The organism is Kocuria sp. WN036 (assembly GCF_002287015.1).
Taxonomy (GTDB): Bacteria; Actinomycetota; Actinomycetes; order Actinomycetales; family Micrococcaceae; genus Kocuria; species Kocuria rosea.
The window spans coordinates 1-55,317 of the sequence record NZ_NSKF01000025.1; the positions used below are offsets into that span (position 1 = coordinate 1).

Genomic DNA, 55,317 nt, shown 5'->3' on the forward strand with positions numbered 1-55,317 from the left:
GGACGCCGGCGGCGGGCCCGGCCGAGCCGGTGCTCGAGCTGCCGCTCCGCGCGCGGGTCCGGGCCCAGGGCGCGGACCACGGCGGCCCCGGCCTCGGGCCAGGGACTGCGCAGCAGGGCGCGGGCGGCGGGTCGCGCCGCGGCGGCGGGGAGAAGCCGGGCCGCGGGCAGCCAGAAGGCCTCGGGCTCGTCGTCCGGACTGAAGGGGCGGGGAGTGTGCGGCATGGCCTTCTCGCGGGGGGTCAAGAGGGGCCGTCCCGGTCGATCACGGGGCGTGCTGCGGGCGGGGGAAGACGTTTCTCGCCGGGTCGGGGGGCCGGTGGGGAACTACTGATCGTCAGGGTTCAGCGTAGCAAGATATGGGCCCAGATCGTCCGCCGCGACGGCCGTGCCGATGCCCGCCATCGCCTCGAGGTCGGGCAGGACCACGGACTGCCCGTCCGGGGACACGCCGAGGCCCTGATCGGGGGCCGTGGTCATCCGCAGGTCCCCGGCGGAGAGACCGGCCAGGTCGGGGGCGAGCCCGGCGATCCACGCCGCGTCGAGCCCCTCGCTCACCGTCAGGTAGGGCGAGAAGTCGCTGACCACGGTGTGCAGCCGGACCGGGTTGAGCAGCGTCTGCGGGCCGAGCAGCCGCTCGAGAGCGGACTGGACGTAGTTGCGCTGGTTCTCCACCCGCTGGAAGTCCCCGTCCTCGAAGGCCTTGCGCTCCCGGACGAACTCGAGCGCCCGTTCCCCGTCCATGTGCTCGGGGCCCTGCTCGAAGGTCATGCCCTCGTTGGACACGAAGTCCTGGGGCACGTCGACGGTCACGCCGCCGAGGGCGTCGGTGAGGGCCTGGAAGCCGGCGAAGTCCACCTCGGCGACCTGGTCGATCCGGGTGCCGAAGAGGTCCTCGACCGTCCCGACCATCAGCGGGACGCCGCCGAGATCGAGGGCGGCGTTGATCTTCGCCTCCCCCACCCCGGGGATCGGAACCCACGTGTCCCGCAGCACGGAGATGACGTAGGCCTCGCCGCCGTCCTCGGGGAGGTGCACCAGCATGATGGTGTCCGCCCGCACCCCCTCGACGCCCACGTCCGCCCGCCCGCCGGGCTGGCTGTCGGCGCCGAGCAGCAGCACGGTGGTGCCCCGGTCCTGGGCGGAGCCCGCGGCGGGGCGCCCGCTCTCGGCGGGGAACGCGTCGTCCACGACCTGCTTGCGGGCGTCGAAGGTCCGTCCCAGGTTCCAGACGAACGCGGCGGCCACCAGGGCGAGGACCAGCACGAGACCCAGGAGCACCAGCAGCACGCGCCGGACCGGGCGGCGGCGCGGGGCGGCCGCCGCGCGCTCGGCACCACGGTCGGCGTCGCGGGCGGATTCGCGGTCGTGGACGGTCATCAGAGGCTCCCCGTTCGGTGGGTCGGGCGGACGCCGGTCGCGGCACCTGCCCCGGTCGGTGCGCCCATGCTAGGCCGCCGCTGCTCGGAGGTCGCCCGGAGGTCGCTGGGAGAGCAGGGGGCGGAGAAGGGCCACGGGCGGGTCAGGGCACCCGGGCGATCCACTCCGAGGTGGCGAACTTGGTGCGCACGAGCTCGCGGGCGGCGGCGATCTCGGCGTCCCGGACGGTGCCCTCCGCGGCGCCGTAGCGGCCCGCGAAGACCTCCACGAGCTTGCCCACGACGTCGGCGCGGGCCATGCCGGTCTGCCGGCGCAGCGGGTCCACGCGCTTCTTCGCCGAGCGGTGCCCCTTGTCGGAGAGCTTCTCCTTGCCGATCCGCAGGACCTCGGTCATCTTCTGCGCGTCGATGTCGTAGCTCATGGTCACGTGGTGGACCATCCCGCCGCCCGCGAAGCGCTTCTGCGCCGCTCCGCCGATCTTGCCGTGCTCGGTGGCGATGTCGTTGAGCGGGACGTAGAACGCCTCCAGGCCCATCTCCTGGAACGCCTGCATGACCCACTGGTCGAGGAACGGGTAGGACTCCGAGAAGCTGAGCCCGTCCACGAGCGTCTGCGGCAGGTACAGCGAGTAGGTGATGCAGTTGCCCGCCTCCATGAACATGGCCCCGCCCCCGGAGACGCGGCGCACCACGGAGACGCCGTGCCGCCGGGCGCCCTCGGCGTCCACCTCGTTACGCAGGGACTGGAAGGACCCGATCACCACGGACGGCTCCTCCCAGTCCCACAGGCGCAGGGCGGGCGGGCGCCGGCCCGCGCCCACCTCGCGGGCGAGGACCTCGTCGAGCGCGAGGTTCTCCAGGGTGGGGCGGACGGTGGGCGGGATGACCTCCCACGCGTGGTCGTCCCACGTCGTGGCGTGGGCCAGGGCCCGGCGGACCGCGGTGGCGATCGCCTGCGGGGAGAAGCCGAACAGCACGACGTCGGGCGCGAGGGCCGCCTCGACCGCCGCGACGATCTCCTGCGGGGAGGCCTGCTCGCTGAGCCCGGTGAGCGCCGCGTTGATGTCCTCGAGTGCCTCGTCGGGCTCGAGGAAGAAATCCCCGTTCACGGAGACGTCGGCCAGCCGCCCGTCGACCACGTCCAGGTCCGCGACCACGAGCTTGCCGCCCAGCACCTTGTACTCCCCGTGCCGCCGCTCCTGCGCCATCCGTGTCCTTCCCTCGTCCGTGCCGGTGGTCCCGGGTCAGCCTACGCCGGGGACCGCGGGCACGGCGCAGGCCCGGACCGGTGCGGTCCGGGCCTGCGGGCGATCGTGCGGGGCCCCGCGAGCGGGACGGAGATCAGCTGCTGGACTTGCCGAAGTTCTTGAAGCGGGCGTTGAAGCGCTCCACGCGGCCGGCGGAGTCCATGATGCGCTGCTTGCCGGTGTAGAACGGGTGGGACTCCGAGGAGATCTCGACCTCGATGATCGGGTACTCGTTGCCGTCCTCCCACGTCTCGGTCTTCTTCGAGGTGGCGGTGGAACGGGTCAGGATCGTCTTGCCGGAGGCCAGGTCGCGGAAGAGGACCGGGTGGTAGTCCGGGTGGATGTCAGTCTTCATGGGGTTCAAACCTTCGTCGTCGGTGCCTGGATTTTGCCAGCCACGGTTTCGCTCGGTGGGCGGTGCGCCGTCGTCGTCCGTCCGCGCGGTCCGGGAAGGGCGGGGGCATCGGGCACCAGCGGTCCAGCGTACCGGATCGCCGGTGGAAATTCACCCGCCGTCCCGCGGCGCGGGGGGCCCGGTGCGTGCCGTTCCCCCGCGCCGCCGCCCGGGGCCGCGGACGCCTCACCACCGGTGGGCGACGTCCACGACGAGCCGCGATCCCCGGCCCGGCCCGTCGAGGACGAACACCCGGAACGGCAGCCGGGCGCGCACGCCGAGGCCGACCGAGGTCCGGGCCTCGTAGCTGCCGCCCCACGCGACCTGGCGGAACGTGCGGTAGCCGGCGACGTCCACGAGCTCCCGCCGGTCGTCGAACTCGTAGGTGGGCCTGCCCCTGCCGTCGTAGGCGGGGGCGTTGGCCGTGATCACCAGGTCGGTCCCCCGCAGGGGGATGGGGTCGCCGGAGCCGATGCCCGTGAAGCGGGCGTAGCGCACGTCGTAGCCCCGCAGCCTGCCGTCGAGATCGATCACCATCCGGTCGAAGCAGCGGTGCTGCCCCGCACGGACGTCCGTGACGTGGGGGTAGCGGGGCGTGGTCGCCTCACCGCTGCGGGCCTTGGCCCCCGATCCCCACGTGATGCCGCAGTACGGGGCCGCGGCGTTCGCGCTGCCGGGGACGATGAGCCCCAGCCCCATGGCCAGCACCACTGCCGCCAGCCACGAGATGACTTTCTTCATGATGCACCTTCTCCAAGACCCCTCGGGCCCCGGTGGGCTCGAGCGGGTGCTCCCATGATCCGCCTTTCCGAATGCTAAGGCTCCAGGTGAGGGTGAACTGGGTCAGCAATCGTTATGGGGCGGGGCGTCAGCGGCCGGGCCGGGTCTCCCAGAAGGCCACGGCCGAGGCGGCGGCGACGTTGAGGGAGTCCACGCCGTGGGACATCGGGATCCGCACGGTGAGGTCCGCGTGGTGGACAGCGGCGGCGCTCAGCCCGTCCCCCTCGGTGCCGAGGACCAGGGCGAGCCGCTCGTCGCGGCGCGCCGACAGCTCCTGGAGGGTGATCGAGTCGTCGCTCAGGGCGAGCGCCGCCGTGGTGAAGCCCGCGTCCTTGATCCGCTGCAGGTCGGCCGTCCAGTGCTGCAGCCGGGTCCACGGGACCTGGAACACGGTGCCCATGGAGACCCGGATGGAGCGCCGGTACAGGGGATCGGCGCAGCGCGGGGTGACGAGCACGGCGTCGACGTCCAGCGCGGCGGCCGAGCGGAAGATCGCCCCCACGTTGGTGTGGTCGACGATGTCCTCGAGGACCGCCACCCGGTGCGACGACGCCAGGAGCCGCTCCAGCTCCACCGGCTCCGGGCGCTGCATGGCCGCGATCGCCCCGCGGTGCAGGTGGAAGCCGGTGATCTGCTCGAGCACCTCGTCCGGGCCGACGTACAGGGGCACGTCCGGGTGCTCGGCGAGGACGTCCGCGAGGTCCTCCAGCCACTTCTCCGCCATGAAGAAGGACCGGGGGGTGTGCCCGGCCGCGAGCGCCCGGCGGAGCACCTTGGAGGACTCGGCGATGTACATGCCGCGCTCGGGCTCGAGCTTGCGCCGCAGCCTGACGTCGGTCAGGCGGGCGTAGTCGGCCACCCGGGGGTCGTCGGCGCTGTCGAGGCGGATCATCTGAGGGAGGTCGGTCACGGGGGTCTCTTCGGGGTCGGGGTTCGTGGCGGGCGGGTCGGGGCCGCGGAGGGGGTCCGCCCCGAATGGTAGCCGGAGCCCGTCCGGGGCCCGGCCGGTCTCAGAGCAGCTGGGACACGAGGCTCACGAGCGCCACGACGCCGAGCACCACGATCACGGTGCGCAGCAGGACCGGGGAGAGCCGGCGGCCGATCTTGGCCCCCGCCCAGGCGCCCACCGTGGAGCTGAGGGCGATGAGCAGCACCACCCACCAGTTGATCCGGTCGAACGCGAAGAGGATGTAGGACACGGCGGCGACGATGTTCACCGCCGCCACCAGCACCACCTTGACGGCGTTGGCGGCCTGCAGCGAGGCGAGCAGGAAGACGCCCAGGATGCCGAGCAGCAGCACGCCCTGGGCGGCCACGAAGTACCCGCCGTAGATCCCGGCCAGGAACACCAGGACGTACAGGGACGCGGGCTGCGGGGCCCGGTCCGGGTCGAGGGTGCGGGGAGTCTCCCCCCGGGCCCGGGCCGCCGCGGCGGCGGCCTTGGCCTGCTCGTCCTTGCGCCGGCGCACCAGTGCCTGGAGCCGCGGCTGGAAGACCACGAACAGGAGGGCGACGACGATCAGCCCCGGCGCGGCGTAGCCGAAGACCTCCTCGGGCAGGTGCAGCAGCAGCCACGCGCCGATCACCCCGCCGAGCGCGGAGCAGGGGATGAGCTTGAGCAGGGTCCGTTCCACGCCCGCGAGCTCGTGGCGGTAGTTCCAGGCGCCGGTGAGGTTGCCGGCGATCAGGCCCATCGCGTTGGACATGGACGCGGTCACGGGCGGGACGCCCATGGTCACGAGCACGGGGAAGGTGACGAGGGTGCCCGAGCCGACGATGGTGTTGATCAGTCCGGCGGCGACGCCGGCGAGCAGGATGAGGGCGGCCTGCCACCACTCGAACGGGAAGTCCGCGGCGAGGGCTGCGAGCGTGTCGGGCACCACGTCGGGTCAGGACCGGCCGAACGCGGCGAAGCGGTTGCCGACCTTCACCAGCTTCAGCGGGAGGCCGAAGGTCTCGGAGAGGTTCTTCTGCGTCATGACGGTGCGGACGGGGCCCGCGGCCACCACCCGGCCCTCGCGCAGCAGCAGCGCGTGGGTGAAGGCGTCGGGCACCTCTTCGAGGTGGTGGGTGACCATGACGATCGCCGGGGACGCCCCGTCGCGAGCCAGCTCGTCCAGCCGGGCCACCAGGTCCTCCCGCCCGCCCACGTCCAGGCCGGCGGCGGGCTCGTCGAGCAGCAGCAGCTCGGGGTCGGTCATCAGGGCGCGGGCGATCAGGACGCGCTTTCGCTCCCCCTCCGAGAGCGAGCCGAAGCGGCGCTCCGCCAGGTGCTCGATCCCCCACGCGGCCATGAGCTCCTGCGCCTGGGCCTCGTCGGCGTCGTCGTAGCTCTCGATCCACCGCCCCGTCACCCCGTACGCGGCGGTGACCACGCAGTTGCGCACGGACTCGGCGTCGGGGATCTGGGTGGCGAGCACGGCGGAGGTCAGCCCGATGCGGGGGCGCAGCTCGAACACGTCCACCGCGCCGAGGATCTCGTCCAGGATGTCGACCATGCCCCGGGAGGGGTGCAGGCGGGCGGCCGCGATGGACAGCAGGGTGGTCTTGCCGGCGCCGTTGGGGCCGAGGATGACCCAGCGCTCGCCCTCGTTGACGACCCAGTCCACGGAATCCAGCAGGGTCTTCTGTCCGCGGACCACGCTGACGTCCACCATCTCCACCACAGCACTCATACCCGCCACTCTAGGACACGCGGAGCGCCGCACCGGCGTGCCGGTGCGGCACGCGCCCCGTCAGGGACGGGCGGAGCGGCGCGGCCACCGCCCACGGATGATCGACGCGCGGTGCTCCCTGCCCCTCCCGGCGGCGCCGGAGCGGGCGGCCCAGAAGTCCTCCCCGGCCCAGCGGAAGCGGGGCGTCTCCTTGGCCAGGAACGCGCGCTGCCCGATGCGGGCGTCGGGTCCGTCGAGGACTTCCCGGAACAGGGCCTCGGAGATCTCGTCGGCGCCGAGCCCGGCCGCCTCGCCCTCGTCCGGGGAGGCGAGCGCGATCAGGTGCTTGTGGGCCTGCACGGAGAGCTGGGACCGCCCCGCCAGGTCCGTGACCACCTGCTCCAGGGCCGTCTCGAAGCCGGCGTCCTCCACCACGCGGGTGAGCATGCCCCACCGCTCGGCGTCGGCGGCGGTGACGGTGTCGCCGGTGAGCAGCAGGTAGGAGGCCGTGCCGGGGCCCACCAGGCGGACCAGGCGCTGGATCCCGGAGGCCGGGAACACGATGCCGATGCGGGCCGGGGTCAGTCCGATGCGCAGGGAGGCCGTGGCGATGCGCAGGTCGCAGGCGCCGGCCAGCATCCAGGCCCCGCCCATGCAGTACCCCTCCAGGGCCGCCACGGTGGGCTTGTGCACCGCGGCCAGGGCCGCCTCGGCCTCGGTGAGCAGCCCGCCGCGGGGCAGCCCGGTGCCGGGCTCCCCCAGGCACTCGAACACCTCGGCGATGTCGGCCCCGGCGGAGAACACCCCGCCCGCCCCGCGCAGCCCGATCACCCGCACGCCGGGGTCGGCGTCGAGCTTCTCCAGCACGCCCGGCAGGGCCGCCCACATCGCCGGGGACAGCGCGTTGCGCCGGTCGGGGCGGTCGAGGACCACCCAGGCCACGGGGCCTTCCCGCCGGACCTCCAGGGCGCCGGTGGACATCTCGGGGAGGGGCTGAGCGGTCATCGGAGGGCCTCCGCCTTCGGGTCGGTGGTGTTCCCGGTGGGGCCGGCCCCGGTCGCGGTGCCCGCGAGCCAGTCGCGGACGGAGGCACCGTGCTGGTCGAGCACGGGCGGGGCGGCGTGGTCCCGCCGTGTCGTCTCGTCCGTGTCGCCGGGGGCGAAGAACCGCACCGCGGGTCCGGGCAGCTCGACGGGGCCGAGGACCTCGTGGTCGACGCCCACGATCAGCCCCTGCGAGCGCACCTGTTCCCAGGCGTAGACCTCGTCCAGGGTCCGGACCTTCCCGGCCGGGATGCCGATCCCGGCCAGCAGCTCCAGCAGCTCCTCGGGACCGTGCGCGGCGAAGGCCTCCTCGACGGCGGCGATCACGGCCGGGCGGTTGCGGACGCGGTCGGCGTTGGTCGCGAACTCCGGCCGGTCGGGGTCGATCCCGAAGGCCCCGGCGAAGGTGCGCCACAGCTTCTCGCTGCCCACGCTGATCTGCACCTTCCCGCCGCGGCAGGCGAACAGGCCGTAGGGCGCGATGGAGGGGTGGTGGTTGCCCTGGGCCCGCGGCACCTCGTGGGCCACGGTGGCGCGGGTGCCCTGGAAGGCGTGCACCCCGACCACCGAGGACAGCAGGGAGGTGCGCACGACCTTCCCGGCCCCGGTGCGCTCGCGCTCGTAGAGGGCGGCCAGCACGCCGTAGGCGCCGTTCATCCCGGCCAGCAGGTCGGCGATGGGCACGCCCACCCGCTGGGGGTCGTCCGGGCCGGAACCGGTGAGCGACATGAGCCCGGCCTCGCCCTGGACGATCTGGTCGTAGCCGGAGCGCCGGGACTCCGGTCCGTCGTGGCCGAAGCCGGTGATGGAGAGCACCACCAGGCGGGGGTTCAGGCGGTGCAGCTCCTCGACGGAGAAGCCGAGCCGGTCCAGCACCCCGGGCCGGAAGTTCTCCACCAGGACGTCGGCGCGCTCCACGAGCGCCCGGAGCACCTGCCCGCCGTCCTCGGACTTGAGGTCCAGGGCCACGGACTCCTTGTTGCGGTTGCAGGACAGGAAGTACGTGGCCTGCGGGTCGTCCTCGGGTCCCACGAAGGGCGGGCCCCACCCGCGGGTGTCGTCACCCGTGCCGGGGCTCTCGATCTTGACGACCCGCGCGCCCAGGTCGGCGAGCATCATGGCCGCGTGCGGGCCGGCGAGGGCACGGGACAGGTCCACGACGAGGGTGCCGGCCAGGGGGCCGCCGGACGGCGAGGGCTCCTGGGGGTCGGTGCGGGGCGGGGTGCCGGTGGCGGGCTGGATGTCGGTCATGGCGGGTTCCTCCGTGATCGGGTCGGTGGGCATCGGCGGGGCGGGGCTGCGGGCTACAGCCAGCCGGGGGCGACCATCACGGCCCAGACCAGCAGCGGGCCGATGACGACCACGCCGGTGGCGTAGACGAGGATCTTCTTGTAGAAGACGTCGCGGTCCACGTCGGCGGGGGCGTTGGCCAGCACGAGCGCCCCGTTGGTGGAGAACGGGGAGACGTCGACGATGGTCGAGGCCACGGCCAGGGCGCAGATCAGCCCGGTGGCCCCGACCTCGCCCGCGAGCAGGAAGGGCACGGCCAGGGGGATGAGCGCCGCGAGGATGGCGGTCGAAGAGGCGAAGGCGGAGACGACGGCGCCGATGTAGCAGATCAGCAGCGCCGCCAGCAGCGGCATCCCCAGCCCGGCCACGCCGTTGGAGACGTACTCGATGGTGCCCGCCTCCTGCAGCACGCCGACGAAGGTGAGCATGCCGCCGAGCAGGAGCACGGTGGACCAGTCGATCTTGTTGACCGCGCCCTTCTGCGCCGTCGGGGAGACCAGGGCCAGGACGACGGCGACGGTGATGGCCACGAAGCCCACGTCCACGCCGAAGCCCAGGGCGACGACGGCCAGCACGACCAGGCCCAGGATGGTGGCGGCCTGCGGGAGCAGTCCGCCCCTGCCCTCGCGCCGGACCGGGGGCTCGGAGGACCCGGCCGGGTCACGGGGACCGTACATGCCCGAGCCGAAGCCCTTGAAGTCCACGTCCCGGTCCCCGGCGTGCCCGGCGGCGACCCGGCTGCGGGACAGGCGGGCCTCGGAGGCCCGCTCCACGAAGTCCTCCGCGCGGGCCGAGACGAGGCCGCGCCCACCGAGGGTCACGAACAGGCCCACGGCGATCAGCAGGTTGAAGACCAGGCTGGAGAGGAACACCGCGGTGGGGCTGACGTCCAGGCCGGCCCCGGCGACGATGCCGTTGACGGTCACTCCGTAGACGGAGATCGGCGAGAAGCCGCCGCCCTGGGCGCCGTGGATGACCATCATGCCCATCATCAGGGGATTGATCTTGTACTTGGCGGCGAAGCTCAGCGCGATCGGGGCGATGATCGCCACGGCAGCCGGGGACAGGGCGCCCACGGCGGTGATCACGGCAGTGATGATGAACATGATCCACGGGATCAGCGCGACCCGGCTGCCCACCAGTTTCACCGCCGCCTGCACGAGCAGGTCCACGGTGCCGTTCTTCTGGGCGATGGCGAACAGATAGGTCACCCCCACGATGGTGAGGAACAGCCCGCCGGGGAACGCCTCGAGGATCTGGTCGGTGTCCATCCCGAGGACGAACACCCCCAGCACGAACGCGCCCACGAAGGCCAGCGCCCCCATGTTGACGGGCAGGACGGTGGCCACGACGAACATCGCGGCCAGGATGATGATGGAGAGCACTTCTGGGCCCATGGGTCTTCCTTCGGACGAGGACGGTCCCGCCGGTGAAAGTGGAGCTCCTGCGGGAACAGTGGTGTGGATCACACCGCCAGTTTTGGACTAGCCAATAGGACACTAGGGGTCCTTGTCAATCGTTGGGCTAGCATAGGGGCCGGACGCCACTGGGTGGTGCCGCGCCGCCGGGACGCTCCGGCGCCGTGCGACCGGGGAGGACGGACATGGCAGGGCCCAACAGGATCGACCGGGTGGAACGCCCTCGGCTCTACGAGCAGGTGGTGGAGCGGCTGCTGGACCACGTCATCCAGGACCGGCTCGAGACCGGCGACCGGCTCCCCCCGGAGCGGGACCTCGCCGACAGCCTGGGCGTCTCCCGGGCCACCGTCGCCCAGGCCCTGGTGGCCCTGGAGGTGCTCGGGGTGATCGACGTGCAGCACGGCAGCGGGGCGGTGCTGCGCTACCGGCCCTCCAGCGCCGTGGTGCTGCGGGGACTGCGCGAGCACGCCGATCGGCTGCCGGACATCGTCGACGCCCGCAGCGCCGTGGAGACCAAGATCGCCGCCCTGGCCGCGGCCCGGCGCACCCCCGAGGACCTGTCCGCCATCGAGCACGCCCTGGCGCTCATGGCGCAGGACATCGCCGGCGGCGGCCGGGGGCTGGAGGGCGACGAGCTGTTCCACGCCGCGGTCACCGCCGCCGCCCACTCCTCGGTCCTGGCGCGGATGATGACCGAGATCTCCGGACTCGTGCGGGAGACCCGCATCGAGTCCCTGAGCCAGCAGGGCCGCCCCGAACGGTCCCTGGAGTCCCACCGGACGATCGTGGACGCCATCCGCGACCGGGAGCCCGAGCGGGCGGCCCGCGCGATGGCCGAGCACATCGAGCTCGTCTCCGACGTCGCGGTGCTCCGCCCCGAGTGAGGGCCCCGGTCGGCCGTTGCCCGCGCCTGCCGATAAGCTGGCGCACATGACCACCGACCTCGCCGTCATCGCGTTTGCCCAGAATCCGGACCCTGAGGCCCGTGAGCGCATCCTCACCCTCGTGCAGGACGCCGGCGCCGAGGTCGAGCGCTTCTCCACGGTGCGGGTCACCGGCCCCGGTTCGGCCGGGCCGGACTCGGAGGTCCCCGGCTACAACGCCTTCACCGCGCTCGTGCACGGCTCCGACGCGACCGCCCTGCTCGCCGCCCTGCGCCCCGACCCGCTGACCCAGATGCTGCCGGGCGTGGACGTCAACGTGGTGCCGACCACCCTCTTCGACCCCGGGCGCAAGAAGCTGCTCATCATGGACGTCGACTCCACGCTCATCCAGCAGGAGGTGGTGGACATGCTCGCCGCCCACGCGGGGCGCGAGGCCGAGGTCGCCGCCGTGACCCGGGCGGCCATGCTCGGGGAGCTGGACTTCGCCGAGTCCCTGCTCGCGCGCGTCGAGACCCTCGCCGGGCTGCCCGCGTCCGTGCTCGACGAGGTCCTGGCCGCGGTCCGGCTCTCCCCCGGCGCGGACGTGCTCGTCAAGGCCTTCCTGCGGGAGGGGCACGCCGTGGCGGCGGTCTCCGGCGGCTTCCTGGGCGTCCTCACCCCGCTCGCCGAGCAGCTGCGGCTCACCCGGCACGCGGCCAACACCCTCGAGGTCGTCGACGGCACGCTCACCGGCAGGGTGCTCGGCGAGGTCGTGGACCGCACCGTCAAGGAGCGGTGCCTGCGGACCTGGGCCGAGGAGCTCGACGTCGCCCCCGAGGACGTCATCGCCGTGGGCGACGGCGCCAACGACCTCGACATGCTCACGGCCGCCGGGCTCGGCGTGGCCTACAACGCCAAGCCCGCCCTGCGCGCGGCCGCCGACGCCCAGGTCAACCTGCCGAACCTCGACGCGGTCCGGTTCTTCGCCGACCTCTGATCCCCCGCCCCCGCCGGGACCCCGCTCCCGGCGGCCGACCCGGGTCGTAGAGTGGGATGCAGCACGCGCGGCCCTCGAGCACGAGACCGCGCCCGGCCCCGAGGAGAGACAGTGACGGCACCCGGTGCGCCCCGGCAGCGCCCCGGCTTCCTGGCCCGGATGATGCTGCTGCACCTCGCCGTGGTGACCCTCGTCGTCGCCCTGTGCGGGGGCGTCTACGCCTGGCTGACCTACGAGCGGCTGGGCCGCGACGCCGAGGGCCAGGCGCTGTCCATCGCCCGGTCGGTCGCCGCCGACGACGACGTCCGCGCGGGCGTGGCGGACCTGCTCGACGCCGGTCCCGCGGACCTCGACCCGGAGGTGCTGTCCGGGGGCGCCCTGCAGACCGCCGCGGAGGAGGTCCGCGACCGCACGGACTCCCTCTTCGTGGTGATCACCGACGACACCGGGCTGCGGCTCTCCCACCCCAATCCCGAGCAGCTGGGCCGGCCCGTCAGCACGGACCCCACCGAGGCCCTGGCCGGGCGGGAGGTCACGAGCCAGGAGCGCGGCACCCTGGGGCGCTCCGCCCGGGCCAAGGTCCCGGTGTACGCCCCGGGAACGGACGACGCCGTAGTGGGTGCCGTGAGCGTGGGGATCTCCCGCACGGACATGCTCGCCACCCTGCGGGAGGACATCACCCCCGTGGCCGCCACCGCCGTGGGCGCCCTCGGCCTCGGCGCGGCCGCCTCCGCGGCGATCGCGCGCCGGCTCAAGCGCCTCACCCTCGGCCTGGAGCCCGAGGAGATCGCCACGCTCGCCCAGGACCAGGAGGCGGTGCTGCGCGGGGTCGACGAAGGCGTCATCGGCATCTCCCCCGAGCACCGCATCACCGTGGTCAACGCCGAGGCGGGACGGCTGCTGGGCGTGACGGAGCCCGCCCGGCTCGTGGGGACCCCGCTGGCCGAGGCGGGCCTGCCGACGTCCTTCGCGGCGCTGCTCGCCGCGGCGACCCCCGCGTCCCCGGCCGTGGAGCAGGTCGTCGGCCGGCACGTGCTGATCCTCTCCGCCCGCGCCGTCCGGCCCGACCGCCCGGGCCTGCCCCCGCTGGGCTGGGTGGTCCTGATCCGGGACCGCACCGAGCTGCAGTCCCTGACCCGCCAGCTCGACGCCGTCGGCGCCCTCAGCACCGCCCTGCGCGCCCAGCGCCACGAGTTCGCCAACCGCCTGCACACCATCGCCGGCCTCCTCGCGATCGGCGATCCCGAGGAGGCCCGCCGGTACGTGGCCGAGGTGACCGAGACCGGCCCCCTGAGCTACCCCGCCGAGGGCGCCCAGCTGCTGCGCGACCCCTACCTGCAGGCGTTCCTGGGGGCCAAGAGCGTCGAGGCCGCCGAGCGCGGCGTGAGCCTGCGCATCGGCGCCGACACCCTCGTCCGCGGCCGCATCACGGACCCGCAGGACGTCACCACCGTGATCGGCAGCCTCGTGGACAACGCCGTCCGCGCCGCCGTCCAGGGCACGGCGGGAGACCGCTGGGTCGAGGTCGAGCTGCTCGACGACTGGACCGGCGGGGAGGGCACCCTGCACCTCGTCGTGGCCGACTCCGGCGACGGGCTCCCCGTGGCGGACCCCGAGCCGATCTTCGCCCAGGGCTGGTCCACCGCCGTTCCCGCCGGCGGATCCGGGGACGAGGGCGCAGCGCCGTTCGCCGTGCTGCCCGACGTCCACGGCCAGGGCTTCGGCCTGTCCCTGAGCCGGGAGCTGGCCCGCCGGCGTGGCGGAGAGGTGTGGGTGGCCGATCCCGGACGCCCCGGCGGGCCGGGAGCCGTCTTCTGCGCCCGCCTGCCCGGTACCGTGGTCCGCGACCCCGGACCCGGGGCCGACGTCGGCGGCGAACGGTCCGCCGGCAGATCAGGAGGTGCAGGATGAGCGACGACCTGGTGGTCCTCGTGGTCGACGACGACTTCCACGTGGGACGGCTGCACGCCGGCTTCGTCAACGCCGTGCCGGGCTTCACGGCGCTGACCCCCGTGGGCACCGCCGAGCAGGCGATGCGCACCGTCCACGCCCACCAGCCCGACCTCGTGCTGCTGGACGTCTACCTGCCCGACGCGCTCGGCCTGGACCTGCTGCGGGCCCTCGACGTGGACGTCATCATGCTCACCGCGGCGGCCGACCCGGCCTCCGTGCGGACCGCCGTCCGCCGCGGCGCGCTCGCCTACCTCATCAAGCCGTTCCCGAACGAGCGGCTGGCGCGCACCCTGCGGGCCTACGCCCGGTACCGCCGGCTGCTCACCGACCGGGACGCGCTGACGCAGGAGACCGTGGACCGCGCCCTGCACGCCCTGCACCCGGGCGAGACCGCCTCCCCCGGCGAGCGCACCCGGTCCGCGACGGAGGGCTCGGTCCTGGCGGCCCTGGAGGCCGGGGTGCCCCTCTCGGCCGCGGAGATCGCCCGGAAGGTCGGCATCTCCCGGGCCACCGCCCAGCGCTACCTCTCCGCACTGGCCGAGGACGGGTCGGTCGAGATCCAGCTCCGCTACGGGAGCACGGGCCGCCCGGAGCACCGCTACGGGCCCGCGGCCTCCTGATCCCAGGTTCATGCTCAGGGCCGGTCCCTAGACTGCCCGCCATGGCGAGCAGGGTGCGACCGGAACCACAGGACCAGTGTCTCTCCTGGCCGGACGAGATCTGCGGCGACCCGGTGGCGGAGCGGGCGAGGCTGTTCGCGCTGAATTTACGGGCGGCCGCGGGGTCCCGGACGCTGCGGGAGCTCGGGGCGCTCACCGGTGTCGACCACACGGCGCTGTCCCGGATCCTGGACGGGCACGTCTGGCCGGACGGGTACACGATCGCCCGCCTCGAGGTGCGGCTGGGGGTCAGCCTGTGGCCCCCCTACGAGGAGTGATCCGCACCGCCCGGGCACGGTCGCCGCGCCCAGGCCGGGACGGTCCCGGGGCCGGTCAGGGCGCGGTCAGGTCCAGCCAGTAGGTGTCGCTCTGCTCGTCGTGGCGCAGCAGCCGCTCCAGCGGTCCGGCGTAGGCGTCCAGGGCGCGGCCCACGAGCTCGCGCACGTCCCGCGCGGCGACCGTGACGGTGCCGCCGAGCTCGTCGTCGGCCGTCTCGCGCACCACCACGACCCGGCCCGGGTCGCCCCAGACGTAGTCGCCCGCGGCGTCGCGCAGGGCGTCGACGAAGAACTCCTGGTCACCGTCGTGACCGAGCACGTCCAGGCGCACCGCGTCGGGGTGGCGGCGCGTCAGCTCGGCGGCCACCAGGCGCAGCAGCTTCCGGGCGTAGCTGCGCCGGGCCCGGTCGAGGGCCTCCTCGGCGGCCTGGAGCACGTGGTCGGGGGTCAGGACAGTGGTGGTCACAGGCATGCAGTGTATGTGTGCGGAAGCAACGAGGGTGGGCGCCACCCCGGTCGCGCCGCCGGACCGGCCCGCCCCCGCGCACCGCCCCACGGTCTCGGGCAGAATGACCGCATGATCGACGCCCACCTGCACGTGGTCGACCCGCGGTTCCCGCTGGTGCCCAATCAGGGGTACCTGCCGCCGACCTTCACGGTCGGGGACTACCGGCGCAGGGTCCGGGGGCTGGGCGTGGCGGGCGGGGCCGTGGTCAGCGGCTCCTTCCAGGGCCACGCCCAGGAGTGGCTGCGCTCGGCGCTGGCGGAGCTCGGCCCCGGATTCGTCGGTGTGACCCAGCTGCCGCCCACCGTCCCGGACGAGCAGGTGCGCGAGCTCCACGGGGCCGGGGTGCGGGCGGTGCGCTTCACCCTCCGCCGCGGCGCCGACGCGGACCCTGCCGGCATCGAGCGGCTCGCCCGGCGGGTGCACGACCTCGCCGGGTGGCACGCCGAGTTCTACGCTGACGCCGCCGCGCTGGAGCACCTCGCCCCTGTGCTGCGGCGCCTGCCGCGGGCCGGCGTCGACCACCTCGGCATGAGCGCGGCGGGGTTGCCGCGGCTGCTCGAGCTCGTCGAGCGGGGCGTGAAGGTCAAGGCCACGGGGTTCGGGCGCGTCGACCTCGACGTGCCGGACGCGCTGCGCCGGATCCACGCCGTGGACCCGACCGCCCTGCTCTTCGGCACCGATCTGCCGAGCACCCGGGCGGAGCGCCCGTTCCGGGACGCGGACGTCGCGCTGGTCGCCGAGACCCTGGGCGCCGGCGCCGCGGCGGCCGTGCTGCACGACAACGCCGCGGCCTGGTACGGGCTGCCGCGCGCGGCGGCGGAGAGCGGCTACTCCGGCCACACCTGCCGGTCCGGGCCCTCCAGGACGTAGCGCAGCTCCACGGCGCCGCCCTCGAAGTGGGTGGTGCGCTGGAGCCGCAGGTCGCGCGCCGCCGCGGTCGGGAGGACGGGATGTCCTCCGCCCAGCACGATCGGCATGTAGGTCAGCCACAGCTCGTCGAGCAGACCGGCGTCCGCGAACTGGGCCGCGAGCTTCCCGCCGCCCACCACCCACAGGTTCCGCTCGCCCGCGGCGGCGACCAGGGCCTCGGCGTGCATCGTGACCGGTCCGCTGACGAAGGTCGGCTCCGCCCCCGCCGGCCGCGGCAGCTCGCGGTGGGTGAAGACCCAGACCGGCAGGTCCCCGTAGGCCCAGTCCCCCTGGTCGAGGACGAACTCGTACGTGCTCGCGCCCATCGCGAGCGCGCCGACGTCGGCCAGGAACGCGTCGTAGTGCTCCTGGTAGGCCTCGAAGCCGTACTGCAGCAGCCAGTCGAGGTGGTTCTCCCGGTCGGCGATGTACCCGTCGGCGCTGGCCGCCACGTAGTACTGCGTTCTGCTCATGCGCACCAGGTTACGCACCCCTCCGGCGGCTTCCCAGGGTTGCTTCCCCCGCGCCGCGGACGGCGTCATGATGGGAGCATCGACCGATCGACGCGGAAGGCCCGGCCATGCCCATGCTGCTCAATCCCTACTTCTCGTTCCGGGACACGGCCGAGGAGGCGATGACCTTCTACCGCTCCGTGTTCGGCGGGGAGCTGTCGGTCAGCCGGTTCAGCGAGTACGGCGCCAGCGACGACCCGGCGGAGCAGGACAAGGTGATGCACTCGATGCTCACCACCGGGACCGGCATGGTCCTGATGGCCGCCGACACCCCGAACAGCATGGACCTGGCCGTCGGCGACAACGTATCGGTCTCCGTGAGCGGGGACGACGAGTCCGTGATGCGCGGCTGGTGGGAGGCACTGGGCGCGGGCGGGACCGTCACGATGCCGCTCGAGGAGGCCCCCTGGGGCGGTCTGTTCGGGATGTGCACCGACCGGTTCGGCATCCACTGGATGTTCAGCGTCGGCGACGCCGGCTCCTGACGCGCCCCGCGCCGCCCGACCCGAGAAGGAGCGTCCCATGCGCATCACCCACACCAGCGTCTTCGTCGACGACCAGCAGCAGGCGCTGCTGTTCTACACCGGCAAGCTCGGCTTCATGGTCAAGCACGACGTCCCCGCCGGCGGCGCCCGCTGGCTCACCGTGGTCTCGCCCCAGGCGCCCGAGGGCGTCGAGCTGGTGCTCGAGCCCTCCGAGCACCCCGCCGTGGGACCGTTCAAGGCCGCGCTCGTGGCCGACGGCATCCCGTTCACGAGCTTCGGGGTCAAGGACGTGCGGGCGGAGTACGAGCGGCTGCGCGAGCGCGGGGTGCACTTCGTCCAGGAGCCCACGGTCTCGGGCCCGTACACCACCGCGGTGCTCGACGACACCTGCGGCAACCTCATCCGGATCGCGAGCCCCCACCCCGGGTGAGGCCCGTCCGGCGGGGATCAGTCCCGGGCCCGGAGCTGCTCGGCGAGCGGCCGGTAGTGCCCGGACATCGCGGGGTGGTAGTCCCGGGCGAAGTCGACGGCGTCCGGGTCCCCGCCGGTCTCGGCGGCCACGAGCCGGTCCAGGTAGTACTCCCAGCCGGGCCCCACCGACTCCACCTCGTCGGGGTCCGGGTACCGGTGGGTGAGCCGCAGGACGGTGGTGCCGTCCTCGTCCTGGAGGTCGAGGTCCACGCGCCAGGCGTCGGCCGCCGTGCCCAGGGTGAGCGCCAGGTGCCGGGGCGGGTCGCAGCGGCGGATCAGCAGGGGCTCGGGCTCGTCCAGGTCCTCGACCGTCAGCAGCACCTCGACGCGCCCGGTGGCCGGGTCACCGCTCCACGTCCCGTACCACCGGGCCAGCCGGGCGGGGTCCGTCACCGCGGCCCAGACCTCCTCGGCCGGGGCGCGGAACGTGCGGGTGAGGACGAGGTGACCGCCGGGGTCGAGGCGTCCGGTGGGCTGTGGGGTCATGGTGGCTCCTCGCTCGGCTCCGCACCGCGCGGAGGTGCTCCTGGCCGAGGCGCGATCGGCCTCGTGCCGTGGAGTACATGATTAGCACCCCCGGAGGCCGGACGGCGTCACATTGCGGACGGTTTCGCGCCGCCGCGGGCTCCGGTGGCGGCGGGGACGGCGGCGGGGCGGTCACCCGGGAGGGCGCCCGCCCCGCCGTCGTCGGGGGCCGTGGGCCTAGCGGCGACCGGCCTTCGCCAGGAAGTCGTCGGCGCCGCCGACGAGCTCGACGTGCCCGGTGGGGACGTCCGCGGTGACCATGCGGGCGATCTCCTCGGCGAACTCCTGGACGGAGTAGAGCTTGCCGGCGGCCTCGCGGCGCTCCTCGAGGGCCCCCGGACGGGCCCGGTTGAGCAGGGTCGCGGTCACGGTGCCCTCGATCATGTCGCCGGAGACCACCACGAACGTGATGCCCTTCCCGGTCAGCTCCGGGATGCGGGCGGTGAGGGTGTCTTCACCGGCGCGCTTGGACCTGGCGACCTCCACGTACTCCGGCATGGTCTCGACGTCGTTGATGAAGTGCGCCTGGTGGCTGGTCACGAAGACCACGCGCCCGCCCTCGGGCAGGTGCTCCAGCGCGGCGCTGAGGGTGTCGTTCTGCGCGTCCCGGTTGAGCTTGAGCGCGTAGTCCTCACCGAGGTCCGTCTCCATGCCGCCGGAGGCGTTGAGCACGAGCACGTCCACCCCGCCGAAGGCCTCCACGGCGCGGGCGAACAGGTTGCGGACGTCCTCGGGCTCGGTCATGTCCGCCTGGACGGCGATGGCCTTCCCGCCGGCCGCCTCGATCTCCTTGACGACCTTGTTGGCGCGGGGCGCCTTCTGCCGGTAGTTGACGACCACGTTGGCGCCCTCCCCGGCCAGCAGCTTCGCGGTGTCGGCGCCGACGCCGCGCGAGGACCCGGTGACGACGGCGGTCTTGCCTGCAAGTGAACTCATGGTGCTCCTTCGGTGGAACGTGCGGGGATCAGGGGGCGGCGGGGCTCAGTGGCCCATGCCGAGGCCGCCGTCCACGGGGATGACGGCGCCGGAGATGTACTTCGCCTCGTCGGAGGCGATCCAGCGCACGACGGCGGCGACCTCCTCCGGCTCGGCGAACCGGCCGGCCGGGATCGAGGCGAGGTAGTTCTTCTGGGTGTCCTCCGGCAGCGCCGCGGTCATCTCCGTGTTGATGAACCCGGGGGCGACGACGTTGGCGGTCACGTTGCGCCCGCCCAGCTCCCGGGTGATCGACCGGGCGATGCCGACCAGGCCGGCCTTGGACGCGGCGTAGTTGACCTGCCCGGGCGAGCCGTAGAGCCCGACCACGGAGGAGATGAGGACCACGCGCCCGCGCTTGAGGCGCATGAATCCCTTGGCGGCGCGCTGCACCACGCGGAACGCGCCGGTGAGGTTGGTGTCCACGACGTCCTGGAAGTCCTGCTCCTTCATCCGCAGCAGCAGGGTGTCCCGGGTGATCCCGGCGTTGGCCACGACCACCTCGACCGGGCCGAACTCGGCCTCGACGGCCTTGTACGCGGCGTCGATCGACGCGGAGTCGGTGACGTCGGCCTGCACCGCGAAGAAGCCCTCGGGCGCCTCGCCGGAGCGGTAGGTGACGGCCACGTTGTCCCCGGCGTCCTGGAACGCCTGGGCGATGGCCCGTCCGATCCCGCGGTTGCCGCCGGTCACGAGGACGGTGCGGGGGGCCGGGCTGCGCTGCTCGTCTGCCATGGGGAGGGGGCCTTTCGGTCGTGGGTCGCGGGTGCGCGGCACGCCGGTCGGCGCCGGCCCGCGGGGAAATCCCCCCAATCGTACCGGTCGCCGCGGGCGACCGGACGGCAGCCCCGGAGGACCGCCTTCTCGATGTCGGACCCCGGTGAGATACTTGGTCGTCTGTTGGGAGGACCATGAGCAAGCGCTATCTCACGACCGGCGAGGCCGCCGGCCAGGACGACGTCCACTCCATCACCGCCACCGCGGAGCCGCACACCCAGGACATGGGCCACCGGATGAAGGTCTACAGCATCCAGATGGGCCTGCGCATCGTGTGCCTCATCGTGTTCGTCGCGGTCGACAACATCTGGGTGCGCGGCGTCGCGATCCTGGGCGTGGCCGTGCTGCCGTGGATGGCGGTGCTGCTGGCCAACAGCAACGACCGCTCCGCCCGGACGAGCCAGTACTACGAGCCGCCCGCCGCGCCGGCGCTGGCCGCCGCCCCCGAGCCGCGGCCGCCGGCCCCGCCCCTGGCGATCGACTTCGTGCTCGAGGGCGAGTTCGTCGCCGGGCACCGCGAGGACGACCCCGTCCCGGACGGCCGCGGGAGCACGACCGCTCCCAGCGGGGACCCGGCTTCCTCCGCTACTGTCGAGGACGACACCACCCGGCGCCGCGGAGCGGCCTGAGCCCGCCGCGGGCCGTACCGGGATCCGCCGAAGACCCTGAGGAGCACGACCGCCGTGGAGTTCGACCTGCTCGGATCGCTGTCCCCGCGAGGCGCCGACGCTCCCCCGGCCGGGCCCGACACCCCGCAGTGCTCCCGCAAGGGCTGCCGTGCGGACGCCGCGTGGCAGATCCGCTGGAACAACCCGCGCATCCACGCCCCGGAGCGCCGCAAGACGTGGCTGGCGTGCCCCGAGCACCGCGGCGACCTCGAGCAGTTCCTCGGCGCGCGCGGCTTCTGGAAGGACACCGTCCCCCTCGCCGACGCCGGCCCCGCGCAGGAGCGCCGGGGATGAACGACTACCGTTTCCTGCTCAGCGGCAAGTGGCTAGGCTTCTTCCTTCTCGCCTGCGCCGCCGCCGTGGTCTCGGTGTACCTGGGCGGCTGGCAGATGGACCGCAACGACCACCTGGTCGGCGAGAACGCCAAGATCACGCAGAACTACCGTGCCGAGCCCCTGACCGGTGCGGCCGCCGCCGAGCAGTTCGCCGTCCACGACGAGCGCCTCACCTGGCACCCCGTCGAGCTCACGGGCGAGTACCTGCCCGAGGACCAGGTGCTGGTCCGCAACAGGCCGCAGGACGGACGCGTCGGCTACGAGGTGCTCGTCCCGTTCCGCACGCAGGACGGGGACGTCGTGGTCCTCGACCGCGGCTGGATCCCCACGGGTGAGGCGGCCAACGGGATGCCGGACGAGGTGCCGGCCCCGCCCGCCGGCCGGGTGACGGTCACCGCCCGGCTCCAGCCCGGGGAGCCGTCCGTCAGCCGCGGCGCCCCCGCGGGCCAGATCGCCTCGATCGACCTCGAGGAGCTGCGCGAGCGCTGGGACCGGCCGATTGGGACGGCGGCCTACGGCGAGGTCTTCGCCGAGGACCCGGCCCCCGCGGCGGCCCCCGCGCCGGCTCCGGAGCCGGAGATCGACTCCGGGCCGCACCTGTCCTACTCGTTGCAGTGGTACGCGTTCGCGGCGCTGTTCTTCGTGGCCTGGGGCTACGCCGCCCGGCAGCAGGCCCGCAACGACGCCTGGGACCGCCAGTTCGCCCAGGAGATGGAGCGTCGGCTCGCACGGTTCTACGACGAGGACGGCAACTACATCGGCGAGGGCGACGAGGAGCTCGTCGTCCGCCAGCTCGAGATGGCCGACGACATGCCGGCCCACCTCAGGTCGCTCATGCGCCCCCGGCCGCAGCGCCGGCGCTCCGGCCCCACGTGGGAGGACGAGGAGGACGCGATGCTGGACGCCCTGGAGCGCGAGCACACCTCCGCCGCCCGCGACTGACGTCGCGAGGGGCGCCCGCCGTCAGGCGAGGGAGATGAGGTCCTGGTACTCCTGGCTCCACAGGTCCTCGGTGCCGTCGGGCAGGATCACCACGCGCTCGGGGTCCAGCGCCTCGACCGCGCCCTCGTCGTGGGAGACGAGCACGACCGCGCCCTCGTAGGTGCGCAGCGCGTTGAGGATCTCCCGGCGGGAGGCCGGGTCCAGGTTGTTGGTCGGCTCGTCGAGCAGCAGCACGTTGGCGGAGGAGGCCACGAGGGTCGCCAGCGCCAGGCGGGTCTTCTCGCCGCCGGAGAGCACCCCGGCCGGCTTGGACACGTCGTCGCCCTGGAACAGGAACGAGCCCAGGACGTTGCGGACTTCCGTGTCGGCGAGGTCCGGGGCGGCGGAGCGCATGTTCTCCAGCACCGTCCGGTCCGGGTCCAGGGTGTCGTGCTCCTGGGCGAAGTAGCCGAGCTTGAGGCCGTGCCCCGGGACCACCTCACCGGTGTCCGGCTGGGCCTCGCCCGCCAGCATCCGCAGCAGCGTGGTCTTGCCGGCGCCGTTGAACCCGAGGATGACCACCCGGGAGCCCCGGTCGATGGCCAGGTCCACGTCGTTGAAGATCTCGAGCGAGCCGTAGGACTTGGACAGGTCCCGGGCGGTCAGCGGGGTCTTGCCGCAGTCGGCGGGCTTCGGGAAGCGGATGTTCGCGACCTTGTCCGCCTGGCGCTCGCCCTCGAGGCCGTTCATGAGCCGCTCGGCGCGCTTGATCATCTGCTGGGCGGCCACGGCCTTGCTGGCTTTGGCGCGCATCTTGTTGGCCTGGTCCATCAGCGCGGTGGCCTTCTTCTCCGCGTTGGCGTACTCGCGCTTGCGGCGGTGGGCGTCCTGCTCGCGCTGCAGCAGGTAGTTCTTCCAGCCCATGTTGTACAGGTCGATGACGCAGCGGTTGGCGTCCAGGTACAGGACCTTGTTGACCACCATCTCCATCAGCTCCACGTCGTGGCTGATCACCAGCAGCCCGCCCTGGAAGTTCTTCAGGAAGTCCCGCAGCCACACCACGGAGTCGGCGTCCAGGTGGTTGGTGGGCTCGTCGAGGAGCATGATGTCGGCGTCCGAGAACAGGATGCGGGCCAGCTCCACGCGACGGCGCTGCCCGCCGGAGAGGGTGCGCAGCGGCTGGTCGAGGATCCGCTCGGGCAGGTCCAGGTTGGACGTGATCGTCGCGGCCTCGGACTCCGCGGCGTAGCCGCCGCCGGCGAGGAACTCCGACTCGAGCCGGTCGTAGCCGCGCATGGCCTTGCTGCGCACGGCGTCGTCCTCGGAGGCCATGTCCTGCTCGGCCTGGCGCAGGCGGGCGACGACGCCCGCGAGGTTGCGGGCGGAGAGGATGCGGTCCCGGGCCAGCTGCTCCATGTCCTCCACCTTGGGGTCCTGCGGGAGGTAGCCGATGGCCCCGGTGCGCGTGACCGTCCCGCCCGCGGGCAGGGTCTCCCCGGCGAGGACCTTGGTCATCGTGGTCTTGCCGGCGCCGTTGCGCCCGACCAGGCCGATCTTGTCCCCCTTGTCCACCCGGAAGTTGACCTCGTCCATGAGCAGCCGCGCACCGGCACGCAGTTCGAGGTTCTGGACAGTGATCACGGAGGAGACCTTTCGGGAGGCAGTGGTGAGGAGTGGGTGTCCTGACCGGGCAACCTGTCCATTCTACCGGTCCCCGTTCCGCGGCGGCACCCCGCCCAGCGGGCCGGGTCCGCGTTCTTGCTCACGTGCCGGACGGGCGCCTTCTCCGGGGCATCTTCTGCGCGGCCCGGGCCCGGAGGCTGACACATTCGCCCGACACAATCGCCCGACTCCGGGCGGACTCTTCTCGGCGGGGCCGTCGCTGGGTAGTGTCCGACGTCAACTGGTCAGTCTCCTTCCAGTATTTCTCATCGTCGGAAGCGGGCAGCATGCGACAGGACGTCCAGCAGTGGTTCACCACCCGCAGCTACCACGGCAGCCAGTGGTCCGCCGAGCAGCTCTGCCGCCGGAAGCGCGGCAGCACGGTCAGCGTGGTGCTCCCGGCCCGCAACGAGGCCGAGACCGTGGGCGCGATCGTCACCGCGCTGCGGCGCACGCTCATGGAGGACGTGGCGCTGATCGACGAGCTCGTCGTCATCGACTCCGACTCGACGGACGGCACGGGGGCGGTCGCCGCGGCGGCCGGGGCCCGAGTCCACCGGCAGGCCGACATCCTGCCCGCCCACGGCAACGTCCCCGGCAAGGGCGAGGCGCTGTGGAAGTCCCTGGCCGTGACCACCGGGGACGTGCTCGCGTTCGTGGACTCGGACCTGCGGGAGTTCGACCCGCAGTTCGCCGTGGGGCTGCTGGGGCCGCTGCTGACCGAGCCGGGGGTGCAGTTCGTCAAGAGCTGCTACGACCGCCCGCTGCACGACGGCGCCACGGTGATGCCGGCGGGCGGTGGGCGCGTCACCGAGCTCGTGGCCCGCCCGCTGCTGAACCTGTTCTGGCCGCAGCTGGCGGGGCTGGTCCAGCCGCTGGCCGGGGAGTACGCGGGACGCCGGAGCCTGCTCGAACGGGTGCCGTTCGTCTCCGGGTACGGGGTGGAGATCGCGATGCTCATCGACGTGCTGGAGGCCGTGGGCCTGGACGCGATGGCCCAGGTGGACCTGGGTGTCCGGTCCCACCGGAACTCCTCCGACGCCGCCCTGGCCCGCATGGCCGCCCAGATCCAGCTGACAGTCCAGGCGCGGCTGCGCTGCGACTCCCCCGTCGCCGACGAGAGCGGGCGCCTCACGCAGTTCCTGCGCCAGGGGGAGCGCTTCCTCGCCGAGGTCCACGACGTCAGCGTCCGCGAGCGCCCGCCCATGGTGCAGGTGCCCGAGTACCGGGCGCAGCCGGCCGGCCGCGTCGCATGAGCGCGCTGCGGGTGCTCGTCAACGCGGGCCCCTGGCTGCCTGTGCCCCCGTCCGGCTACGGCGGGATCGAGACGGTGGTCGCCACCCTGGTGCCGGAGCTCCGGCGCGCCGGCGTGCACGTCACGCTCGCCACGGTGGGCCCCAGCACGCTCGAGGCCGACGACCACCTGCGCCCCCTGCCCGAGCCCGCGTTCCGCTCCATCGCGATGCCCTACAACCGGGTCTCGGGCATCGCCCACGCGCACATGCAGGGCCTCGTGGACGCGCTGCGGGGACCGCGGCGGTGGGACCTCGTGCACGACCACCTGGAGGTCGTGGGACCGTCCGTGCTGGGCGCGATGGGCACGGCGGCCCCACCGGTGCTGCAGACCCTGCACTGGGACCTGCGCAAGCACCCCGAGTTCTACTCGGCGTTCGACGGACGGGGCCGGGTCCGGTTCGCGGCGGTCTCCGCGTCCCAGCTCGAGCGGGCGCCGGCCAACCTGCGGCGGCAGACGCTGGGGGTGGTGCCGCTGGCCGCGCCCCCGGGGCTGCCCGTGGACGCGCCCCGGGGCGAGCACGCGCTGGTGCTGGCCCGGATCACCGCCGACAAGGGCCAGGACACCGCAGCCCGCGTCTGCCGGCGGGCGGGGATCCCGCTGGTGCTGGCCGGGCCCGTGGCCGGCATCGACGACCCCGAGGAGCTGGAGCGGCGCCTCGCCGACGGCGACGAGGCGCTGCGCTCCCACCCCGACGTCCGGTACTGGCTCGAGGCGGTCCGGCCCCTGGTCGACGGGACGTCGGTGGCCTGGGTGGGCGGGGTGGCGGGCGAGCGCAAGGAGCGCCTGCTGCGCTCGGCCCGCGCCCTGCTGACGCCCAACCGCTGGGCCGAACCCGGGGCCACCGGTGTCGTCGAGGCGCTGTCCCGGGGGGTGCCCGTCGTGGGGACCCCCCTGGGGGTGCTGCCCTCCCTGGTGGAGCACGGCCGCACCGGGTTCCTGGCCGCGGCGGAGGACGACCTGGTCGAGCACCTGCGGGACCTGGACAGCATCGACCCGCAGACCTGCCGGGACGCCGCCGAGCAGTGGACGCCGGCGGGCATGGCCCGGCGCTACCTGGACCTGTACCACCGGCTCCTGGAGGAGAACCCGACATGACGCTGCGCATCACCCTGGTCGGGGCGGGATCCGTGGCCCGTCGCCACGTCGACGTGCTGCACGGGCTCGGCGGGGCGCGCGTGGTCGGGGTGACGGACGCGCACCTGCCCGCCGCCACCGCCCTGGCCGCTGAACTCGACGTCCCCGCGTTCACCGACCCCGCGCAGGCCCTCGACGCCGTGGCGGCCGACGCCGTCTACGTCTGCGTGCCGCCGTTCGCCCACGGGCCCGCCGAGCTCGCCGCGCTGGAGCGCGGCAAGGCGCTGTTCGTGGAGAAGCCCGTGGGACTGGGCCTGGACGTCGCCGAGCAGATCGGCGCCCGGGTCGAGGAGAGCGGGGTGGTCACGGGCACCGGCTACCACTGGCGCTGCCTCGACACCGCCGTGCTGGCCCGGGAGCTCCTCGCCGAGGCGCCCCCGCTGCTGGCCAACGGCTACTGGCTGGACAAGCGACCGCCCGTGCCGTGGTGGGGGCGGACGGACCGCTCGGGCGGCCAGGTCGTGGAGCAGCTCACCCACGTGCTGGACACCGCCCGCTTCCTGCTGGGCGAGGCCGTCGAGGTGTACGCCGCAGGGATCCGCAGGGCCCCGGACGGGGCCCCGCAGGACTACGGCGACGTCGACGACGCCACCGCCGCGACCGTGCGCTTCCGCTCCGGGGCCGTCGCCACGCTCGCCGCGACGTCGGCGCTCGCGGTCAAGCACCGCGCCGCCCTGCACACCGTGAGCCGCGGGCTCTACCTGGAGCTCTCGGAGCAGGGCCTCACCGCCTACGCCGCGCGGGACCGCTCCGAGCACACCCCCGCCGAGGACCCGAGGGTGACCGTCGACCGGGAGTTCCTCGAGGCGGTGCGCGGCGAGCGCGAGTCCACCCGCGCACCCTACGGCGAGGCGCTGCGCACCCACCGGCTCGCGTGCGCGATCGCCGACTCGGCGCGCACCGGGCGGCCCGTCGCCCTGGCGGACCCGGACCGCGTGGGACCGGACCGCGCAGGACCGGCGGGTGAGCCGTGAGAGCGCGCCGCAACCTCGTCGTCCCCGCCCGGCACCGGATCGAGATCGTGGAGGAGGAGCTGCCCGCGGTCCCGGACGGCGGCGTGCTGCTGGAGACCCTCGCCACAGGGCTGTCCGCGGGCACGGAGCTGGCCTTCGTCAAGGGAGACCACCCGGGGCTGCACTCCCGGCACGACACCGAGCTCGGGCTGTTCCGGCCCGGTGCCGCGGAGCAGGGCTACCCGGTGCGCCGCCTGGGCTACATGGAGGTCGCCCGGGTGGCGAGCTCCCGCACGCCGGCGTTCCGGGCCGGCGACGTGCTCGCCACGGCCTACGGCCACGCCACCGCCCACGTCGCCGACCCGCTCACCGAGCACCTGGTGCCGCTGCCGGAGACGCTGGACCCCCTGCTCGGCGTGTTCGTCGCCCACTTCGGCCCCATCTGCGCCAACGGGCTGCTGCACGCCGCGGCGGACGCGGGACCGGTCCGCGGGCTCGGCGACGGGGTCGCCGGGCGGCTCGTGCTGGTCACGGGCGCGGGCCCGGTGGGTCTCATGACGGCCCTGTTCGCCCGCGCCCTCGGCGCGCGCGAGGTCGCCGTCGCCGACGCCGACCCTCGACGGCGGGCGCTCGCCGAGCGGCTGGGCTTCTTCCCCCTGGACCTCGCCGACGACCCCGGCCGGGTGCTCAAGACCCGCTGGCGGCACGGGCCCGGCGACCACGGCGCGGACCTCGTGTTCCAGTGCCGCGGCAAGCCCGAGGCCCTGCACGCGGCGCTGCGCGCGGTCCGGCCGCAGGGCAGCGTCATCGACCTGGCGTTCTACACCGCAGGCGCGGACGCGGTACGGCTGGGCGAGGAGTTCCACCACAACGGGCTGAGCCTGCGCTGCGCACAGATCGGCCGGGTCCCCCGTGGTCTCGCCCACACCTGGGACCGGCAGCGGCTGTCCGCGGAGACCATCCGCCTGCTGGCCGCCCACGGCGGCGAGATCCGCGAGCACCTGATCAGCGACGTCGTGCCCTTCGACGAGGCTCCCGCGCTGATGCAGGACGTGGTCGTGCGGCGCCGGCACGTGCTCACCGCGGTCTTCGTCGTCGACGACCCCCGCTGAGCCCTCCGGCCCACGCGCGCGGGCACCGTTGGACAGCCCTCCACAGTCGCCTTAGTGTTGGCTCGATCGCCGTCGTCCCGTCCGCGGTGCCCGTCTTCCCTTCGCCACCCACGCCCCGAGGAGCGCCCGCATGGGAAATCCCCCACGCCCCGAGCAGCACAGCACGTCGTCCGGAGGCTCGAGTGCGGCGCCGCTGCACGCCGAGCGCGTCCTCGGCGGTCAGGCCGACCCCGGCACCAGCGCGGCCCCCGCCACGGGCCCCGGGGTCGAGCCCGCCGGCTTCGAGGAGGCCACCCAGGCCCTCGCCCCCGCCGTCAGCCCCTGGGCGGACTCCCTCGGCCGGGCCGGTTCCCGCGCCGCCCAGACCCTGCTCGTCGCCGCCGTGGTGGTCGGGCTGATCTGGATCCTGCTGCAGGTCAAGGTCGTGCTCATCGCCGTGCTCGTCGCGCTCATCCTGGCCTCCGCCGTGGGACCGGTCGTGAAGTGGCTCGAGCGCAAGGGCTGGTCCAACCTGCTGGCCACCCTCGCCGCCTTCCTCGGGATCCTGGCACTCGTCGGCGGGGTGCTCACCGGCATCGTGCTCGCCGTGCGCAGCGAGTGGGACACGCTCACCGCCTCGGCGGTGGAGGGCTGGGAGGAGCTGCAGCGCCTCGTGCAGTCCGGACCGATCCCCGTCGACACGGCCGCCATCGACTCCGCCGTCCAGCAGGCCGGGGACTTCGTCACCAGCGGCTCCTTCGCAGGCGGCGCCCTCAGCGGCCTGGGCGCCGCCACCGAGTTCGTGACCGGCCTGGTGCTGATGATCGTGGTGCTCTTCTTCTGCCTCAAGGACGGCGAGAAGATGTGGAACTTCACGCTGCGCTGGTTCCGCGGCGAGCGCCGGGCCAAACTCGCGGAGTCCGTGGACCGCAGCGCGCAGGTGCTCGGCGGCTACGTCCGCGGGACGGCGTTCGTGGCGGCGGTGGACGCCGTGCTCATCGGGGGCGCGCTGCTCGTCCTGGGCGTCCCCCTGGCGATCCCCCTCGCGGTCCTCGTGTTCGTCACCGCGTTCATCCCGGTGGTCGGCGCCACCATCGCGGGCATCATCGCCGCCCTGGTCGCCCTGGTCACCAACGGGCCGGTCATCGCCCTGTTCGTGGTCGTCGTGATCGTCGCGGTGAACCAGATCGAGGGCAACATCCTGCAGCCCATCATCATGGGCCGCACCCTCAGCCTGCACGCCCTCATGGTGCTGCTCGCCCTGACCGTCGGCACGCTGGTCGGCGGCATCTTCGGCGCCATCCTGGCCGTGCCGTACACCGCCGTGGCGTGGGCCGTCATCCAGGTCTGGTCCAACCGCTACCAGGTCGGCGACGACCCGGTGCTCGGCCCGGACCCGGTGAACCCGAAGGACCGCGTCGAGGCCAAGGCCACCATGGCCGAGCGCTGGAAGTACCAGCGGATGCGCTACCAGCAGGCCCTGGGCGGACGCTTCGGGGCCACGGAGCGCGACGCCGTCCGGCAGCGCGACGACGCCGACGGCGCGGGGCCCGCGCAGGACGAGGACACCGGTTCCGCCCCGGGGGCCCGCAAGCCCTAGTCTGGGTGCCATGACCAACGTCGAGCGCCGCCGCACCATCACCGCCGAGGACCTCGCGAACATCGCCGTGTTCGCCGCCCTCACGGCCGCCCTGTCCGTGCTCCCCGGGATCCCCCTGGGCGCGGCGGGGGTGCCGCTGACCCTGCAGACCCTCGCCGTGTTCCTGACCGGCCTGGTCCTGGGCGGCACCCGCGGGCTCCTGGCCGTGGCGCTGTACGTCCTGGTGGGCCTGATCGGCGTGCCGGTGTTCGCGGGCTTCCGCGGCGGCTTCGGCGTGCTCGCCGGGCCCTCGGCGGGCTACATCCTGGCCTTCCCGTTCGCCGCGGCCGCGGCCGGCTACGTGGCCCAGTGGCTGATCCCGGCCCGCCGGGCCAACGACGGCGGCGCCACCAACGCCCGCTACGAGCGCACCGGCACCTACACCCTGCGGCTGGTGGCCGCGGCCCTGGCCGGTTTCGTGGTGATCCGGATCGGCGGCATCCTCGGCCTGGTGGTCAACGCGCGCCTGCCCTTCCAGGACGCGTTCCTCGCCGACCTCGTGTTCTGGCCCGGCGACCTGCTCAAGGTGGTGCTCGCGGCGGTCATCGCCGTGGGCGTGCACAAGGCGTTCCCCCGGATCGCGGGCACGCGCTGAGCCGTGCCCGGATCCCCCGGGGCCGCGGCCCTCGTGTGCTCCCGCGTGACCGTCACGGTGCCCACCGCCTCGGGTGAGCTGACCCTGCTGCGCGACCTCGACGTGAGCCTGGGCGAGCGGCGGGTGGCCGTGCTCGGGCTCAACGGATCCGGGAAGTCCACGCTCCTGCGGCTGTTCAACGGCCTCGTCCGCCCGTCCTCGGGCTCGGTCACGGTGCACGGCACCGACGTGGCCCGGGACGTGCGCGCGGCCCGGCGTCGGGTGGGCTTCGTGTTCACCGACCCCCTCTCCCAGCTGGTGATGCCGACCCCGGTCGAGGACGTCGAGCTGTCCCTGCGCGGGGCCGGCGTGCCCCGGGCCCGACGACGGACCGCCGCCCTCGAGCTGCTCGAGCGCGCGGGCATCGGCCACCGGGCCGAGCACAGCATCTACGACCTCTCCGGCGGGGAGCGCCAGTTGGCGGCGTTCGCCGCGGTGCTCGCCGTGGAGCCCGAGGTGCTCGTCCTCGACGAGCCCACCACCCTCCTCGACCTGCGCAACCGGGGGCGGCTCATGGGGCTGCTCGACGGGCTCCCGCACCAGCTGCTGATCTCCACGCACGACCTCGGCCTGGCCGCGACCGCCCCGCGCGTCCTGGTCCTGCACGAGGGCGCCCTGGTCGCGGACGGTCCGCCCGAGGAGGTCGTCCCCGCCTACGAACGGTGGTGCGCGCACGGCTTCCCCGGGGAGGCGCGCCCGTGAGCCGGGGCCCGGACCTCTTCGGCAGCTACTCCCCCGGCACCGGCCCCCTGCACCGCGCCCCGCTCCGGGTCAAGGGGCTCGGCATCGTCGCCGTGACCCTGGCCGTGGTGCTCTCGCCCTCGTGGCCGGTCCCCGCCGCGCTCACTCTGCTCCTGCTCGTCGCGGGCTCCGCCGCGGGCATCGGCGCTTGCGAATGGTGGCGGGGACTCGCCCCCGCGCTGCCCGTGCTGGTCCTGCTGGCCGTCTACCACGTCCTGACCTCGGGACCGGCCATGGCCGCCGACGTGGTGCTGACGATCGTCGTCCTCCTCGTGCTCACCCGGGTCCTGATGCACACCACGCCCCTGCCGGAGCTCCTCGACGGCGTCGTGTGGCTGTGCTCGCCGGTGCGGCTGGTCGGGGCGGACCCCGAGCGCATCGGCCTGGCGATCTCCCTGATGCTGCGCTCGATCCCCTTCATCGTGGGCGCCGTGGGCGAGCTCCGGGACGCCGTGCGAGCCCGTGGGCTGCGCCCGAACCCCGTGCGACTGGTGACCCCGGCGGTGATCTCCGCCGTCGCCTACGCCCAGCGGACCGGTGAGGCCCTCGCCGCCCGCGGCTTCGACTGAGCGCCGGCACCCGCGCCACCATCAGACGGCTTACACTTCAGCCATGAGTTTCGACAACAGCTCCCAGCTGGACGCCTCCCGCGTCGGCAGCGGCGGCGGGCGAGGACGCGGGATCGCCGTGGGCGGTGGACTGGGCGGCGGACTGCTGCTGCTCGTCGTGGGGCTGCTCTTCGGCCAGGACGGCATCGACGCGATCACCGGCGGGGGCGGCCAGGACACCGGGTCGCAGACCTCCGTGGAGCAGGAGCGGGCGGAGCGGTGCCGGACCGGTGAGGACGCCAACCGGTACACCGACTGCCGGATGATCGCCACCGCGCAGAGCCTCGACCAGTTCTGGGAGGACTACCTGCCGCAGGCCACGGGCGAGCAGTACGTGATGCCCGGCGTGGAGCTGTTCGAGGGCCAGACCAACACCGGGTGCGGCGCGGCGTCCTCGGCCGTGGGCCCGTTCTACTGCCCCGCGGACGAGACCGCCTACCTCGACATCGCGTTCTTCGACGAGCTGCAGACCCAGTTCGGCGCCGAGGGCGGTCCGCTGGCCGAGGAGTACGTGCTCGCCCACGAGTTCGGCCACCACATCCAGAACCAGATCGGCACCCTCGGCTACGCCCAGCAGGACCCGCAGGGCCCCGAGTCCGGCGCCGTGCGCGTGGAGCTGCAGGCCGACTGCCTGGCCGGGCTGTGGGCCGGCGGCGCCGCCGGGGACACGTCCGGGGCCGTGGACCTGGGCGACATCTCCCAGGAGGAGCTCGACCAGGCCCTCGACGCCGCCTCCGCGATCGGCGACGACCGGATCCAGGAGACCACGCAGGGACGGGTCAGCCCCGAGAACTTCACCCACGGCGCCTCCGCCCAGCGGCAGCTGTGGTTCTACGCGGGCTACCGCACCGGCGACATCAACGCCTGCGACACCTTCAGCGCCCGCGACCTGAACGCCCCGCCGGCCCTCTGACCCCCTCCGAGCGCGCCCGGGTCAGCGGCGGCGGCTGTCCCGCACCTGGACGCCCGGGTTCTGCCGGCGGACGTCGAAGAGGCCGGTGGCCTCGATGAGGTCGCTGAGCTTGCGGTACCCGTAGTTGCGGGAGTCGAAGGACGCCTGGTTGCCGATCTGCTGGCCGACCGCGCCGAGGTGCGCCCAGCCGTCGTCGCCGCTGGCGGCGTCCACCGCGCTCCGCAGCATCCTGACCAGCCGGGCGTCCCCGCGCAGCGCCTGCTGCGGCGCGGCCGCCGGCGCCTCCCCGGGCTTCTCCTCGGCGGGCTCCCCCAGGCTCTCCACGTAGGTGAACTGCGAGCAGGCGTTGATGAACGGCTCCGGGGTCTGCCGCTGGCCGAATCCGTAGACCTTGTGCCCGTCGGTGAGGATCCGCATCACCAGCGGGGTGAAGTCGGCGTCGCTGGAGACGATCGCGAAGCCGTCGACCGATCCGGCGTAGAGGAGGTCCATGGCGTCGATCACCATGGCCATGTCCGAGGCGTTCTTGCCGGTGCTGTAGGCGAACTGCTGGATCGGCCGGATCGCGTACGCGTGCAGCACCGCCTCCCACTGCTGCAGGTGCGGGCTCTTCCAGTTGCCGTAGGCGCGCCGGACGTTCGCGGCGCCGTGGCGGGCCACCTCGGCGAGGACCACGTCGATCTTGGCCGCCGGTGCGTTGTCGGCGTCGATGAGCAGGGCGATGCGCTTTTCGTCGGTGTTCACGCGTCGACTCTGCCACGGACCGGGCCCGAGCGGAGCACGGGACGCGCGGCGTGACGCCCCCCGGGGAGCGCCGAGCGGTGCTCAGGCCAGGGACAGGGCGAAGGACAGGGCGAAGCCCGCCGCCGTGCTCAGGGCCACCGCCGGCCCGCCGTGCTCGTAGGCCTCCGGCATCAGGGTGTCGGCCAGGGACGCGATCACCGCGCCGGCGGCGAAGGCGAGCGGCAGGGAGATCGTCTCGGGGTCGCTGCCGGCCAGCGGACCGGCGCCGATCAGCACGGCCACCACCAGGAGCACGGCGCAGACCGTCCAGAGCAGGACGGCCTTGCCGCGGGGCATGCCCTGCTCGCGCATGGACGCCGCGCCGACCAGGGACTCGGGCAGGTTGGACACGAAGATCGCCGCGAGCAGGGCCAGGCCGCCCGTGCCCTCGGTGAGCGAGACGCCCAGCGCCACGTTCTCGGGCACGCCGTCCAGGGTGACGGCGGCCAGCAGCGCCAGCCCCGCGGCGCCGCCGGTGGAGGCGGCCGTCGGCGCCTTCTCGTCCGCGGCGGCGTCGGTGTCCAGCTTGGCGCTGCCCTGCTGCTGCTCCGCGTCCGCGGAGGCCGGTCCCGGCTGCGCCCAGCGGTCCAGGAGGGCGCTGAGCGCCGTGAAGACCACGGCGCCGGCGAAGAGACCGATGACGGCGAGCCAGATTCCGCCCCGCTCGTAGGCGTCCTCGAACAGCTCGAAGGCCAGCGCGGTGATGAGCGCGCCCGCGGCGAAGGACAGCAGGATGGCGAGCAGGCGCTTCGGGAGCTCGAAGCGCACGCCGACCAGCGCCCCGATGACGAGCGCGCTCGAGGCGACGATCCCGAAGAGCAAGGTCTGGCCCATGACGGCAGTGTAGGAGCGCGCGGCGTCGGCGCACCCACAATTCGCAAGGTTACTTATCGAACGGGGCGCGGCACGACGACGCCCCGCCCACCTCCTGCGAGGTGGGCGGGGCAGCGTCGGTGCGGAGGAGGACTCAGATGTTGAAGCCCAGGGCCCGCATCTGGTCGCGGCCGTCCTCGGTGATCCGGTCGGGACCCCACGGCGGCATCCAGACCCAGTTGACGCGCCACTCGTCCACCATGGGGTCGAGGTTCTGCGCGCACTGCTCCTCGATGACGTCCTGCAGCGGGCACGCGGCCGTGGTCAGGGTCATGTCGAGGACCAGGGCGCCGTCCTCGGCCCACTTGGAGCCGTAGAGCAGGCCCAGGTCCACGATGTTGACGCCGAGCTCGGGGTCGATGACGTTCTTGAGCGCCTCCTCGACCTCCTCGGCGGAGGGCCGGCCCGCGGTCGCGGGGTCGGCGGTGGTCTCAGCAGGGGTGTCGGCCATCGCTGGCCTCCTTTCGAAAGCTGGTGGGGTCGGAGCCGCTTACTTGGCGGGGGCCAGGTAGCGGTCGTAGCCCTCGTTCTCGAGCCGCTCGGCGAGCTCGGGACCGCCCTCGTCCACCACGCGGCCGTCGTGGAACACGTGCACGAACTGCGGCTTGATGTAGCGCAGGATGCGGGTGTAGTGGGTGATGAGCATGACGCCCATGTCGTTGGTCTCCAGGGCGCGGTTGACGCCCTCGGAGACGACCTTGAGCGCGTCCACGTCGAGCCCGGAGTCGGTCTCGTCCAGCAGGGCGATCTTCGGCTTGAGCAGCTCGAGCTGGAGAATCTCGTGGCGCTTCTTCTCGCCGCCGGAGAAGCCCTCGTTGACGTTGCGCTGGATCATGTCGGGGCTGATCTTCAGCTGCTCCATGGCGGCCTTGACGTCCTTGGTCCACGTGCGCAGCGAGGGGGCCTCGCCGTCGATCGCGGTCTTGGCCGTGCGCAGGAAGTTGGAGGTCGTCACGCCGGGGATCTCCACCGGGTACTGCATGGCCAGGAAGAGCCCGGCGCGGGCGCGCTCGTCCACGGACATCTCCAGGACGTTCTGGCCGTCGAGGAGGACCTCGCCGGAGTCGACGACGTACTTGGGGTGCCCGGCGATGGTGGAGGCCAGCGTGGACTTGCCGGAGCCGTTGGGGCCCATGATCGCGTGGACCTCACCGGAGGTGATGGTCAGGTTCACGCCCTTGAGGATCGGCTTGGTGGTCTCGTCGTCGAGCACGACGGACGCGTGCAGGTCCTTGATCTCGAGAGTTGCCATGGATGGTTCTCCTGTGGTCGAAAAAGTCTGGGGTCGGAAGGGTGCGTGCGGGCGCGGCGGATCAGTAGTTCGCGGAGGCGAGCTCGTCCTGGACGGACCCGCGCAGCCGCTCCTCGATGTCCGGGACACCGATCTGCTGGATGATCTCGAAGAGGAACCCGCGGACCACGAGCCGGCGCGCCTCGTCCTCGGGGATGCCCCGGGACATGAGGTAGTACAGGTGCTCGTCGTCCAGCTGGCCCGTGGTGGAGGCGTGGCCCGCACCGGTGATGAGGCCGGTCTCGATCTCCAGGTTCGGCACGGAGTCCATCCGCGGGCCGTCGTTGAGGATCAGGTTCCGGTTGAGCTCGTAGGTGTCGGTGGCCTCCGCGGTGGCGCGGATGAGGACGTCGCCGATCCACACGCCGTGCGCGTTCTCGCCCTGCAGCGCGGACTTGTAGGTCACCCGCGAGGTGCAGTGCGGCTGGGAGTGGTCCACGAACAGCCGGGACTCCAGGTGCTGGCCGGCGTCCACGAAGGTCAGCCCGTACATCTCCACGGAGCCGCCCGGGGCGTCGAAGCGGGTGGACGGGGTGACCCGCACGAGGTCGCCGCCGAGGCTGACGAGCACGTGCTTGAAGGTCGCGGACCGGCCGAGGCGCGCCTGCTGGGAGGAGGCGTGCACGGCGTCGTCGTCCCACTCCTGGAGGGTCACCACGGTGAGGTTCGCGGAGTCGGCGACCCGGAACTCGACGTTCTGCGAGAGCACGGCGCTGCCGTGGTGGCGCAGGACCACGAGGGCCTTGGAGAAGGGCTGGGCGTCGATCACGAGGTGCTGGGCAGCCGGGGTGGCGTCCGAGCCGTGGATGTCGACGAGCACGGGCGCGGCGACCTCGGTCTCCTGCGGCACGGTGAGCACCGTGGCCTCGGTGACGCTGCTCCACGCGTTGGCGGAGACGCGGTCCTCGGGGATCCCGGCGCTGCCGATGCGGGCGTCGTCCCGGCCCACGGTCTCGACGCGCACGGCGTCCGAGTCCACGGTCACCGCCGGCGCGGGGCCGGTCAGGGCGTCGGCGTGCAGCCCCTTGAGGCGCTTGAGCGGGGTGAACCGGAAGTCCTCCTCCCGGCCGGTCAGCTTCGGGAAGTCGGCGACGTCGTAGGACGTGCGCCGCCCGGCCCGCGAGGAGTCGGGCACGCCGGAGATGTCGCCGTGGGCGGTGTGCCGCACCAGGGTGTCGTTCTCGACCTTGTCGCGGGCCAGCCGCTCCCCCTCCAGGTCCATGCCCGGGATGGCGACGCGCCCCTCCCCGGTGCGGACCCCGTCGACCTTCTCGCCCAGGTTGCCGTAGGCGTCCTTGGCCGCGCCGACGGCCTTGTCGGCCACCGCGGTGGCCGCGGAGGCGGCGGCCTCCGTGGCGTTGCGAATCGTTTCGTTCAGCTTGGACATGTCAGCCAACGGATCCTTCCATCTGCAGTTCGATGAGGCGGTTGAGTTCGAGCGCGTACTCCATGGGCAGCTCGCGGGCGATCGGCTCCACGAACCCGCGCACGATCATCGCCATGGCCTCGTCCTCGGCCATCCCGCGCTGCATGAGGTAGAACAGCTGCTCCTCGGAGACGCGCGAGACGGTCGCCTCGTGGCCCATGGTGACGTCGTCCTCGCGGATGTCGACGTACGGGTACGTGTCGGAGCGGGAGATCGTGTCCACCAGCAGGGCGTCGCAGACCACGTTGGACCTCGAGCCGTGGGCGCCCTCGCGCACCTGCACGAGACCGCGGTAGGCGGCGCGGCCGCCGTTGCGGGCCACGGACTTCGAGACGATCGACGACGACGTGTTCGGGGCGATGTGCACCATCTTGGACCCGGTGTCCTGGTGCTGCCCCTCGCCGGCGAACGCGATCGAGAGGGTCTCGCCGCGGGCGTGCTCGCCGGTCATGTAGACCGCCGGGTACTTCTGGGTGACCTTCGAGCCGATGTTGCCGTCGATCCACTCCATGGTGGCGCCCTCGTGGGCGATCGCGCGCTTGGTCACGAGGTTGTACACGTTGTTCGACCAGTTCTGGATGGTCGTGTAGCGCACGCGGGCGTTCTTCTTGACGATGATCTCCACGACGGCGGAGTGCAGCGAGTCGGTCTTGTAGATCGGCGCGGTGCAGCCCTCGATGTAGTGGACGTAGGAGTCCTCGTCCGCGATGATGAGCGTCCGCTCGAACTGGCCCATGTTCTCCGTGTTGATGCGGAAGTAGGCCTGTAGCGGGATCTCGACGTGCACGCCCTTGGGGACGTAGACGAAGGAGCCGCCGGACCACACGGCCGTGTTCAGGGACGCGAACTTGTTGTCGCCCACGGGGATGACCGTGCCGAAGTACTCCGCGAAGAGCTCCGGGTGCTCCTTGAGCGCGGTGTCGGTGTCGAGGAAGATGACGCCCTGCTCCTCCAGGTCCTCGCGGATCTGGTGGTAGACGACCTCGGACTCGTACTGGGCGGCCACGCCGGAGACGAGCCGTCCGCGCTCGGCCTCGGGGATGCCGAGCTTCTCGTAGGTGTTGCGGATGTCCTCGGGCAGGTCCTCCCAGGTGGCGGCCTGCTTCTCCGTGGAGCGCACGAAGTACTTGATGTTGTCGAAGTCGATCCCGGACAGGTCCGCACCCCACGTGGGCATGGGCTTGCGGTCGAAGAACTTCAGGCCCTTCAGCCGCAGGTCGGTCATCCACTGCGGTTCACTCTTCTTCGCGGAGATGTCCCGGACGACGTCCTCGTCGACACCGCGGCGCGCGGAGGCGCCGGCCACGTCCGAGTCGGCCCAGCCGTACTCGTAGGTGCCGATGCCCTCGAGCTCGGGGTTCTTCTCCAGGATGTCGGCGATGACAGTGTCGTTGCCGCTGGCGATCTGGTCAGTCATGACGGCCTTCCTCTGTTGTCTGGTCTGTGGCGCGGGCCGCGGTGCGGTCCACGGAAGTCGGTGCCGCGGCGGGTCCCGGCCGCGTGAGGGGCACGTGCGTGGTGCACACGTGCGCGCCGGCGGCCTGGGTCGAGAGCCGGCGGACGTCGGTGCCGAGCAGCCGGGCGATGAGCTCGGTCTCCAGCTCGCAGAACTGCGGGTAGCGGGCGGCCAGCTCGCGCACGGGGCAGTGCCCCTGGCACAGCTGCGCCGAGACGATGGTGCGGGACTCGCCGCGGCCGACGGCCACCTCGTTGGTGGAGGCGGCGAACCCGTCGCGGCTGAGCAGCCGCACCAGGACGGGCAGACGGTCGGCGACGTCGTCCCCGGCGGCCTCGACCTCGGGGCGGTAGGAGGCCTCCAGGCGGTCCACGCGCTCCTGGATGAAGGCGTGCACGGCGTCCGGGCCGGCGATGCGGCGGATGGACTCCAGCGCGTCGGTCGCGATCTCGAGGTAGTCGTCGCCGAGTTTGGCGTGGCCCTCGGGGGCGACGACGTAGCGCCGCGCGGGCCGGCCGGCGCCCCCGCTGCGGCGGCGGACCATGGTGACCTCGATGAAGTGCTGCTGCTCGAGGGCGTCCAGGTGCCGGCGCACGGCGGCCGGGGTCAGCTCGAGCATCTCGCCGAGGTCCGCGGCGGAGACGGGACCGTGCTCCAGGACGGCGCCGAGCACGCGCGAGCGGGTGTTCTCCTCCTGCTCCGCCCGCGGGCCGGAGCGGGACCTGCTCCGGGCGTCCGTGGTCTGAGTCATGGGTGAACCGTTCGCTTCCTGCTCGGGGGTGGAGGCTCTCGTGCTGCAGCGCGCGACCCGCAAGGGACGCTTCTAATACACAACCGGAGTATGTCGTAATTCATTCCGGTCTGACCAGTAAGTGGAGCCTTACCGGGCTCCGTCCAAAAATCACGACTTACTCATAATAACCCCGGGGCGCGGTGGGGCCAAGGGGGCCGGGCCGCGGGCGCGCCCGCACTACACTGGTCCGGTGCCCGCCCAGAGTCCCCCCGCGTCCTCGCCCGCGCTCTCGATCGAGCGCCTCGTGAAGGAGTTCCCGGTCCGCCGGCGCCGCTCCCGGCGCCCGGCCGGACCGGGCGCGGCGCGCGCCGACGTGGTGCACGCCGTCGACGGCCTGTCCCTCACCGCGCGGCACGGCGAGATCACGGCGCTGCTGGGCCCCAACGGCGCGGGCAAGACGACCACCCTGGAGTGCGCCCAGGGGCTGCAGGGGCCCACGGGCGGCACTGTCCGGCTGCTGGGGCAGGACCCGTGGCGGGCCAGCCCGGCGCTGCGCGCCCGCGTGGGCGTGATGCTCCAGGACGGCGGGCTCCCCCAGGCGGTGCGCCCGCTGGAGCTGCTCCGGCACGTGGCGTCCCTCTACCGCAGCCCCCGGGACATGGACGAGCTCGTGGAGCGGCTCGGCATCAGCAGCTTCGACCGCACCGTGGTCCGCCGGCTCTCCGGCGGCCAGCGCCAGCGCGTGGCCCTGGCGGCGGCCCTCGCGGGCAACCCGGAGGTGCTCTTCCTCGACGAGCCCTCGGCCGGGATGGACCCGCAGTCCCGCAACATCGTCTTCGACCTCGTCCAGCAGCTGCGCCGGGAGGGGGTGTGCATCATCCTCACCACGCACCTGCTCGACGACGCCCAGCGTCTCGCCGACCAGGTCTACATCGTGGACCACGGCCGGGTCATGGCCCAGGGGTCCGTGGCGGAGCTGGTGGCCCCCGGCGCCGACGCCCCTGCCGTGCTCGTGCTGACGCTGGCCCCGGAGCAGCTGCGCGCGGGGCCGTTCCCGTGGGACGGCCCCGGGTTCGAGGGCGTCCGGGCGGACCGCGCCGACCGCACCGTGACCCTCACCGGCATCCTCACGCCCCCGATGCTCGAGACCGTGACCCGGTGGTTCACCGCGACCGGCACGCTGCCCGAGTCCCTGTCCCTCCAGCCGCGCACCCTCGAGGACGTCTTCCTCGACATCTCCGGACGGGAGATCCGATGACCGCCCCCGCCCTGCCCACCGCCACCGCCCCCCGCCCGGAGCCCGCCACCCTGGCCCGCCGGGTGGCCGCCCAGGCCCGCTACGAGACGCGGGCCGTGCTGCGCAACGGCGAGCAGCTGCTGCTGCTGGTCATCCTGCCGCTCATGGCCCTCGTGGCCCTGACCCTCACCGACCTGCTGGACGCCGCCGTCCCGGCCGGCGCCTCCCGGGTGGACGTCGCCGTGCCGGGCGTGCTGGCGCTGTGCGTGCTCTCCAACGCCTTCTCGGGCCAGGGCATCCAGACCGGCTTCGACCGCCGCTACGGGGTCCTGCGCTTCCTCTCCACCACTCCCCTGGGCCGCGGCGGGCTGATCGCCGGCAAGCTGCTCGCGATCGTCGCGGTGCTCGTGGTGCAGTACGTGCTGGTGGCCGCGCTCGGCGCGGCCCTCGGCTGGCGCCCGGACGCGGCCACCGTGCTCGTCTCCGTGCCGGTGCTGCTGCTCGGCGCCGCGGCGTTCACCGGGCTGGGGCTGCTCCTCGCCGGCACGGTGCGCGCCGAGGCGACCCTCGCCGTCACCAACCTCGTGTGGGTGCTGCTCGCCGCCGTGGGCGGCACCCTGTTCCCCTCGAGCACGCTGCCGGCGGGGCTCACCTGGGTGGTGGAGGTGCTCCCCTCCGGCGCGCTGGGCACCGCCCTGCGCGAGACGTTCCTCACCGGGGCGCCCACGCCGCTGCCGGTGCTGGTGCTCCTCGTCTGGGCCGCCGCCGCCTGGGCCGGGGCCGTGCGCTGGTTCCGCTGGAGCTGAGCCGCCGGTCCGGACCCGGCCCCGAGGGCCCGTCCCGGCCGGCGGGACCCGGGGGCCGCGGAGGCGGATAAACTGGGCGCGGAGACCCCGCCGCACCGACCCCGTCCGGAAGTGAACTCATGAACCGCGCCAGCGACCCCAGCGACGTCGACGTCCGCGAGCACGGCGGCGGCCTGCTGCCGAGCCGGATCACCCCGTGGGTGCGGTGGCTCGCCGTCGCGTCGCTGGTGGCGAACTCCGTGCTCATCCTCACCGGCGGGCTCGTCCGGCTGACCGGCTCGGGCCTGGGCTGCCCCACCTGGCCCCGGTGCACGGACGAGTCCTGGACCAACACCCCCGAGATGGGCATGCACGGCCTCATCGAGTTCGGCAACCGGCTGCTGACCTTCCTGCTGGCCGCCGTGGCGGTGCTGACGTTCCTGGCCGTGCTCCGGCTGCGCCACGAGCACCGCGACCTCTTCCGGATCGCCCTGCTGCTGGGTCTCGGCATCCCGCTGCAGGCCGTGGTCGGCGGAATCACCGTGCTCACCGGGCTCAACCCGTGGATCGTGGGCATCCACTACCTCATCTCCGGGGCGATGATCGCGCTGGCCACGGTGCTGGTCAACCGCACCCGGCGGCGCTCCCTGCCTGCCGTGCGGGACGCCGAGCGCCCCGGCCAGGCCTACGGGCAGCGGCGGACCGTCCGCGGGCTCATGGTGAGCCTGGGGGTGCTCACCGCGCTGATCCTCTACCTGGGCACCCTGGTCACGGGCACCGGCCCGCACGCCGGGGACGACACCACCGCCCGGCACGCGTTCGACGCCTACCTCGTCACCCGCGCCCACGCGGTCCCCGTGTACCTGATCGTCGCAGCCGTGGTCCTCGGGCTCGTGCTCGCCCGCCGGCACCGGTGGCCCGTGCCGCTGGCCTCGGGCCTCAACGTGCTCCTGGCCGCGCTGGTCCTGCAGGCGCTCATCGGCTACTACCAGTACTTCAACGGCGTGCCGATCGTCGCCGTGGCCCTGCACCTGGTGGGCTCCGCGGTGCTGATCTGGGCCACGGCCCGCACCGTGGAGAAGGGCTTCGCGGTCACCCGCACCCCGGCCCCGGTGCTGCGCAGCACCGACCGGGCGCAGCCGGCCGAGGCCCCGTCCCGCGGCTGAGGCCCTCAGGCCCGCTCGTCGGGCGCCTCGTCGAGCAGCTCCTCGACGGCCTGGGCCAGGCGCTGCCGGCTGGCCGAGGGGATCGGCAGCAGCGGCCGCCGCGGCGGGGCCGTGCTGACGCCGCACACCTCGGCCAGGGCGTACAGGGAGCTCAGGGGCCGCTCCTGGCGCAGGATCTCCATCAGCGGGGTCAGCGCCGCCTGCCAGGTGCGCACCGCGCGGTCGTCGCCCGAGACCACCGCGGCCCGGAAGGCGGCGTACTGGCGCGGGAGCACCGCGGCGATCCCGGAGTGCCAGGCCGCGGCGTCCGGTGCCGCCTCGTGGAGCAGCCGCTCCCCGCTGACCCCGTGGGCCGTCCCCGGCTCCGCCAGCTCGGCGAACCGGTGCCGCCGTGCGGCGAGGTCCGCCGGGGAGTCCGCGGTGTCCTTGAACGCGCTGACGTTCTCCAGCCAGGACAGCTCGGCGGCGAGCTCCACCGGGTACGTGAAGCCCGTCGTCGTCGGGTTGTTGTAGATGCACAGCGGCAGGGACACGGCCGCCGAGACCGTCTCCACCTGGTCGGCGATCTCCTGGGAGACGAGCGGGATGTAGGACAGCGGGTTGAGCACGAGCCCGTCCGCCCCGCCGTTCTCCGCCGCGTAGGCCATCTCGAGGACCTCGCGGGTGGTCATCGCGGAGATCCCCGCCCCCACCGGCACCCCGGAGCCGCGGGCGGCCTCCACGGCGACGCCCACGACCTCGGCCCGCTCCTCCCCGGAGAGGTACGCGAAGCTGCCCGAGCTGCCCAGGACCACCAGGGCGTCCACGCCCGATCGGGACAGCCGGCCGACGTAGCGCCCGAAGGACTCCAGGTCCAGGCGGCCACCCTGCTGGAAGGGTGTGATCGGGTAGGCGACGAGCCCGGTGAAGGTCATGCTGAGCATGCGACCATCCTAGGTCCGGCCGGTCCCCCGGCCGGACGCGGGCGCCGCGGGGCCTGCCGGCCCCGTCGGGCTCAGAGGACGGGGCCGCCCACGAACGGGTCGACGGCCAGGGCGAGGAACACGAAGGTGATGTAGGCGATCGAGCCGTGGAAGACGTGCATCGCCTGCTTGTCCGTGGGCCGGCCGGCCACCGCGAGGGCGTGCAGCTTGTGGCTGTGGCCCACGAACCAGGCGCCCGAGGCCAGAGCGGTCACGGCGTAGACCCAGCCGGCGCCGCCGACGGGGACGAGCAGCAGCGAGCACACCACCGTGGCCCACGCGTAAAGGACCACCTGGCTGCCCACGGTGCGGGCCCCGGCCACGGCGCCCAGCATGGGGACCCCGGCGCGGGAGTAGTCGTCGGCGTACTTCATGGACAGCGGCCAGTAGTGCGGCGGGGTCCACAGGAAGATGAACAGGAACAGCACGAGCGCGGGCCAGTCTAGGCCGCCCGTCACGGCGGCCCATCCGATCAGCACCGGCATGCACCCGGCGACCCCGCCCCAGACGATGTTCTGGGCGGTGCGGCGCTTGAGCACGATCGAGTAGAAGACGGCGTAGAGGAAGATGGCCGCCGCACCCAGGGCGCCGGCGAGCACGTTGACCCCGATCGTGAGCCAGGCGACCGACACGGCCGTGAGGACCCACGCGAAGACGAGGGCCTCGCGGTCGGTGACCTCTCCGGTGACCAGCGGGCGCTTGGCCGTGCGCTTCATCACCCGGTCCTCGTCCCGATCGATGTAGCAGTTGAAGGCGCCGGCCGCGCCCGCCGCGAGCGTGCCGCCCACGAGGGTGTTGAGGATGAGCCAGAGGTTCGGCATGCCCTGCTGGGCGAAGATCATGGTCGGCACGGTCGCCACGAGCAGCAGCTCGATGATCCGCGGCTTCATGAGGGCCACGTAGGCCCGCACCTTCCGGGAGGCCGTCATCCGTCCCTCGCGGAGGGGGGCCGCCGCATCACCCGTGTGCCCGTTGCCGAGGACGGCTCGTCCTGCGGGTCCCGACGTCTCGAGTGAGTTCACAGAATCATTGCTCCCGGTTGCGGTGGTGTTCCCCCGGCTCCGTGCGCGAGGTCGGCCCGGAGACGGTGCGTCGCCGGCACGCAGGAGCGGTCGGCGCGGTGGTCGCGGGCGCGGAAGAAGGTCCTATACAGCATAGCGCGTGGCGGCGTCCGTTCCCGCTCCGGACATGACGGGAAAGACGTCCGGGGCCCCGGGGACCGGTGCCGTCGGTCACACGCCCGAAATGCGCGTGACCTAAGCTGGACCCAAACCGCCGGTCCACGACCGGCACCCGCTGCGCACGGCAGCGGACCCCAATGGAAAGGGCACCGAATCTTGGCGACCGAACTCGATCAGAAGCTGACCTGGACCGAGCAGGACCGGCGTGCCGTGGACACGGTGCGGGTGCTGGCCGCGGACGCGGTGGAGAAGGTGGGCAACGGCCACCCCGGCACGGCGATGTCCTTGGCTCCGGCGGCGTATCTGCTGTTCCAGAAGGTGATGCGCCACGACCCCACCGACGACCGGTGGACGGGCCGTGACCGCTTCATCCTCTCCCCCGGGCACACCTCGCTGACGCTGTACCTGCAGCTGTTCCTCTCCGGCTACGGCATGGAGCTCGAGGACATCGAGTCCCTGCGGACCTGGGGCTCGAAGACCCCGGGCCACCCCGAGTACCGGCACACCACCGGGGTGGAGATCACCACCGGCCCGCTGGGCCAGGGCCTGGCCTCGGCCGTGGGCTTCGCCTACGCCCAGCGCTACACCCGCGGCCTGTTCGACCCCGAGGCCCCCGCGGGCGAGTCCGTCTTCGACCACACCGTGTACGTGATCGCCTCCGACGGCGACCTCCAGGAGGGCGTGACCTCCGAGGCGTCCTCGCTGGCCGGGGTGCAGGAGCTGGGCAACCTCGTGGTGATCTACGACCAGAACCACATCTCGATCGAGGACGACACGGACGTGGCGTTCACCGAGGACGTCCTCAAGCGCTACGAGGCCTACGGCTGGGACGTGGCCCGGGTGGACTGGACGAAGACCGGGGACTACGTCGAGGACGTCGAGGAGCTCTACGCCGCGATCCGCGCTGCGAAGGCCGAGACCGCCAAGCCCTCGCTGATCGCCCTGCGCACGATCATCGGGTACCCGGCGCCGGGAAAGCAGAACACCGGCGGCATCCACGGCTCCAAGCTCGGCGCCGAGGAGGTCGCGGCGACCAAGGAGATCCTCGGGTTCGACCCCGAGAAGTCCTTCGTGGTGGAGGACGAGGTCATCGCCCACACCCGCGGCATCCAGGACCGCATGAAGCAGGTCCGCGACGAGTGGGAGCGGCAGTTCCAGGCCTGGCGGGAGGCCAACCCGGAGCGGGCGAAGCTCTACGACCGGATCCGCGCCGAGGAGCTGCCTGAGAACTACGCCGACGCGTTCCCCGTCTTCGAGGCCGGCAAGGACGTGGCCACCCGCTCGGCCTCCGGCAAGGTGATCAACGCGATCGCCGACACGTTCCCCGAGCTGTGGGGCGGATCGGCCGACCTGGCCGGCTCCAACAACACCACCATCGAGTCCGCGCCCTCCTTCATCCCCGAGGCCCGCTCCACCGCGAAGTGGACCGGCAACCCCTACGGGCGGGTGCTGCACTTCGGCATCCGCGAGCACGCCGCGGCGGCGATCGTCAACGGCATCACCATGTCCTCCCAGACCCGGGCGTTCTCCGGGACGTTCCTGATCTTCTCCGACTACCAGCGCCCGGCCGTGCGCCTGGGCGCGCTGATGAAGGTCCCCTCGATCTACGTGTGGACCCACGACTCCATCGGCCTCGGCGAGGACGGACCCACCCACCAGCCCGTGGAGCAGCTCTCGGCGCTGCGCGCGATCCCGGGCCTGGACGTGGTGCGCCCGGCCGACGCCAACGAGACCGCGATCGCGTGGCGGACGATGCTGGAGAACCGGCACGGCCCGGCCGGCATCGCCCTGACCCGCCAGAACGTGCCCACCTTCGCCCGGACGGACCTGCACCCCGAGGCCGAGGGGGAGAAGTTCGCCTCCGCCGAGGGCGTGGCCCGCGGCGGCTACGTCCTGGCCGACACCGAGTCCACCCCGGACGTGATCCTCATCGGCACCGGCTCCGAGGTCTCCCTGGCCGTGGAGGCCCGCGAGCAGCTCAAGGCGCAGGGGGTGGCCGCCCGCGTGGTGTCCATGCCGTGCCGGGAGTGGTTCGACGCCCAGGACGCCGAGTACCGCGAGTCCGTGCTCCCGGCGGCCGTGAAGGCCCGCGTGTCGGTGGAGGCCGGGATCGCCATGTCCTGGCGTGACCTGCTCGGCGAGCACGGGCGGGCCGTGTCCCTGGAGCACTTCGGGGAGTCCGCCGACTACGAGACCCTCTACCGCGAGTTCGGCATCACCGCCGAGGCCGTCACCGCCGCCGCCCAGGAGTCCCTCACCGCGGCGCAGGCCACCGCCTCCGTGGGCCGCTGAGCCCCGGCGCGCACCGACCGACCACCTTCCCCCGAGCACGAGGAGTGACAGACACATGACCACCCCCACCCAGAAGCTCTCCGACGCCGGCGTCTCGATCTGGCTCGACGACCTCTCCCGCGAACGCCTTGCCTCCGGCGGGCTGCAGCGGCTGATCGACGAGAAGGACGTCGTGGGCGTGACCACGAACCCGACGATCTTCGCCGCCGCGCTGGCCAAGCACGACGCCTACGAGGACCAGGTCAAGCAGCTCGCCGCCGCCGGCACGGACGTGGACGAGGCCGTGCTGGCCATCACCACCGACGACGTGCGCGACGCCTGCGACCTCTTCGCCCCCATCGCCGAGGCCACCCAGGGCGAGGACGGGCGGGTGTCCATCGAGGTGGACCCCCGCCTGGCCCAGGACGCCGAGGCGACCGCCGCCATGGCCCAGCGCCTGTCCCAGACCATCGACCGCCCCAACGCGCTGATCAAGATCCCCGCCACCGAGGCGGGCCTGCCCTCGATCACCGCGACCATCGCCGAGGGGATCTCCGTCAACGTGACGCTGATCTTCTCCCTCGAGCGCTACCGCGCGGTCATCAACGCCTACCAGCTGGGCCTGGAACAGGCGCTCGAGAACGGCAAGGACCTCTCCACCATCCACTCCGTGGCGTCCTTCTTCGTCTCCCGGGTGGACTCCGAGATCGACAAGCGCCTGGACGCGATCGGCACCGACGAGGCCGCCGCGCTCAAGAGCAAGGCCGGTCTGGCCAACGCCCGGCTCGCCTACCAGATCTACGAGGACGCCCTGGCCACCGAGCGCTGGGAGCGGCTGGCCTCGGCCGGGGCGAACCCGCAGCGCCCGCTGTGGGCCTCCACCGGGGTCAAGGACCCGTCCCTGCCGGACACCCTGTACGTGACCGGGCTGGTGGCCCCGAACACCGTGAACACCATGCCGGAGAAGACCCTGGAGGCCACGTTCGACCACGCCGAGGTCACCGGGGACACCGTCACCGGCACCTACGCGGAGTCCAACGAGCTCCTGGACCGGATCGCCGGCGTGGGGATCTCCTACGACGAGGTCGTCGCCCAGCTCGAGGCGGAGGGGCTCACCAAGTTCGAGGACTCCTGGGCGGAGCTGCTCGACACCGTGCGCGCCGCCCTCGACAACGCCCGCTGAGCCCGTCCCGTCCTGACCCGAGCACCGTCCGTGCCGCCCCACCCGAAGGAGAACCCATGAGCTCCCTGTCCGTCCAGACCTCCGGCGCCGCCCGCGAGGCCGTCGACCGGCACGTGCCCGCGCTGGTGGGCGACAGGTTCGCCTCCAAGCTCTTCGCCCAGGACCCCACCCTGTGGGGCGCTGCGGCCGAGGACGAGTCCGCCAAGCGGCTGGGCTGGGTGGAGGCCGCCGAGGTCTCCCGCCCGCTCGTCGCCGAGATCACCGCGCTGCGGGAGGAGTTCGCGGCGGAGGGCGTGGACCGGTTCGTGCTGGCGGGCATGGGCGGGTCCTCCCTGGCCCCCGAGGTGATCACCCGGACCGCCGGGGTCGAGCTGTTCGTGCTCGACTCCACGGACCCGGAGATGGTGGGCGCGGCCCTCGCCGACCGCCTCGAGCGCACCGCGATCGTGGTCTCCTCCAAGTCCGGCTCCACCGTGGAGACCGACTCGGCGCGACGGGTCTTCGCCCGGGCGTTCGAGGACGCGGGCATCGACGCCGCCTCGCGCATCGTGGTGGTCACCGACCCCGGCTCGCCCATGGAGGCGTCCGCACGGGAGGCCGGCTACCGCCGGGTCTTCACCGCCGACCCGACCGTGGGCGGGCGCTTCTCGGCGCTCACCGCCTTCGGCCTGGTCCCCTCCGGTCTGGCCGGCGTGGACGTCGGGGCCCTGCTCGACGACGCCGACGAGGCCGGCGAGGTGCTGCGCGAGGACGTCGAGGACAACCCCGGCCTGCACCTGGGCGCGGCGCTCGGCGGCACGCAGCCGCTGCGCAACAAGCTCGTGTTCCGGGACCTGGGCTCCGGGATCGCCGGGTTCGCCGACTGGGCGGAGCAGCTGATCGCCGAGTCCACGGGCAAGGAGGGCAAGGGCGTGCTGCCCGTCGTCGTCGGCGCCGGCGACGCCCCGGAGGCCTCCTCGGGGGCCTCCGACGTCCTCGTCGTGGAGCTCGTCGGCGTGGACGAGGAGCAGGCCCCCGAGGGCGACGTCGTGCGGGTCTCCGGCTCCCTCGGCGCCCAGCTCATGCTGTGGGAGGTCGCCACCGCGGCGGCCGGGCGGCTGCTCGGCATCAACCCGTACGACCAGCCCGACGTGGAGTCCGCCAAGAACGCCACCCGCGCCCTGCTCGAGGACAAGCCGCAGCCCACGGCCGCGGACGTCGTGGACGGGCCCGTGGAGATCCGCGGGGCGCAGGAGCTGCTCGACGGGGCGCAGACGGTCGAGGACGCGCTCGCCAAGCTGCTCGCGCAGCTGCCGGAGACCGGCTACCTGTCCGTGCAGGCGTACTTCGACCGGCTCTCGTGGGCCGAGCTGGAGAGCGTCCGCCCCGTCCTCGCCCGGGCCACCGGCCGGCCCGTGACGTTCGGCTGGGGCCCCCGGTTCCTGCACTCCACCGGCCAGTACCACAAGGGCGGACCGGCGGAGGGCGTGTACCTGCAGATCACCGCCGCCTCGGAGACGGACCTCGAGATCCCGGACAGCCCGTTCAGCTTCGGCGAGCTGATCTCGGCCCAGGCCGACGGGGACGCCCAGGTCCTCGCCGACCACGGGCGGCCCGTGCTGCGGCTGCGGCTCGCGGACCGCGCCGCCGGCGTGGACCGGCTGCGCCAGGCCGTCGACGCCCTCGGCGGCTGACCCGGCCGGCACGACCGGACCGCTGACCTAGAATGGGAGCACGCCACGGTCGGCGCGGGAGTTCCCGCGCCGACCGTTGCGCGTGCAGGCCCCCGTGGGTGCCACGGCCCCGCAGAGACGTGAAGGAGTACCGTTGCCAGACAACAACGCCCGCAATCCCCTGCGGGACCCGAGGGACAGGCGGCTCGTCCGGGTCGCCGCCCCGTCGGCGCTCGTGCTCTTCGGCGTGACGGGAGACCTCGCGAAGAAGAAGCTGCTGCCGGCGATGTACGACCTCGTCAACCGGGGTCTGCTGCCGCCGTCCTTCGCGCTCGTCGGCTTCGGCCGCCGCGACTGGTCCCACGAGCAGTTCCGCGAGGTGGTGCGCGAGTCCGTCGAGGCGCACGCCCGCACCCCCTTCCAGGAGGACGTGTGGCGCCAGTTCGCCTCCGGCGTCCGGTTCGTGCGCGGGGAGTTCGACGAGGACAAGGCCTACGAGGCGCTCAAGTCGACCCTCAAGGAGCTCGACGTGCACTCGGGCACGCGCGGCAACCACGCGTTCTACCTCTCGATCCCGCCGAAGGCGTTCGAGACGGTCTGCCAGCAGCTCGCCGACCACGGCCTGGCCCAGCACGAGAACGCCTCCGGGTGGCGCCGCGTGGTCATCGAGAAGCCCTTCGGCCACGACCTCGAGTCCGCGCAGGAGCTCAACGCCATCGTGGAGCGGGTGTTCCCGGCGGACTCGGTGTTCCGCATCGACCACTACCTGGGCAAGGAGACGGTGCAGAACATCCTGGCGCTGCGCTTCGCGAACCAGATGTTCGAGCCCCTGTGGAACGCGCAGTTCGTGGACCACGTGCAGATCACCATGGCCGAGGACATCGGCATCGGCTCCCGCGCCGGCTACTACGACGGCGTGGGCGCGGCCCGCGACGTCATCCAGAACCACCTGCTGCAGCTGCTGGCCCTCACGGCCATGGAGGAGCCGCTGTCCTTCCAGGCCCACCACATGCGCGCCGAGAAGGCGAAGGTCCTGGCCTCCGTCGTCGTCCCCGAGGACCGGGCGGCGCACTCGGCGCTCGGCCAGTACGAGGCCGGTCTGCAGGGCGGTGAGCGCGTGCGGGGCTTCCTCGAGGAGCAGGACATCCCCGCCGACTCCCGCACCGAGACCTACGCGGCGCTGCGCGTGGACATCAACAACCGCCGGTGGGCGGGCGTGCCGTTCTACCTGCGCGCCGGCAAGCGCCTGGGCCGGCGGGTGACCGAGATCGCGGTGCAGTTCAAGAACTCCCCCAACCTGCTGTTCGGGGACAACGGCCACGAGGACCTGGGACAGAACGTCATCGTGGTCCGGATCCAGCCCGACGAGGGCGTGACCATCCGGCTGGGCTCCAAGGTGCCCGGGACCCAGTCGGAGATCCGGGACGTCACGATGGACTTCGGCTACGGCCACTCGTTCACCGAGTCCAGCCCGGAGGCCTACGAGCGCCTGATCCTCGACCTGCTGCTCGGGGAACCACCGCTGTTCCCCGACCACGAGGAGGTCGAGCTGTCCTGGCGGATCCTCGACCCCTTCGAGCAGTGCTGGTCGGAGCAGGAGATCATGCCGGAGCCCTACGCGCCCGGGTCCTGGGGACCCGCCGCCGCCGACGAGCTGCTGGCCCGCGACGGACGCGTCTGGAGGCGACCGTGATCGTTTCGATGGAGAACACCACCACCTCGGCCATCGACAAGAAGCTGAGCCAGCTGCGGGACCAGCACGGCGTCGTCACGCTCGGCCGGGTCCTCACGCTCGTGATCCTCGCCCAGGCCGGGCACTCCGAGGCCGCCCTGGAGGCCGCGAACTTCGCGAGCCACGAGCACCCGTGCCGGATCCTCGTGCACGTGGCGCACTCCCAGGCGGAGAGCACCCGGCTCGACGCCCAGCTGCGCATGGGCGGTGACGCCGGCGCCTCCGAGGTCATCGTGCTGCACGGCTACGGCGAGCTCGCCGAGCCCACCGAGACCCTGTTCTCGGCGCTGCTGCTGCCGGATGCCCCGATCGTCGCCTGGTGGGCGCACACGGTGCCGCCGCCCTCGCCGCACACCTCGTCCATCGCCGGGATCGCCCACCGGCGGATCACGGACTCCGCGCGCAGCGACGACGCCTACGAGGCGCTCGCCGAGCTGAGCACCCGGTACGTCCCCGGCGACACGGATCTCGCCTGGACCCGGGTGACCAACTGGCGGATCCAGCTGGCCGCGGTCCTGGACCAGGCGGAGCCCGCGCCCGTGCGCGAGGTCGTCGTGGAGGGATGCGGCCGCTCCCCCAGCGTGGTGCTGCTCGGCACGTGGCTGGGCACCCGGCTCGACGCCGACGTGACGCTGGTCAACAGCCCCGGGCCCCGCCGCCTCGACCGGGTGACCCTGGTCCGGGACGACGGCGAGATCGTGCTCGAGCGCCCGGGCCGGTCCGTGGCGATGCTGCGGCAGCCCGGTCAGCCCGACCAGCAGATCGCCATGCCCGTGCGGGACCTCAACGCCTGCATCGCCGAGGAGCTCCGGCGCCTGGACCCCGACGAGGTCTACGGCGAGGTGATCACGACCGGCCTGCGGGACGTGCGGATCGCCCAGATCGTGGACACCGCCGGCGAGCTCACCCCCGGCGCCGCACGGTTCCTCGCCGAGCACGGCGGCCGCCTCCCCGACCGGGACCGGACGACGCCCGACGACGCCCCGGCGGACGAGCCGGCGGAACCGGACTCCGGTGCGGTCCCGGCCGCCGAGGCATCCGTCCCGGCACCCGAGACGTCCGTCCTGGCCCCCGGGGAGGAGCGCGCATGAGCGCCGAGCTGGAGACCGTCGCCCACCCGGACAAGCAGTCGCTCGCCGCGGACACCGCGGACCGGGTCCTCGACGTGGTCGTGGCGGCGCAGGAGGAGCGCGGGGAGGCGAGCCTCGTGCTCACCGGCGGGAGCATGGGCACCGCGGTGCTCGCGGCCCTCGCCGCCTCCGCCCGCCGGGACGAGGTCGACTGGACCCGCGTCGACGTGTGGTGGTCGGACGAGCGCTTCGTGGCCGGCGACAGCGCCGATCGCAACTGCGTCCAGGCCGTCGAGGCCGTGGGCGGGGCCCTGGACCTGAACCCGGACCGGGTGCACTACATGGGCAGCGCCGACGACTTCGCCACCGCCGAGGACGCCGCCTTCGACTACCGGCGCGAGCTGGCGGCGGCGGCCGACGCGGAGCAGCGGACGGAGGCCTTCCCCCGGTTCGACCTCTCGCTGCTGGGCCTGGGCCCCGACGGCCACGTGGCCTCCCTGTTCCCGGGGCTGCCGCACGTGCACGAGCAGGACGCCACCGTGCTGGGGGTGCGAGACTCCCCCAAGCCCCCGCCGGAGCGGGTGACCATGACGCTGCCGATGATCAACAGCGCGGAGCGGGTCTGGTTCCTCGTGGCCGGGGCGGACAAGGCAGGGGCGGTCGCGGCCGTCCGCGGCGGCGCCCCGATCGAACGCACGCCCGGGGCCGGGGTGCGCGGGACCGAGGAGACGCTGCTGCTGGTCACGCAGGACGCCCTCGACGGCTGACGCGTCGGGCCGCCGGGGCGAAGCACCCCGAGTGACCGGACGGTAGTCACGCCGTAGTGACGCCTGTGCCGTCATGCTCACCGATGAGAGTCGGCACCCGAGCGCCTGGCGAAGAGAACGGGATCCATGACCATGGAGATCCTGCGTACCTGTGGCGACATCCGGACGAGCGCGGACGGCCGGTGAGGTCGTGTTCCCGGCACGTCCCGTCCGCGCCGGCACCGTCCTGGCCGCCGGCGTCCTCGTGGTGCTCACGGCGTGCGGCCGGGGCGGGCCCGACGACGGCGCCGAGCCGGCGAACGGATCCCCTGCGGCCGAGCAGACCACCGAGCCGGAATCGGACCTTTCCGCGCGGACCTCGGACGGCTCCACGGACCTTCCGAGTGCCGAGCCCGGCTCCGAGGACGCCGCCGGGCCCGGGCGTGACGGCTCCGACCGCGACCGATCCGACGGTGCCGCTCCCGACGGTGCCGCTCCCGACGGTGCCGCTCCCGAAGGTGCCGCTCCCGGCGGTGCCGCTCCCGGCGGTGGGAGCAACGGCGGTGGGGGTCCCGGCGGCGGGAGCGGCGGCGAGGGCAGCACCCCGGCCCCTCCTCGCGTCGCTCCCGTGATCGGCGGTCTGCCGATCGGACCCGTCGGTCCCGGAGAACCGGGATGGTACGTGGCCCTGCGCGCCGGCACGTGCGACCACGACAGTCTCGCCGGCGCGAGCGCGCAGGACGCCGCCTCCCTGTTGTGCCGGGCGGCCGTGACCAACGACGAGGCGCTCTGGTCCCAGGGGGCGGCGGCACTGGCTGCCGCCCCGCTCCCGCAGAGCTGTCACGACGTTGCGGCGGTCGCCATGCTGCAGCGTCTGGTGCAGTTCCACCGGGACCACCCCGAGGACGTGCCCGTGCTCGTCGACACGCCGGGCACCGCCTGCCCCCTGTCCATCACGGGGCTCGCGAGCGCGCCGGACGAGGCCGGCGAGTCCGCCGTGCCCGTGCCGCCGTGCGGAGGCGTGCCCGTCCACCTGCGCGGAAACATGCAGGACCGGGCACTGCCCGTGGGCAGCGTGCAGTTCGTCACCGTGGGGCCGACTCCCGTGCCGATCCAGTGGGCATCGACCGGACCGTTCTTCGTGGCGCCCCCGGCACCGGTCCCGGAGGCGGGTGGTTCGCTGCCGGTGGCCCTCTCGGGCTCCGGCTACGTGCTCGAGGACCCGGCCCTCAGCACGGTCGCCCTGGACTACGCCCCCGGCACGACGGCATGTCCGGCCCCCGGCTCCTGACGGGCCGCTGCGGCTGCGGTACCGGGCGGCAACGATGACGGAGACCGCTGCCCCGCCCGGCTCCGTGTGGTCGCACGTCCTGGGCTACGTGTCGGTCATCGGGCCGCCGGCCACCGTGGTCACGGCCCTGGTGTTCTACTTCGGCTGGGCTCGCGCGAAGGCGCAGGCCGAGTGGATGGGACTGCACGTCAACCTGTTCGGCTACACCACGCGGGACTTCGCGCTGCTGAGCATCAGCGCGCTGTACCTGCCGCTGCTGCTGCTGATCGCGCTGGCGATGCTGTGGGTCTGGCTGGACCGGCTGCTGCGGAGACGCATCGACCGGGGAGCGGCCGGCAGGTGGGCGACCACACTGCCGCGGGCGGCTCTGCTCGGTGCAGGGGCCCTGATCGGCCTCATGGTCGTCCTGCTGTTCGCCGAACGCGTCTACAGCCCCCTGTACGCCCCGTACCTCGTCACCGCCGGCGTGCTCGTGGCCGCGTGGGCCGTCCGCATCCGCCGCTGTGCCGCCGCCGTCGAGGGCCCTCGACGGCCCGCCGAGCAGCAGGCCGTCGAGGCGACGCTGCTCCTGGTCCTCGTGGCGCTGCTGCTCTTCTGGGGAACCTCGAACTTCGCGGAGGCCCGTGGACGGGGGCTCGCGGAGGATCTCGAGGTGAATCTGCCGTGGCTGCCCCGGGCGCAGGTCTACAGCCAGGAACCACTGGGCCTCGACGTCCCGGGGGTCACGACGCGCGAGCTGGGCACGGCCGGGGCCCCGCTGTACCGCT

At 73.2% G+C, this 55,317-nt stretch carries 57 protein-coding genes (1 of these 57 only partly in view); 31 read left to right on the top strand and 26 right to left on the bottom strand.

Translation table 11 applies throughout. The annotated features are described in order from the left end of the window. The 11 genes from CK505_RS14155 to CK505_RS14205 form a co-directional block, all read right to left on the bottom strand. Window positions 1-224, bottom strand: a 224-nt coding sequence (locus CK505_RS14155) for a hypothetical protein (RefSeq protein ID WP_217987559.1), incomplete at its 3' end; no start/stop codon positions are given. 102 nt (window positions 225-326) lie between these two features. Further along, window positions 327-1,379 carry an LCP family protein gene (locus CK505_RS14160; protein ID WP_095651508.1) on the bottom strand — a complete coding sequence of 351 codons (1,053 nt, stop codon included), beginning with the start codon at window positions 1,377-1,379 and terminating at the stop codon, window positions 327-329. Between the two features lie 142 nt (window positions 1,380-1,521). Beyond that, complete coding sequence (locus tag CK505_RS14165) at window positions 1,522-2,586, bottom strand: biotin/lipoate A/B protein ligase family protein (RefSeq protein ID WP_095651509.1); 1,065 nt, start codon at window positions 2,584-2,586, stop codon at window positions 1,522-1,524. A gap of 133 nt (window positions 2,587-2,719) precedes the next feature. Next, on the bottom strand, window positions 2,720-2,980 hold the full coding sequence (locus CK505_RS14170; RefSeq protein WP_017834341.1) for a type B 50S ribosomal protein L31: 261 nt from the start codon (window positions 2,978-2,980) through the stop codon (window positions 2,720-2,722). A gap of 225 nt (window positions 2,981-3,205) precedes the next feature. Beyond that, window positions 3,206-3,760, bottom strand: a complete 555-nt coding sequence (locus CK505_RS14175; RefSeq protein ID WP_165979678.1) for a hypothetical protein — start codon at window positions 3,758-3,760, stop codon at window positions 3,206-3,208. 127 nt (window positions 3,761-3,887) lie between these two features. Continuing rightward, a complete protein-coding gene (locus CK505_RS14180; protein ID WP_031283463.1) occupies window positions 3,888-4,691 on the bottom strand; it encodes an RNA methyltransferase in 804 nt (267 codons plus the stop codon). Between the two features lie 118 nt (window positions 4,692-4,809). Continuing rightward, a complete protein-coding gene (locus CK505_RS14185) occupies window positions 4,810-5,682 on the bottom strand; it encodes a sulfite exporter TauE/SafE family protein (protein WP_095651510.1) in 873 nt (290 codons plus the stop codon). 6 nt (window positions 5,683-5,688) lie between these two features. Further along, a complete protein-coding gene (locus tag CK505_RS14190; RefSeq protein ID WP_031283465.1) occupies window positions 5,689-6,474 on the bottom strand; it encodes an ABC transporter ATP-binding protein in 786 nt (261 codons plus the stop codon). Between the two features lie 60 nt (window positions 6,475-6,534). After that, window positions 6,535-7,458, bottom strand: a complete 924-nt coding sequence (locus CK505_RS14195) for an enoyl-CoA hydratase/isomerase family protein (protein WP_095651511.1) — start codon at window positions 7,456-7,458, stop codon at window positions 6,535-6,537. After that, window positions 7,455-8,747 (bottom strand): CaiB/BaiF CoA-transferase family protein, encoded by a 1,293-nt coding sequence (locus tag CK505_RS14200; RefSeq protein WP_255250966.1) that lies wholly within the window; start codon window positions 8,745-8,747, stop codon window positions 7,455-7,457. Before CK505_RS14200 ends, CK505_RS14195 begins: the two co-directional genes overlap by 4 nt. A 53-nt stretch (window positions 8,748-8,800) precedes the next feature. Next, window positions 8,801-10,183, bottom strand: a complete 1,383-nt coding sequence (locus tag CK505_RS14205; RefSeq protein ID WP_095651512.1) for an SLC13 family permease — start codon at window positions 10,181-10,183, stop codon at window positions 8,801-8,803. A gap of 206 nt (window positions 10,184-10,389) precedes the next feature. Between CK505_RS14205 and CK505_RS14210 the strand changes: the two genes are divergently transcribed. From CK505_RS14210 to CK505_RS14230, 5 genes are all read left to right on the top strand, one after another. Then, the gene (locus CK505_RS14210; RefSeq protein WP_017834350.1) at window positions 10,390-11,088 is read left to right on the top strand and encodes a FadR/GntR family transcriptional regulator; all 699 of its coding nucleotides are present in this window, start codon (window positions 10,390-10,392) and stop codon (window positions 11,086-11,088) included. Window positions 11,089-11,134: 46 nt separating this feature from the next. Further along, the gene (serB, locus tag CK505_RS14215; protein ID WP_017834351.1) at window positions 11,135-12,064 is read left to right on the top strand and encodes a phosphoserine phosphatase SerB; all 930 of its coding nucleotides are present in this window, start codon (window positions 11,135-11,137) and stop codon (window positions 12,062-12,064) included. Window positions 12,065-12,175: 111 nt separating this feature from the next. Continuing rightward, on the top strand, window positions 12,176-13,975 hold the full coding sequence (locus CK505_RS14220; protein ID WP_095651513.1) for a sensor histidine kinase: 1,800 nt from the start codon (window positions 12,176-12,178) through the stop codon (window positions 13,973-13,975). Then, a complete protein-coding gene (locus CK505_RS14225) occupies window positions 13,972-14,637 on the top strand; it encodes a response regulator (protein ID WP_017834353.1) in 666 nt (221 codons plus the stop codon). The genes CK505_RS14220 and CK505_RS14225 overlap by 4 nt, the downstream gene beginning before the upstream one ends. A 41-nt stretch (window positions 14,638-14,678) precedes the next feature. After that, entirely contained in the window at window positions 14,679-14,954 is a 276-nt protein-coding gene (locus CK505_RS14230; protein ID WP_095651514.1) for a helix-turn-helix transcriptional regulator, read from the top strand. 55 nt (window positions 14,955-15,009) lie between these two features. Here CK505_RS14230 and CK505_RS14235 read toward each other — a convergent pair whose 3' ends face one another. After that, window positions 15,010-15,420 carry a hypothetical protein gene (locus tag CK505_RS14235; RefSeq protein ID WP_095651515.1) on the bottom strand — a complete coding sequence of 137 codons (411 nt, stop codon included), beginning with the start codon at window positions 15,418-15,420 and terminating at the stop codon, window positions 15,010-15,012. 111 nt (window positions 15,421-15,531) lie between these two features. On the opposite strand from CK505_RS14235, the gene CK505_RS14240 reads away from it, so the two are divergent. Then, the gene (locus tag CK505_RS14240) at window positions 15,532-16,332 is read left to right on the top strand and encodes an amidohydrolase (protein ID WP_095651516.1); all 801 of its coding nucleotides are present in this window, start codon (window positions 15,532-15,534) and stop codon (window positions 16,330-16,332) included. Here the strand turns inward: CK505_RS14240 and CK505_RS14245 are convergent. Next, window positions 16,290-16,844, bottom strand: coding sequence for a dihydrofolate reductase family protein (locus tag CK505_RS14245; protein ID WP_255250967.1), 555 nt, complete (start codon window positions 16,842-16,844; stop codon window positions 16,290-16,292). The genes CK505_RS14240 and CK505_RS14245 overlap by 43 nt on opposite strands. A gap of 107 nt (window positions 16,845-16,951) precedes the next feature. Here CK505_RS14245 and CK505_RS14250 point away from each other — a divergent pair, with 107 nt between their 5' ends. Both CK505_RS14250 and CK505_RS14255 read left to right on the top strand, forming a co-directional pair. Next, complete coding sequence (locus CK505_RS14250; RefSeq protein WP_095651518.1) at window positions 16,952-17,368, top strand: VOC family protein; 417 nt, start codon at window positions 16,952-16,954, stop codon at window positions 17,366-17,368. Window positions 17,369-17,405: 37 nt separating this feature from the next. Beyond that, the gene (locus tag CK505_RS14255) at window positions 17,406-17,798 is read left to right on the top strand and encodes a VOC family protein (RefSeq protein ID WP_095651519.1); all 393 of its coding nucleotides are present in this window, start codon (window positions 17,406-17,408) and stop codon (window positions 17,796-17,798) included. Between the two features lie 17 nt (window positions 17,799-17,815). Here the strand turns inward: CK505_RS14255 and CK505_RS14260 are convergent, their stop codons facing one another. The 3 genes from CK505_RS14260 to CK505_RS14270 all read right to left on the bottom strand — a co-directional run bounded on the left by CK505_RS14260 (window position 17,816) and on the right by CK505_RS14270 (window position 20,074). After that, window positions 17,816-18,325: an SRPBCC family protein gene (locus CK505_RS14260; RefSeq protein WP_095651520.1), complete on the bottom strand. Its 510-nt coding sequence runs from the start codon at window positions 18,323-18,325 to the stop codon at window positions 17,816-17,818. A gap of 216 nt (window positions 18,326-18,541) precedes the next feature. Beyond that, entirely contained in the window at window positions 18,542-19,300 is a 759-nt protein-coding gene (locus tag CK505_RS14265; protein ID WP_095651521.1) for an SDR family oxidoreductase, read from the bottom strand. A gap of 45 nt (window positions 19,301-19,345) precedes the next feature. After that, window positions 19,346-20,074, bottom strand: coding sequence for a beta-ketoacyl-ACP reductase (locus CK505_RS14270; protein ID WP_017834285.1), 729 nt, complete (start codon window positions 20,072-20,074; stop codon window positions 19,346-19,348). A 176-nt stretch (window positions 20,075-20,250) separates the two neighbouring features. On the opposite strand from CK505_RS14270, the gene CK505_RS14275 reads away from it, so the two are divergent. Genes CK505_RS14275 through CK505_RS14285 form a run of 3 tightly spaced genes read left to right on the top strand, consistent with a single transcriptional unit; the run spans window position 20,251 to window position 22,061 of the window. Beyond that, window positions 20,251-20,745: a DUF3099 domain-containing protein gene (locus tag CK505_RS14275; protein ID WP_095651522.1), complete on the top strand. Its 495-nt coding sequence runs from the start codon at window positions 20,251-20,253 to the stop codon at window positions 20,743-20,745. Window positions 20,746-20,799: 54 nt separating this feature from the next. Next, the gene (locus tag CK505_RS14280; RefSeq protein WP_095651523.1) at window positions 20,800-21,078 is read left to right on the top strand and encodes a hypothetical protein; all 279 of its coding nucleotides are present in this window, start codon (window positions 20,800-20,802) and stop codon (window positions 21,076-21,078) included. Beyond that, window positions 21,075-22,061 (top strand): SURF1 family protein, encoded by a 987-nt coding sequence (locus CK505_RS14285; RefSeq protein ID WP_095651524.1) that lies wholly within the window; start codon window positions 21,075-21,077, stop codon window positions 22,059-22,061. The genes CK505_RS14280 and CK505_RS14285 overlap by 4 nt, the downstream gene beginning before the upstream one ends. A 21-nt stretch (window positions 22,062-22,082) precedes the next feature. Here the strand turns inward: CK505_RS14285 and abc-f are convergent, their stop codons facing one another. Continuing rightward, a complete protein-coding gene (abc-f, locus tag CK505_RS14290) occupies window positions 22,083-23,681 on the bottom strand; it encodes a ribosomal protection-like ABC-F family protein (RefSeq protein ID WP_017834289.1) in 1,599 nt (532 codons plus the stop codon). A 308-nt stretch (window positions 23,682-23,989) separates the two neighbouring features. Here abc-f and CK505_RS14295 point away from each other — a divergent pair, with 308 nt between their 5' ends. The 9 genes from CK505_RS14295 to CK505_RS14335 all read left to right on the top strand — a co-directional run bounded on the left by CK505_RS14295 (window position 23,990) and on the right by CK505_RS14335 (window position 32,712). After that, window positions 23,990-24,958, top strand: a complete 969-nt coding sequence (locus CK505_RS14295; RefSeq protein WP_017834290.1) for a glucosyl-3-phosphoglycerate synthase — start codon at window positions 23,990-23,992, stop codon at window positions 24,956-24,958. Then, the gene (locus CK505_RS14300) at window positions 24,955-26,094 is read left to right on the top strand and encodes a glycosyltransferase (RefSeq protein WP_031283427.1); all 1,140 of its coding nucleotides are present in this window, start codon (window positions 24,955-24,957) and stop codon (window positions 26,092-26,094) included. The genes CK505_RS14295 and CK505_RS14300 overlap by 4 nt, the downstream gene beginning before the upstream one ends. Next, window positions 26,091-27,107, top strand: coding sequence for a Gfo/Idh/MocA family protein (locus CK505_RS14305; protein WP_017834292.1), 1,017 nt, complete (start codon window positions 26,091-26,093; stop codon window positions 27,105-27,107). The genes CK505_RS14300 and CK505_RS14305 overlap by 4 nt, the downstream gene beginning before the upstream one ends. Next, the gene (locus CK505_RS14310; RefSeq protein ID WP_095651525.1) at window positions 27,104-28,198 is read left to right on the top strand and encodes a zinc-binding alcohol dehydrogenase; all 1,095 of its coding nucleotides are present in this window, start codon (window positions 27,104-27,106) and stop codon (window positions 28,196-28,198) included. Before CK505_RS14305 ends, CK505_RS14310 begins: the two co-directional genes overlap by 4 nt. 130 nt (window positions 28,199-28,328) lie before the next feature. Continuing rightward, a complete protein-coding gene (locus CK505_RS14315; RefSeq protein ID WP_095651526.1) occupies window positions 28,329-29,777 on the top strand; it encodes an AI-2E family transporter in 1,449 nt (482 codons plus the stop codon). 10 nt (window positions 29,778-29,787) lie between these two features. Next, entirely contained in the window at window positions 29,788-30,411 is a 624-nt protein-coding gene (locus tag CK505_RS14320; RefSeq protein WP_017834295.1) for a biotin transporter BioY, read from the top strand. Window positions 30,412-30,414: 3 nt separating this feature from the next. Next, window positions 30,415-31,152, top strand: coding sequence for an energy-coupling factor ABC transporter ATP-binding protein (locus tag CK505_RS14325; protein ID WP_095651527.1), 738 nt, complete (start codon window positions 30,415-30,417; stop codon window positions 31,150-31,152). Next, window positions 31,149-31,760, top strand: a complete 612-nt coding sequence (locus CK505_RS14330; protein WP_017834297.1) for an energy-coupling factor transporter transmembrane protein EcfT — start codon at window positions 31,149-31,151, stop codon at window positions 31,758-31,760. Before CK505_RS14325 ends, CK505_RS14330 begins: the two co-directional genes overlap by 4 nt. A 43-nt stretch (window positions 31,761-31,803) precedes the next feature. Then, complete coding sequence (locus CK505_RS14335) at window positions 31,804-32,712, top strand: neutral zinc metallopeptidase (protein WP_031283431.1); 909 nt, start codon at window positions 31,804-31,806, stop codon at window positions 32,710-32,712. A 21-nt stretch (window positions 32,713-32,733) separates the two neighbouring features. Here the strand turns inward: CK505_RS14335 and CK505_RS14340 are convergent, their stop codons facing one another. From CK505_RS14340 to CK505_RS14370, 7 genes are all read right to left on the bottom strand, one after another. Further along, a complete protein-coding gene (locus CK505_RS14340) occupies window positions 32,734-33,456 on the bottom strand; it encodes an NYN domain-containing protein (RefSeq protein WP_017834300.1) in 723 nt (240 codons plus the stop codon). 81 nt (window positions 33,457-33,537) lie between these two features. Continuing rightward, window positions 33,538-34,329 carry a ZIP family metal transporter gene (locus CK505_RS14345; RefSeq protein WP_095651528.1) on the bottom strand — a complete coding sequence of 264 codons (792 nt, stop codon included), beginning with the start codon at window positions 34,327-34,329 and terminating at the stop codon, window positions 33,538-33,540. Between the two features lie 133 nt (window positions 34,330-34,462). Further along, complete coding sequence (locus CK505_RS14350) at window positions 34,463-34,819, bottom strand: metal-sulfur cluster assembly factor (protein ID WP_035923963.1); 357 nt, start codon at window positions 34,817-34,819, stop codon at window positions 34,463-34,465. A 39-nt stretch (window positions 34,820-34,858) separates the two neighbouring features. Beyond that, on the bottom strand, window positions 34,859-35,620 hold the full coding sequence (gene sufC, locus CK505_RS14355; RefSeq protein WP_017834303.1) for a Fe-S cluster assembly ATPase SufC: 762 nt from the start codon (window positions 35,618-35,620) through the stop codon (window positions 34,859-34,861). A gap of 61 nt (window positions 35,621-35,681) precedes the next feature. Then, entirely contained in the window at window positions 35,682-36,881 is a 1,200-nt protein-coding gene (gene sufD, locus CK505_RS14360) for a Fe-S cluster assembly protein SufD (RefSeq protein WP_043739415.1), read from the bottom strand. A 166-nt stretch (window positions 36,882-37,047) separates the two neighbouring features. Then, window positions 37,048-38,502 carry a Fe-S cluster assembly protein SufB gene (sufB, locus tag CK505_RS14365; RefSeq protein ID WP_035923965.1) on the bottom strand — a complete coding sequence of 485 codons (1,455 nt, stop codon included), beginning with the start codon at window positions 38,500-38,502 and terminating at the stop codon, window positions 37,048-37,050. Next, window positions 38,495-39,292: a metalloregulator ArsR/SmtB family transcription factor gene (locus CK505_RS14370; protein ID WP_017832790.1), complete on the bottom strand. Its 798-nt coding sequence runs from the start codon at window positions 39,290-39,292 to the stop codon at window positions 38,495-38,497. The genes sufB and CK505_RS14370 overlap by 8 nt, the downstream gene beginning before the upstream one ends. 232 nt (window positions 39,293-39,524) lie before the next feature. Here CK505_RS14370 and CK505_RS14375 point away from each other — a divergent pair, with 232 nt between their 5' ends. The 3 genes from CK505_RS14375 (at window position 39,525) to CK505_RS14385 (ending at window position 42,462) form a co-directional block, all read left to right on the top strand. After that, entirely contained in the window at window positions 39,525-40,532 is a 1,008-nt protein-coding gene (locus CK505_RS14375) for an ABC transporter ATP-binding protein (protein ID WP_095651529.1), read from the top strand. Continuing rightward, the gene (locus CK505_RS14380) at window positions 40,529-41,317 is read left to right on the top strand and encodes an ABC transporter permease (RefSeq protein WP_035923967.1); all 789 of its coding nucleotides are present in this window, start codon (window positions 40,529-40,531) and stop codon (window positions 41,315-41,317) included. Before CK505_RS14375 ends, CK505_RS14380 begins: the two co-directional genes overlap by 4 nt. A 119-nt stretch (window positions 41,318-41,436) precedes the next feature. Then, window positions 41,437-42,462: a heme A synthase gene (locus tag CK505_RS14385; RefSeq protein ID WP_035923968.1), complete on the top strand. Its 1,026-nt coding sequence runs from the start codon at window positions 41,437-41,439 to the stop codon at window positions 42,460-42,462. A gap of 5 nt (window positions 42,463-42,467) precedes the next feature. Here CK505_RS14385 and CK505_RS14390 read toward each other — a convergent pair whose 3' ends face one another. Together CK505_RS14390 and CK505_RS14395 are read right to left on the bottom strand one after the other, a co-directional pair. Then, window positions 42,468-43,385, bottom strand: coding sequence for a dihydrodipicolinate synthase family protein (locus CK505_RS14390; protein WP_017832794.1), 918 nt, complete (start codon window positions 43,383-43,385; stop codon window positions 42,468-42,470). 71 nt (window positions 43,386-43,456) lie between these two features. Beyond that, window positions 43,457-44,353 (bottom strand): heme o synthase, encoded by an 897-nt coding sequence (locus CK505_RS14395; protein ID WP_017832795.1) that lies wholly within the window; start codon window positions 44,351-44,353, stop codon window positions 43,457-43,459. Between the two features lie 408 nt (window positions 44,354-44,761). On the opposite strand from CK505_RS14395, the gene tkt reads away from it, so the two are divergent. The 8 genes from tkt to CK505_RS14435 all read left to right on the top strand — a co-directional run. Continuing rightward, on the top strand, window positions 44,762-46,897 hold the full coding sequence (gene tkt, locus CK505_RS14400) for a transketolase (protein WP_095651530.1): 2,136 nt from the start codon (window positions 44,762-44,764) through the stop codon (window positions 46,895-46,897). A 55-nt stretch (window positions 46,898-46,952) separates the two neighbouring features. Continuing rightward, window positions 46,953-48,059, top strand: coding sequence for a transaldolase (gene tal / locus CK505_RS14405; RefSeq protein WP_095651531.1), 1,107 nt, complete (start codon window positions 46,953-46,955; stop codon window positions 48,057-48,059). A gap of 56 nt (window positions 48,060-48,115) precedes the next feature. After that, on the top strand, window positions 48,116-49,732 hold the full coding sequence (locus CK505_RS14410; protein ID WP_095651532.1) for a glucose-6-phosphate isomerase: 1,617 nt from the start codon (window positions 48,116-48,118) through the stop codon (window positions 49,730-49,732). A 160-nt stretch (window positions 49,733-49,892) separates the two neighbouring features. Further along, entirely contained in the window at window positions 49,893-51,404 is a 1,512-nt protein-coding gene (gene zwf, locus CK505_RS14415) for a glucose-6-phosphate dehydrogenase (protein ID WP_017832799.1), read from the top strand. Continuing rightward, window positions 51,401-52,534, top strand: coding sequence for a glucose-6-phosphate dehydrogenase assembly protein OpcA (locus CK505_RS14420; protein WP_017832800.1), 1,134 nt, complete (start codon window positions 51,401-51,403; stop codon window positions 52,532-52,534). The genes zwf and CK505_RS14420 overlap by 4 nt, the downstream gene beginning before the upstream one ends. Continuing rightward, the gene (gene pgl, locus CK505_RS14425) at window positions 52,531-53,280 is read left to right on the top strand and encodes a 6-phosphogluconolactonase (RefSeq protein ID WP_017832801.1); all 750 of its coding nucleotides are present in this window, start codon (window positions 52,531-52,533) and stop codon (window positions 53,278-53,280) included. Before CK505_RS14420 ends, pgl begins: the two co-directional genes overlap by 4 nt. Before the next feature lie 661 nt (window positions 53,281-53,941). Continuing rightward, window positions 53,942-54,550 (top strand): hypothetical protein, encoded by a 609-nt coding sequence (locus CK505_RS18250; protein ID WP_141246839.1) that lies wholly within the window; start codon window positions 53,942-53,944, stop codon window positions 54,548-54,550. A gap of 34 nt (window positions 54,551-54,584) precedes the next feature. Further along, on the top strand, window positions 54,585-55,317 hold the 5' portion of the coding sequence (locus tag CK505_RS14435) for a hypothetical protein (RefSeq protein ID WP_095651534.1). 131 nt of this gene lie beyond the right edge of the window; only the first 733 of its 864 coding nucleotides appear in the window; it begins with the start codon at window positions 54,585-54,587; its stop codon lies off the right edge, out of view.

What these genes read in the sequence shown, in the direction of transcription:
- CK505_RS14160 (WP_095651508.1), bottom strand. Translation starts at nt 1,379, where the DNA reads ATGACCGTCCACGACCGCGAATCCGCCCGCGACGCCGACCGTGGTGCC.
- CK505_RS14165 (WP_095651509.1), bottom strand. Translation starts at nt 2,586, where the DNA reads ATGGCGCAGGAGCGGCGGCACGGGGAGTACAAGGTGCTGGGCGGCAAG.
- CK505_RS14170 (WP_017834341.1), bottom strand. Translation starts at nt 2,980, where the DNA reads ATGAAGACTGACATCCACCCGGACTACCACCCGGTCCTCTTCCGCGAC.
- CK505_RS14175 (WP_165979678.1), bottom strand. Translation starts at nt 3,760, where the DNA reads ATGAAGAAAGTCATCTCGTGGCTGGCGGCAGTGGTGCTGGCCATGGGG.
- CK505_RS14180 (WP_031283463.1), bottom strand. Translation starts at nt 4,691, where the DNA reads ATGATCCGCCTCGACAGCGCCGACGACCCCCGGGTGGCCGACTACGCC.
- CK505_RS14190 (WP_031283465.1), bottom strand. Translation starts at nt 6,474, where the DNA reads ATGAGTGCTGTGGTGGAGATGGTGGACGTCAGCGTGGTCCGCGGACAG.
- CK505_RS14195 (WP_095651511.1), bottom strand. Translation starts at nt 7,458, where the DNA reads ATGACCGCTCAGCCCCTCCCCGAGATGTCCACCGGCGCCCTGGAGGTC.
- CK505_RS14200 (WP_255250966.1), bottom strand. Translation starts at nt 8,747, where the DNA reads ATGACCGACATCCAGCCCGCCACCGGCACCCCGCCCCGCACCGACCCC.
- CK505_RS14205 (WP_095651512.1), bottom strand. Translation starts at nt 10,183, where the DNA reads ATGGGCCCAGAAGTGCTCTCCATCATCATCCTGGCCGCGATGTTCGTC.
- CK505_RS14210 (WP_017834350.1), top strand. Translation starts at nt 10,390, where the DNA reads ATGGCAGGGCCCAACAGGATCGACCGGGTGGAACGCCCTCGGCTCTAC.
- serB (WP_017834351.1), top strand. Translation starts at nt 11,135, where the DNA reads ATGACCACCGACCTCGCCGTCATCGCGTTTGCCCAGAATCCGGACCCT.
- CK505_RS14225 (WP_017834353.1), top strand. Translation starts at nt 13,972, where the DNA reads ATGAGCGACGACCTGGTGGTCCTCGTGGTCGACGACGACTTCCACGTG.
- CK505_RS14230 (WP_095651514.1), top strand. Translation starts at nt 14,679, where the DNA reads ATGGCGAGCAGGGTGCGACCGGAACCACAGGACCAGTGTCTCTCCTGG.
- CK505_RS14240 (WP_095651516.1), top strand. Translation starts at nt 15,532, where the DNA reads ATGATCGACGCCCACCTGCACGTGGTCGACCCGCGGTTCCCGCTGGTG.
- CK505_RS14245 (WP_255250967.1), bottom strand. Translation starts at nt 16,844, where the DNA reads ATGAGCAGAACGCAGTACTACGTGGCGGCCAGCGCCGACGGGTACATC.
- CK505_RS14250 (WP_095651518.1), top strand. Translation starts at nt 16,952, where the DNA reads ATGCCCATGCTGCTCAATCCCTACTTCTCGTTCCGGGACACGGCCGAG.
- CK505_RS14255 (WP_095651519.1), top strand. Translation starts at nt 17,406, where the DNA reads ATGCGCATCACCCACACCAGCGTCTTCGTCGACGACCAGCAGCAGGCG.
- CK505_RS14260 (WP_095651520.1), bottom strand. Translation starts at nt 18,325, where the DNA reads ATGACCCCACAGCCCACCGGACGCCTCGACCCCGGCGGTCACCTCGTC.
- CK505_RS14265 (WP_095651521.1), bottom strand. Translation starts at nt 19,300, where the DNA reads ATGAGTTCACTTGCAGGCAAGACCGCCGTCGTCACCGGGTCCTCGCGC.
- CK505_RS14270 (WP_017834285.1), bottom strand. Translation starts at nt 20,074, where the DNA reads ATGGCAGACGAGCAGCGCAGCCCGGCCCCCCGCACCGTCCTCGTGACC.
- CK505_RS14275 (WP_095651522.1), top strand. Translation starts at nt 20,251, where the DNA reads ATGAGCAAGCGCTATCTCACGACCGGCGAGGCCGCCGGCCAGGACGAC.
- CK505_RS14285 (WP_095651524.1), top strand. Translation starts at nt 21,075, where the DNA reads ATGAACGACTACCGTTTCCTGCTCAGCGGCAAGTGGCTAGGCTTCTTC.
- CK505_RS14295 (WP_017834290.1), top strand. Translation starts at nt 23,990, where the DNA reads ATGCGACAGGACGTCCAGCAGTGGTTCACCACCCGCAGCTACCACGGC.
- CK505_RS14300 (WP_031283427.1), top strand. Translation starts at nt 24,955, where the DNA reads ATGAGCGCGCTGCGGGTGCTCGTCAACGCGGGCCCCTGGCTGCCTGTG.
- CK505_RS14305 (WP_017834292.1), top strand. Translation starts at nt 26,091, where the DNA reads ATGACGCTGCGCATCACCCTGGTCGGGGCGGGATCCGTGGCCCGTCGC.
- CK505_RS14315 (WP_095651526.1), top strand. Translation starts at nt 28,329, where the DNA reads ATGGGAAATCCCCCACGCCCCGAGCAGCACAGCACGTCGTCCGGAGGC.
- CK505_RS14320 (WP_017834295.1), top strand. Translation starts at nt 29,788, where the DNA reads ATGACCAACGTCGAGCGCCGCCGCACCATCACCGCCGAGGACCTCGCG.
- CK505_RS14335 (WP_031283431.1), top strand. Translation starts at nt 31,804, where the DNA reads ATGAGTTTCGACAACAGCTCCCAGCTGGACGCCTCCCGCGTCGGCAGC.
- CK505_RS14345 (WP_095651528.1), bottom strand. Translation starts at nt 34,329, where the DNA reads ATGGGCCAGACCTTGCTCTTCGGGATCGTCGCCTCGAGCGCGCTCGTC.
- CK505_RS14350 (WP_035923963.1), bottom strand. Translation starts at nt 34,819, where the DNA reads ATGGCCGACACCCCTGCTGAGACCACCGCCGACCCCGCGACCGCGGGC.
- sufC (WP_017834303.1), bottom strand. Translation starts at nt 35,620, where the DNA reads ATGGCAACTCTCGAGATCAAGGACCTGCACGCGTCCGTCGTGCTCGAC.
- sufD (WP_043739415.1), bottom strand. Translation starts at nt 36,881, where the DNA reads ATGGACCTGGAGGGGGAGCGGCTGGCCCGCGACAAGGTCGAGAACGAC.
- sufB (WP_035923965.1), bottom strand. Translation starts at nt 38,502, where the DNA reads ATGACTGACCAGATCGCCAGCGGCAACGACACTGTCATCGCCGACATC.
- CK505_RS14370 (WP_017832790.1), bottom strand. Translation starts at nt 39,292, where the DNA reads ATGACTCAGACCACGGACGCCCGGAGCAGGTCCCGCTCCGGCCCGCGG.
- CK505_RS14380 (WP_035923967.1), top strand. Translation starts at nt 40,529, where the DNA reads ATGACCGCCCCCGCCCTGCCCACCGCCACCGCCCCCCGCCCGGAGCCC.
- CK505_RS14385 (WP_035923968.1), top strand. Translation starts at nt 41,437, where the DNA reads ATGAACCGCGCCAGCGACCCCAGCGACGTCGACGTCCGCGAGCACGGC.
- CK505_RS14390 (WP_017832794.1), bottom strand. Translation starts at nt 43,385, where the DNA reads ATGCTCAGCATGACCTTCACCGGGCTCGTCGCCTACCCGATCACACCC.
- CK505_RS14395 (WP_017832795.1), bottom strand. Translation starts at nt 44,353, where the DNA reads ATGACGGCCTCCCGGAAGGTGCGGGCCTACGTGGCCCTCATGAAGCCG.
- tal (WP_095651531.1), top strand. Translation starts at nt 46,953, where the DNA reads ATGACCACCCCCACCCAGAAGCTCTCCGACGCCGGCGTCTCGATCTGG.
- CK505_RS14410 (WP_095651532.1), top strand. Translation starts at nt 48,116, where the DNA reads ATGAGCTCCCTGTCCGTCCAGACCTCCGGCGCCGCCCGCGAGGCCGTC.
- pgl (WP_017832801.1), top strand. Translation starts at nt 52,531, where the DNA reads ATGAGCGCCGAGCTGGAGACCGTCGCCCACCCGGACAAGCAGTCGCTC.